This window comes from Oligoflexia bacterium, from assembly GCA_035326705.1.
In the GTDB taxonomy this organism is placed as follows: Bacteria; Bdellovibrionota_G; JALEGL01; order JALEGL01; family JALEGL01; genus JALEGL01.
Map to the genome: position 1 here is coordinate 123,308 of DAOLES010000004.1, position 57,671 is coordinate 180,978.

Below are 57,671 nucleotides of genomic sequence, written 5' to 3' on the forward strand. Positions count from 1 at the left end.
GAGTGAAAAAAGAAAATCGCATTTTCTTTTTGAGAGGGGCAAGCGCCCCTCTATAGAAAAGAGCGAAGCGGGATGAAAGCAAAGATAAGGCTATAGGTATAAAAATTCACGGTTACAAAATTAAGAACAAAGCTTAGGAGGTTGTTGTGAGATATAAATTAGGAATCATTATTTTAGGGTTTGGTTTAATGGCATGCCAACAAAAACCCAAACAAACAGAAGTTAAGCCAGAAGCAGAGGCAGGAAAAACAACAGAGCAAGCGTTTATTAATATTGGCACAGGCGGAGTAACAGGCGTTTATTATCCAACTGGAAGTGCCATTTGTAAGGTTGTGAACAAGAAAAACCCTAATATCAAGTGTACGGTAGAAGCAACAGCAGCATCAGTTTACAATGTTAATGCTTTACTGGCAGATAAAATGGATCTTGGTATTGCCCAATCTGACGTGGGGTATAAAGCCATGCATGGCCAAGAGCCTTTTAAAGAAAAAGCAAGCAACTTAACATCCATCATGTCTATTTACCCTGAGTCTTTAACTTTGGTGGTTAGAAAAGATTCTGGCATCAAGAGTTTTGCAGATTTAAAAGGTAAAAAAGTGAATATAGGTAATCCAGGATCTGGAACTCGCAGAACGGTAGAAACCTTATTCAAGGCTTGTGATATGAAATTGGATGCTTTAGGCTTTCAAGGGCAACTCAAAGCTGCAGAAATGCCAGATGCTTTGCGTGATGGTAAATTAGACGCCTATTTTTATGTTGTAGGACACCCAACAGCCAACATTAAAGATGTTGCAACCAGTACAGATGTAGCAGTTATTGCTTTGGATATGCCTTGCATCAATGATTTGATTAAAAAAGAAAACTACTTTGTTAAAACCACTATTCCCGGCGGTTTGTACCAAGGTAATGATGAAGATGTGGTTTCATTTGGTTTTAAAGCAACTCTTTTGGCCTCGGATAAACTGAGCGATGAAGTGGCCTATGCCATTGTTGATGCGGTCATGAGCGACTTTGAAAATTTTAAAAGCTTGCATCCAGCTTACTCACATTTAACTGAAGACAGTGTGTTTGAAGGTTTATCTTTGCCTTTGCATCCAGGTGTGCAAAAATATTTGGATCAAAAAAACAAACCAGCTGTCTAAAAATAATTATTAGAGAAGGTTTAGGGGGCACTAAGACAAGTAGTCCCCTGACCGCAAAATATAAAATTGGGAGTCGACCATGAACAATAAAACAATCAAAATAATATTGTGCATATGGTCTACGTTTCAATTAGCCAGTACCCAGTATATTATTAACGATACCTTGCTACGCAGCATTCACCTGAGCTTTGCTATTGGCTTAGCTTTTTTTATGTTTGTACCAAAACAAAGTGAAAAAGAAAAAATCAACAAGCTCATGGCTTGGGGAAACATTTTTTTAGGATGTCTTGCTGCTTTAGCAGCGTTATATTTAGCTTTGGATTATCAAGGGATTTCACAAAGACCTGGCTTACCCATTGTTAGAGATATTGTAGCTGGATCTATTTTGATTGTTTGTTTGTTGGAAGCCAGTAGACGAGTTCTTGGCATTGCTTTAAGTTTGGTGGCCATTGTTTTTATGTTGTTTGCTTTTTTTGGGCCGTATTTTCCGCAAGTGGTTGCGCATAGGGGTGCGGATATAGGTAAAATGGTCAGTCATTTGTATTTGGGCACAGAAGGTATTTTTGGTGTACCGATACGTGTTTCAGCAAGTTTTGTGTTTTTGTTTGTTTTGTTGGGTTCCTTATTGGACAAAGCTGGGGCGGGTCAGTATTTTATTGAGTTGGCTTATTCTGCTTTGGGGAAATTTAGAGGAGGGCCAGCTAAAGCTTCAGTTGCAGCGTCAGGTTTATTGGGAATGTTATCCGGCTCATCCATTGCCAATACAGTAACCACGGGAACCTTCACCATTCCACTGATGAAAAAAATTGGCTTTACTCCAGAAAAAGCGGCTGCCATTGAAGTTGCCGCCAGTACCAATGCGCAGTTGATGCCACCGGTGATGGGAGCTGCGGCATTTATTATGGCCGAGTTTTTAGGCATTGGTTACATGGAGGTGGTTAAAGCGGCAATTATTCCAGCGCTTGCGTCTTATGTGGCACTGTTTGCAGTGGTTCATTTTGAAGCCTGTAAACTGAATATTCAAGCAAGTAAGGCACAAGATATTCCACCGTTTTTTAAAACCTTATGGCGTGGTGTGCATTATTGTATTCCCATTGTTTTTCTAATTTATACTTTAATGATCAAGCGACAATCTCCCACAGCATCCGCGTTTAATGCAATTGTCATTACAATCTTAATTATTCTAATTGAGCCACCTATCAAAGCATTTTTAAACAAGCGTTTAAAGCAAAAAGATTTTACCATTGGATTTAAAAATTTAATTGAAGCCTTTGCCCAAGGTGCACAAAATATGATTCCTATTGCCATTGCAACAGCATGTGCCGGTATCATCATTGGAGTGGTGACCATGACCGGCTTAGGACAAAGTTTATTGCAAGTCATTGAGTTGGCCTCTGGCGGTAATTTTTATTTGGTCCTCATTTTAACGGCCATCAGTTGTATTATTTTAGGCATGGGATTGCCCACCACAGCCAATTATATTGTGATGGCCTCATTAACCGCACCTATCTTAGCCAGTTTGGCTAAGGGCAGTGGCTTGATGATTCCCGTCATTGCCATTCATTTGTTTGTGTTTTATTTTGGCATTTTGGCCGATGACACGCCACCAGTTGGTTTGGCCGCCTATGCGGCAGCAGCCATTGCTAAATCAGACCCCATTAAAACCGGTATTCAAGGCTTTATTTTTGATATGCGAACCGCGGCTTTACCCTTTATTTTTATTCTAAACACGCAGTTTATTTTAATCAAAGATGTGGTGCCCGGCGGCAATCCCATGCGGCCAGCAGATTGGATTTGGAATGATAGTCTGTTGTCTGCGCTTGGGTTTCTTCTGGCTGCATGCATAGGCATGATTTTTTTTGTATCTGCCATCACCGGTTGGTTTAAAAGCAAGCTAAGATGGTGGGAACGTCTATGGGCTACGGGTTTATTTTTGGGTATTTTCTTGTATCCTCAAGTGTTACAGTATTCGGGTTTAAGTTTGCCCATATACTGTGCCCTATATTGTGGCTTAGCTTTGCTGTTTATTCGAGTTCAAATAAAAATGGCTAACCGTTAAGTCTAGGTTAAAAGTTTCATTCATACCGATTGACAAGTACATGATTTAATTCATGATAAAGCATGTACAGAAATAAAAAAAATATGCTACAATGATAAAGTTGCCAACGTGCAACACAACTGTGCTCCATGAAACATAAAACAAACACATCATTTATGCTTGCGATAGCTCTTTTTCTAAGCTTTATCGTCTTAATAGAAGTTTATGCTATGGAGCATGAGCAAGCCAAACATCTTTTATTAAGAACATCGTTTGGAGTTAATTTAAATGAACTCAACAGTTTGCGCAATCGCAGTTATATGCAAGCGGTTCAAACAATGGTGAATCAGGCCAAGCAGTATAAACAAATTAAAAAGCCAGTATGGATACAGGATCTAGAAGATTTTAATGTTCAGGCCTACACGTTTAAGAACCTTAAAAAGGGGCAAGAAAAAAGATTGGCACTGCAAAAGTTAGCGATAAAAGTTGAACACTATGTGCAAGAGAGTTTGTCTACATCAAGTCCAAAAAAGCAGAAAAATTTTGTGCAAAGAATCATCAAACAACATGCCAATTATAAAAAAAATCCAATTCCTATTGTTACAAAAATGAACAATCGAGGCAAACAAAAATTACAAAAATTATGGCTCGATGAAATGCTTACAACTTCTGAGCCTTTGCGCGAAAAAATGGTCTTGTTTTGGCACAACCATTTTACCTCTTCAGCTGAAAAAGTGGGTATGTTGAATTTAATGTTGGATCAAAATAATATTTTTAGGCGATATGCTTTGGGTAATTTTAGAGACTTGCTTAAAGCAACCTTAAGTCAGCCTGCCATTCATATTTATTTGGATAATGATAAAAATACCAAGCAGTCACCCAATGAAAATTTAGCACGTGAATTGATGGAACTCTTTACATTAGGAGAAGGTCATTACTCAGAGGAAGATATTAGAGAAGTGGCCAGGGCTTTAACGGGCTATAAACCTGATGAACGTGGCCAAAGGATGGTTTTAAAACAAGCGCGACATGATCAAGGGATAAAAACCATTTTAGGGCAAAGTAAAAATCATGACTTAAATAGTGTCTTAGATCTTCTTTTAAGCAAAAAAGAAACAGCTATGTTTTTAGCACAAAAGCTGCACCATGAATTCATTGGTCATGAGGTCAATCAACAGTCTTACGCATACATTGCTCAAAGCATCCAAAGAAATAATTATGCCATGGACAAAGTCATGGTGGATCTCTTAACATCACCGTTTTTTATGTTGGCCAAAAAAGGTGGCATGATTAAATCACCCGTGGAGCTGTTTGTGGGCACAGTGCGCTCTTTCAATATTCAAATGAGTGATGAATTTAACTATGCCAGAGACTTAAACCAACTGAACCAAAGTGTGTTTTATCCACCCAATGTTAAGGGTTGGCCAGGCGGTGACAGTTGGATCAACACATCGACATTGGTGCAAAGAAACAACTTGGTATCACGTTTGGTGCGCAACCAACAAAAAATGTCTGACAGCATGATGATGCAAACAAAAGCCCAAGAGGTTTATTTTGATTTTTCTTCATGGCAGAACAAGGTTCCAAAGAAAGAGCAGGCCTGGGATTATCTTCTTGCCATTAAGCCCTATAATGTTGAACCTTCACAGGGATTAAATTTTTCCTACATTAAAGAGTTGTTAGGAGATCCGGTTTATCAATTAAAATAGCCAAAGGAGTTGCATGGATCGACGATTATTTTTAAAAAGCGTATCTTTGTTGGGAGCAGAGTGTTTTATTGTTCCTCAGTATGTTTGGTCTGCATCATCTCCAAAGAAAATTTTGATCATGATTGAGCTTAAAGGAGGCAATGATGGCTTGAATACATTTATTCCTTATACATCCAACGCTTATTATGCACTTCGTCCCACAATAGCCCTAGCAAAAGAAAGCGTTTTAAAAATTGATCATGAGTTTGCCCTGCATCCAAAACTTAAATTTTTGCACCAACTGTATCAAAGTAAACAATTGGCAGTTATTGAAGGTTTAGGCTATGCCAATCCCAATTTATCGCATTTTAGTTCCATTGATGTTTGGAATACAGCTAGTTTATCGTCAAATAGTGTTGGTTCAGAAGGATGGTTGGTTAAATGTTTAAAGGAAAAATATTCTCAGCCTTCATCCAAAGATGCTTGGGTTTTAGGAGATGCGGATTTAGGTCCTTTGGTGTCAACATCTTACACCCCCATTGTTTTACAAAATTTGGGCGGAAGAATGCAAAAGCAAAATAGTGTCAGTCAAAACAAAGCTTTATTGAACAATAGCGCCTTGCAACATGTTTTAAATGTACAACAAGAAAGCAATGCTTTTTTAAATCAGTTGAATGCAGGCATGAAGTCTGAAATGCGCCGCAAGAAAAATAGATCCAGTGGTTTTATGCAATCGATTAATGCCTTGGATACGTTTTTTGGCAATGGCATGCAAGCCAAGTTGATTAAACTGACTTTATCAGGTTTTGATACACATGCTGCACAGCCAGGCAAGCACGCGCGTCTTTTAGAGACTTTGGATCAAGGCATGCAAAAAATAAAAATAACTTTGGAAAAACATCAGCTATGGCCAAATGCTTTGGTGTGCACCTATTCTGAATTTGGACGTAGGGTCAAAGAAAATAAAAACAAAGGCACGGATCATGGAACGGCCAATGTTCACTTTGCCATGGGAGGTAAAGTCAAAGGGGGGCGTTTTGGTCAAAGCCCATCTATGCTGCGTTTAGATAAAGATAACTTAATTCACACGCACAGTTTTCACCAGTATTATGCAGGTATCATTGAAGATCATTTTAAACTCAATACAAAAAATTTGTTAGGAAAAGATTTTCAAAAGATACCTTTTATTAAAACGTAATATCTGTTGAAAATTAAAATTTAAAAGATAACAGATATAACAGGCACTTACTTTAGAACTATAGTGGTTTAAAAAATATTTAGGACAAATTATGTTTTATGAACACTCGGCTGATCGGGCTTACGCCTTCAAGGCCTTCGCTTTTCATAAAATATAAATTTCTCCTTGTGCATCATGACTTTATTAAATGTCTATAAAAATATTAAGCAATGCATAGAATAAAGTGCGGTTGCAAAAACATGCAAATAATTTCATACATGGTGTTTTCTGTTTCTCCGTAATTATGTTTTAGATAAAATAAGAAAAATTTATAGTCTTTTAACTGCTCTGAGTAAAAAATACATCTTTAAAATTATATGTTGTTAGCAAGAAAGCTTTTTATTATATCTCTAAGCAGCTGTGGGGTGCGCATATGAAAGTAATGGTCACCAGAAACTTTGACCATATGAATGTTTTGTATGGAGTTTGCTGCGCGCATGCGATCTTCATAACGGTAATCCCAATCTCCATAAAAGTATAAAACCGGCTGTTGCACTTGGGTGACAATGTCGTGTACATCAGGAGTGCTGAAATAACCCAAGGAAGGGTATAATAAGCGGGGATCATGATGCCAATAGAATGTGCCCTGCTCATTTTCTGAGACTGAGCGTTGGGCCAGCAGGTGAGCAATATCTTTACTCACGCCATATTTGCAGCGCGCTTCAACGGCTTTATCAAAGCTGGCATAGGTATTGGCAGGTTTACTTTTTACCAGCGCCAGTTTTTTTAAAGGGGTCATGGCCAAGTCATCATTGGGAATCGGAATGACATTATCTAGGAGGACCAAAGCTTTGATCTGCTGTGGGAAAAGTGCCGCGACCAGGCTGGCCAAACCGGCGCCCAATGAATGCGCCATAAGAACAATGGGGGTGTTCAGGGTTTTTAAATAATCGTTGAGGATAAAAGCCACTTGCGCCATGGAATAAGCGGGAATCATGTTGGGCAAATGATCGCTTTGTCCATGTCCTGGAAGATCCAATGCATGTATCGAATACTCCGGAAAAGCCTGCATCAAAGGTTGAAAGCTCATGGCATTGTCTAACCAACCATGCAAGCAAACAATCTCTGGTGCATTATTTTTTGTTTTTAAGCCTGATAAACGAAATACTGGCTTGTTATACAGTTCAAGTTGCCAAGAGTGCATTTATCTTTTGTGACATACTTAGCAATAAATAGAAAGAAGATCTTTTGCGGGCACCTTTGTTATTACGAAGAAAAATTCAGGCCGGCGTAATGTGCTTTATCACCCAAGAGTTGTTCTATGCGCAACAGTTGATTGTATTTTGCTGTTCTATCTGCCCGGCTTAAAGACCCAGTTTTGATTTGGCCAGCTTGGGTTGCAACCGCCAAGTCTGCAATAAAGGTGTCTTCAGTTTCACCTGAGCGGTGTGAAATCACTGTACCCCAATCATGTTCCTGGGCCAAATCAATGCATTCAAGGGTTTCACTCAGGCTGCCAATTTGATTAAGTTTGATTAAAATAGCATTGGCCGTATGTTCATCAATGCCTTTTTGTAAAAGCTTTGCGTTGGTGACAAAGATATCATCCCCCACCAATTGAATGTTTTGACCTACTTGACTTTGTAAAGTTTGCCAACCAGACCAGTCGTTTTCATCCAGAGGGTCTTCAATAGAAACAATGGGGTATTTGCTGGTTAATTCTTGGTACCAGGCAATCATTTGCTCTGTGTTTTTTTGTTCTTGGTTGGATTTGAACATGACGTAATGGCCATCCTGGTACATTTCTGATGCTGCCACGTCCAAGGCTAAAGAAATATGCTTGCCGGCTTTATAACCAGCATTATCAATGGCTTGCAATAAAAACTCTAAAGCTTGTTGAGTGTCAATGTTTGGGGCAAAGCCACCTTCGTCACCAACATTGGTTGAAAGTTTATTGTCATGTAAGATTTTTTTCAAATGTTGAAAAGTTTCTGCGCCAGCTTGCAAAGCGGCAGAAAAGTTATCAAAGCCATGTGGCGCCAACATGAATTCTTGAATGTCTAAAGCATTGTCCGCATGCTGGCCACCATTAAGCACATTCATCAAGGGTAAAGGTAAAGTGTTGGCTTGTTTGCCACCCAAATAGGTAAATAAAGGAACATGTTTAAAATGCGCTGCCGCTTTAGCCACAGCCAAAGATACACCTAAAATAGCATTGGCTCCCAAATTGGATTTATTCTCTGTGCCATCAAGATCTAGCATGCATTGATCCACTTTACTTTGCTCAAGCGCATTCATGCCAATCAGTTTTGGTGCGATGTGTTCAACAATGTTATTGATGGCTTTACCCACAGATTTTCCCATATAGGCATCACCGCCATCACGTAATTCTAGAGCTTCTTTACTCCCGGTTGAGGCGCCGGAAGGAACAGCGGCTCTACCCATATGGCCAGAGTCTAAAATAACATCCACTTCAATGGTAGGATTGCCACGAGAGTCTAAAATTTGTCTGGGAGTAATCTGTTTAATGTTGCTCATGCAGCGCTTTTAGCATGCAAAAAAAAAATCATAAAGTTATTTTCTAAAAGTGTAAAGTGTACTTTTTAGGAAACGTTTTGATGTTTAAGTCTTAACTTACATCCAAAAAGTATAGACAGACAGATTGCAGGTAAAAGCGGCCCATATTGGTTTACTCTTCCCTGAATAATGAGCATGAAAGTATATAGAATGGTAACAATAACGGTGACGACAAAGAATAATTCAATAATTTTGATAAATGTAGCTTTGTTTGCAAAGGCCTTGGGTTGAACAGGAAATTTAAAAGCAATATATCCAAGCAAAATAGCAGCCGTTGCTACGGCATAAATATTACCAAGAAGCCCTAGCCATGATACATAACCTTGAAATACATCAATAAAAACGGGAGTGTAAGAAAAAACGGCTGTTATGATAAAAGGTAGAAACAGACGGTCGTTTTTTAGTTTTGTTAAAGTCACGGTGTTTAATCTAAGTTAAGGTAATTCAAACCCGACTTCACTTCAGAAATTTTTCTAATCAATAAGTCTATGTTGTCAGGGTTGTTTTCAAAGTCATTTTTATCAGTATTACAAACAATGACGGGACATAGAGAGAAATGAAAAAAGAAAGTTTGAAAAGCATGCACCACTTTTTCTAAATAATTTTTGGGTAAGAGCAAGGCCAAGTCTTCATCTTTTTGGGCAATTCTTTTAATCAAAGTGTCTGTGCTGGCCTGCAAATAAATAACAACATCAGGGGTGGCGGCGGTTCCCTTAAGCAAACCATAAACTTTTTCATACAGAGCAAATTCTTGCGGTTCTAAAGTTAAAGATGCAAACAAACGATCTTTATGAAACAAGTAATCACATAAAGTGTACTGAGAAAATAAGTCTGGTTGACTGCAATCGACTTGTTGTTGAAAACGTGACATCAGAAAAAACAACTGCACTTGAAAAGCATATTTTTCCATGTTGTTATAAAAAGAGGGTAAAAAGGGATTGTCCGTATCTTTGATGGTTTGAGCAGAAAGTCTTTCTGCCAAAGCAGAAATCAATTGGCTTTTGCCAACTCCAATAGGCCCCTCTACTGCAATATACTTTCCCTTCACAGCTTTAGTGTTATCACCCCAAGCACTGCGCGTCACGGAAATATTGATAAAAGTACGATGTGATATTTAAGGCCATAAACTAGGGCTAGATGGTTTAGGAAAACTATACTTTTTAAGCTGCGTGTAGGCATTTGAATAAATTCATCCAATCCAGAAGTCTCAAATTTTCTGGACGCTGTTCCAAAATACTATGATCCAGACTCTCAACTGGGTAGTTGTTTTGTTTAAGCGTGCTGCGTAGCATTTTGCGACGTTGAGAAAAAACCACTTTAATCAAATTAAAAAAAGCCTCTTCATCTGTAATGAAATGTTCTTGTAAAAGACTGATTTTTTTAGGGCTTAATTTAACCAAACGTGAATCTACTTTGGGTCTAGGATGAAAAGATGTAGGTGGGATAATGGGTCCTGCTTCAACGTCATAATAGCACTGCAACCACACTGTTAATCGCCCGTAATTTTTAGTGTTTTCTTTAGCGCAAATCCGTTCTACAAATTCTCTTTGCAAAAGAAAGCACAAGCTTCCCAACTGGTGACGACGCTCAAACAAGATTTCAATAATGGGGGTGGTGATAGAATAGGGTAAGTTGGCAATCACCCAAGGTTTTTCTTTGTCTTTGAAATAAGAAGACAAATCAAAATTCCACGTTAAAATATCATGCTCTAGACAATTAAAATTAGGATAAGTCACAAAATGCTCGTGCAAAAAAGGAATAAGGTCTTTGTCTTTTTCAATGCATAAAAAAGGATGGGCTTGGTTTAAAATAACTTCGGTCATGGCGCCCAAACCGGGACCAATTTCTATAACAGGACAGTTTGGTGTTGGGTCAGCAAAGCGATAAATTTTTTCAGCAGAAGCAAGGTTAACCAAAAAATTTTGCCCCAATTTTTTCTTGGGCCAAGTACCTAAACGATCCAATATTTTTTTAGGATTTTCCATGTCTGTTTAAAATAACATACTGGCTTTTGGCGCTTGGTCAAAGCTATCACAGTGACCTTGCTTAAGTTTAGGATAGCCGGCCGCAGCAATCATCACGGCATTGTCTGTACACAGGTGAAAATCAGGAACAAAAAAATCAAGTTGATGTTGTTGAGAAAATTGGGCGAGGGATTCTCTTAATAAACTATTGCGAGCCACACCCCCACATAATAAAAGTGATTTTGGAGCTAGATCCTTAATGGCAAAGTCCAAAGGATAAAGAATCATGTCCACCAAAGCTTGTTGAAAACTGGCGGCCAAATCATGCGTGTGCTGATGTAAATGATCTTGATGATCTCTAACGTGGTAGGCCAAAGAGGTTTTGATGCCACTAAAACTGTATTCATAGGCTTTGGGATTTTGCTCAAGTTTGGTGCGAGGAAATTTTACAAATTTTTTGTTGCCGTTTTGTGCGGCTTTTTCAATGGCCGGTCCACCAGGAAAACCTAAGTTTAAAATTTGCGCAGCTTTGTCAAAGGCCTCACCTACGGCATCATCTCGAGTGTAGCCCACCAACTCATAATTCCCAGGTTCTTTGACATAATAGATATGTGAGTGGCCACCAGAAACAACTAGGCCAAGAGCAGGGTAATGTTGTTCTTGGGTTAACATCATGGCAGAAGCCAAATGCCCTTCAATATGGTGCACACCCACAAAGGGAATGCTGTTAGCAAAGGCCAAGCTTTTGGCAAAGGTATAGCCCACCAAGAGTGAACCAATGAGGCCAGGCCCTTGGGTAACGGCAATGCCGTCTATATTTTTGAGAGATAAGTTTGCATCGGATAAAGCTTTTTCAATAACCGGGTAAATGGCTTTGACATGGCTGCGAGAAGCCAATTCAGGAACCACGCCACCAAAAATTTCATGGTCATCAAATTGACTGACAATCACAGATGACAAGATATCTTGCCCATCTTTTAAAACCGCAGCAGCGGTTTCATCGCAAGAACTTTCTATGCCCAAAATATTCATTCTTTGCAGGCATACGATGTGCATCAAAAGAAGTCAATAACAATAAAGTAATGCTTATGCTTGGCTGATGGCAGTGTTTTGGGACAATTTTGAATTTGGAAAGTTCATACAGTATGTGCTAGCGTCAAGGTATTATCTAATCAAAATTCTTGAATTTTAAAGGGGGAGACAATGTTTTGTGAACTAATGAATGGAATAGCTTTTTTTGCTGACAATAGTTATTAGGGCATGTTCTGGCAATGGATGAAAAAGTTTAAATTTTTTCTGGCAGCATCCTCAAGATGAAAGTGATGCATTTTCATTAATTGGCAGTGATGCCATTTTGCCAACGGTTGCAATAGATGGCCAAGGTAACACCATTGTAGTTTGGACACAAACTGCCAGCAATCGTTATGAACAGGTGTTTATGGCCCAGAAGAAAACGGTTCTTGGACTCATCCTCCCGAAATTGATGATGCTATTTCTTTTACAGGTTCTGGCTTGGCCGCATTTGTCGATGTGGCTATGAATGCAAATGGTCAAACGGCGCTTACCTGGTACCAAGGAATCAGTGGCGAGAATAAAACTTTTATCAGTGAATACACCAACTAAGTAAAATACATTTTATTTTGAAATATTTAGCTGCTGATTTAATGCTCATAGGTTTTAATGCAAGTATTTGAATTTTAATAAGAAAAAAATGGCTTCATTATTGCATGGTGTTAATAAAGTACGTATCGGTTTTAGGGAAATAAAAAGGAGATGAAAGATGTTTAAGTTCAATAAAATAATAGCGTTAATGATTTGTTTAAATCTAAGCTTGGCTGGGTGTGGAGGTAAAAAAGCAACATCTGAAGTGAAAGAGAGTCAAAATAATAACACCAATAATCCTGTTCCTGAGTATAACTGGATTGATTCTATTGAAACCCAAGTCTTAGCGGACACACAAATTCAATTTAATTACAATCTAAATGAGGATACATTTTCTGAACTCGAATTAAAGCATACCATAACGTTTGAAGAACATAGCGCCGCTCAGATCAATTGGGGATATTATCCTTACAATGGTAACTTTATAGGGGAGTTTCCTCGTTATACGCAAGTGGGTACGATTGTGCTTGAAGGGCCAGTTACAGCATTAAGTTTGAGGTTGCAAGACTCTCAGTATGAAAGTGTGCATGTTAATATTTGTACAATGGCAAAAGTTGATGGGGAAGAGTTTGATTTGGGATGCATAGAAGGTGTAGAATTGTTCCGTGAAACTGGTATTTACAGCATTGGCGGTACGGTTAGTAACTTACAAGACAATGTAACACTTTTGGTTCAATTTGATCAGTATTATGACATGATTTTTCTTGAAAACAACGGTACTTTTACATTACCGGGTTGGTATGCGTCAGGAACGGAGTTTGAAGTGTATTTATTTGCAGTCAGCCCAGCTATACAAAGTTGCGCCATGACCGAAGGTGGTGGCGTTCGTACCGTAGGCACGCAAAATATTACAGATATTAAGTTTGAGTGTAATTAATTTTGGATGAAAAAAAATTGTAACGCAGTTTCTGAGCCAGTGCTGCGCTACAAAATATTTTATTATCATTAAATTTATAGATGATAATGGAAGATAAATTATCGCACTCACTTTTTAAAACTTCAATATACCTATTTATAAGTTGGTTGATTGTTGAGTTTGTCTTGTGGTATAGGGCGACAAAACAAGGGGATAATACATGTTAAAGAAATCTATTGTATTAGGAATTATTTTATCTAACTCAGTACTTTTTGCGCAAGGGAATAGACCTCAGATTTCTATTCCAGTTGTGCATCTGGTTTCAGATTACCATACCTATGAAGCGTGCAAGGAAAAGCGCAAAGAAATTTTACTGCAAGCCAACGAAGGTGAAGTTTTTGCCGGTTTTGAAGGACTTTATGATAAACAGCATATTCAATACCTTGTTGAAGGCATAGGAGGTTTTCAGTTTAACTTGAGCTCCGGTAATCAAATTTATCCAATAGAAAATATAGATGTATACAAAGCAGGTCGAGTGCTTAGCTTGCTGCAAGCTTTGGACCGTACCATTCATGTTCGAATGGCTGAATTGCAAAAAAAATCCAATGGGCAACCCTATGATCAACAAAAAATCAATTTTTTTGGTGAACGTCTGGGAGTAAAATTTTCTGAACTGAACAATATATATGCTGGTGATGAACGGTTGAGAAAAAAGTTTGAAGAGTTTTTAGGAATAAGTTTGATAATGTATGTGCAAAACGGACAACAAATCAGTAAGGCAGTGCAATCAAGGTATCCAAATATTTTAAATTTTATTAATACCATTAATAAAGATTTTTTTTGGGATGAGATTCGTCCTAAGAGTAACAATAACTTTTTTTCAAGTTATATAAATGAGGTTTTTGAAACGCTATCTGGGGATTTAAAAAACAAAAGTGTTATTTTAGATTCGGTGATGATTGCCAAAGCAAAGGCCAAGGCATTGGAGCTTGCTGGTTTAAAAGAATCAAGAGATAACTATGCACGTTCACAACCCGAATATTGGTTGTACACCATCTATTGGCGCAACCAAATGTTTATTGAAGCGTTTGATCGTATGTACACTCAATGGAGAAATAGTGCCGACAACAAAGATAAAGATATTTATTTAATTGTTGGAGCAGATCATATCCAAGACCTTCATGACAAAATAAAATTTCGTTACGCAATCAATGCCAAAATTGACACCTCTTGCCACGACTAATTTTTTAATCAATATCTGAGAGTAAAAGGTTTTTTATTCCCACAAAACACTAGAAATACTTATCAGTTTAAATCAACCTAGTTGAGTTGCTTTGAAGCTTTTGTGGCTACATCAGTGTTAGGGCATTGGCTGACCACTTCACTGTAAAACAGTTTGGCTTCATTGCTTTTTTTCAAAGCTTCAAAGCCTTTGCCTTGCATGAACAAAGCCGCACATTTTTTACTGCTGCTGGCATACTGTTTGGCCACTATATCAAAAGTTTTGATGGCTCTGGCAAATTTTCCTAATGCAAAGTAGCTTTCGCCCATCCAGTAATAAGCATTGGCAGCTAGCTTGTCTTTTGGATACAATTGAATAAAATTTTCAAAAGCACTTATGGCTTGCGGGTAGTTTTTATCTTTTTGATAGTAGGATAAAGCTTGATCATAAGCTTGCTGAGCCGATTGTTTTTTTGTGTTTGAGTTATTGGGAGCATTTGAGCTGGTATTGTTTGAGTTTTCTTTTGCGCTTGGATTACTCTCCATTTCATTTAAACGAAACTGTGCATCTTTAAAGAAGTTTTTTTGGTTTTCTTCAAAAATTTCCATTTGCCGTTTAAAAAATTCAATTTCTCCTTTGAGAATTTGAATTTCATTGCGTAAGTCTTCAATTAAAACTGAGGTGTCCGCTTGGTGTTGTTTAAATTTTTCATTAATGGCTTTAACTTCATTTAAGCTTTGCGCATTGGCTTGATTGAAACTATTGATCTGATCAATTTGTGTTTGCATGCTTTTGATTTTTTCATCAGTTTTTTTATTGTTGCTAAACAGTTGTGCGCTACTCAAAGAAAGCGTGGCAATTAAAAAACTTAAAAAATATTTTATGACGGTCATGGTTAGTGCTCCTCAATTGTTTTATGAATGTATAGTTTAAAGAAGAAAGTTAAAAAAGTGAAGTTATGAAAAATGTTTTAATACTAAGATAGTTTAAGGCACTTACTGAAATTGATAACCGCCAAAGAACCTGCTTAAAAAACGTTTGCTTGGAAATGAAAGTGCGTAGGCTATAAGCATGATGCAAGCAAAGTAAAAATAGTGGGCTATGTTTTTTGTGAAAAAAGCTATACTAAAACCAAACAGTGCTACAGCTTCAAGTAAAGCCAAGCGAATGGTTAAAGGTATGAATAATCTTTCTAAAATAGGCAAGGTCATTTCTTTTTTCATTTTACCCATATCTACCGCCCTATTAAATTCCTCAATGTTTTCAATTAAGAGCTTTTTAGGGATAATTATACTTAGGGTTAAGACCGCCATAACAGCAAAAGCAAGCGCCAACTGAGGTCCGGGAATGCTTTGAGAAAAGTCAAAAAATGTATCAGGTTGGCTGTAAAGAACAAAAAACAAAGGCCCTTGCGAAAACAAGATAGCAACCCAAACGATTCTAAGGGTGAATAGAAACTTTTTCATATTAAAAAAACCCTCTAAGCATCTTGATGCTTAGAGGGTATATGTAATAAAGAACTTATTGAGAAACAGTGAATTCAACTCTACGGTTTTTTGACCAAGCGGCTTCACCTGTGCTTGGATCGCTAGGACGCTCTTCTCCATAGCTAACAGGGTTTAAGCGGTCCGCTGAAACGCCTAAGCGTTGGATGTATTCTTGAACACTGCGAGCACGTCTTTCACCCAAAGCCAAGTTGTACTCATTGCTGCCACGCTCATCGGTGTGCCCTTCAATGGTTAAAGAAATGGATGATTGAGCATTCATTGCTGCTGCAATTTCTTGCAATAAAGTTCTGCTTTCTGCGCTGAGTGTAGATTGATCAAATTCAAAATAAATTACAGGCATATTGGCTAAGATGCCTTGATCAGCCGTACCAGCAGTTTCTTCTGTAGGCTCTTCAACATTTGCCTGTTCTTCTGCAGTAGGAGGTGTCTCAACCTCGGATGCTTTCTTTTTTCCACACGAACTTAAACCTACAACTGTTAAACATAGGCATAATACCATAGCCAAATACTGACGTTGAAACATGAATCCTCCCTTGTTATTCAAGCCTTTTACTTGAATAATTTAGTCCCATTCAAAACACCTTAATTATGGTGAATGGGGATGTTAAAAATACCCAAAACGATGGGCCAAGATGTCTAAATCAGAGATTAAGGAAACAATGAAAAAAAGTCAATGATTTCCCTTGCATTTTAACCCAACAAACGTTTATAAGGATAAACAAATGGGCCGTGAGGCCTATTTTTTTTATCCCTAAGTGTTGTGGGTAAATGGTTTAGACCTTTTGAGTAGATAAGGCATTGCTCTGTATACTCTGACCATAAAAGGTATTGCCAAGTGGGCGACATAGAATGTACTAAATCATTGCAAGGGAAGGCCTTGCGTTTCACAAGTACAGGTTTAAAGCTTGTCTAAGAACGCGTCTTGGACAAGAGGGAGAAAGTATTTTTCCCAGTGAAAACAGAAATGAGGAAACGACAATGTTTAAAGGATTAAATCGCGAAATTGAGCAGCTGGCCAAAGACAAAGGTATTGATAAAAATCTAATCATTGAAGCCGTGCAAAGTGCATTTTTAACGGCAGCCAAGAAAAAATTTGGGGCTGAAAAAGATATTGAAGCGCATTTTAATGAACAAGAAGAAGAAATAGAATTGTTCGAGTTTAAAAACGTGGTTGAGCATGTTGAAGATGAAAACAATGAAATTACCTTTGCTGAAGCAAAGTTGCATGACCCTGAGTGTGAATTGGGTGACAGCATTGGTTTAAAAATGAACTCAGAAGAGCTGGGAAGAATTGCAGCCCAAACTGCCAAGCAAGTTATCATTCAAAAAATCCGCGATGCTGAAACCGATATTATATATGAAGAGTATAAAGATAGAGTGGGCTCTTTGATTACGGGAATTGTTCGTCGTTTTGAGCGTGGCAATATCATTATTGATTTGGGGCGGGCTGAAGCACTTTTACCGCAATCCCAACAAGTACCTAAAGAGATTTTTAGACCGGGTGATAGAATTCAAGGTTATGTGATGGATATCCGTAAAACCCCTAGGGGCACCGAGATTATTATTTCGCGTGCACACGAAGGTTTGTTGATTAAATTGTTTGAAAATGAAGTGCCAGAAATTTATGAAGGTATTGTTAGTATTAAATCTGCTGCTCGTGAACCTGGTGTCAGAGGAAAGATTGCTGTATATTCCAAGGATTCTGATGTAGATCCTGTGGGTGCTTGTGTCGGAATGAAAGGCTCAAGAGTACAAGCTGTGGTGCAAGAGTTGCGTGGCGAAAAAATTGATATTGTTGCTTACAATGTTGATATGGCCCAGTTCATTTGCAATGCTATTGCACCTGCTGAAGTGAGCAGAGTTGTTCTGGATGAAGCCAACAAGCGACTTGATTTGGTTGTAGCAGATGATCAACTGTCTTTGGCTATTGGTAAAAAAGGTCAAAACGTACGTTTAGCGACCAAGCTAACCGGTTGGCATGTAGACATTCACAGTGAAACAAAAATGAAAGAAATGGCGGATCAGGATAAAAATCGTTTATCTTCCATTGAGGGGATCAGTGAGACCATGTCCGAATTATTGTACGGTCAGGGGGTTACAACTCCAGAAGCCTTGGTTGAAAATGAATCAGAAAAGATTGCTACAGCAACTGGCTTGGATGTTAATAAAGTAGAAGCTTTGCAAGAGTCAGCTAAAGAGTGGTTGGCATCAGAAGAAAGCCAAAGTGTATCACAAGCACAAAGTGATGAAAACTTGCAAGATCAGTCAGAGATAGTAGAACAAGAAACAGAACTTGAAGATGATCAAGAGCCGGTATTAGACCAAGCTTAATGACTGAGGTTTGCACCAAGTTTAAAGAGAGTTAACGTGGATAAAGAGAATACAGAAGATAAAAAAGCACTGACAGAGAAGCGGGTTACACGTCGGGTAATACGACGTAGGAAATCTACTGCGTCAAGTCCTCAGCTTGAAGAAAATCAAGAAAAAGCTGAGGCGCTTGTACAAGAAGAACAGGTAACGGGCGTTGAGGCATCTTCTGAACAAACAGAACAAGAGGCTAAGCAAAGCGTTGAGCAAGATGAAGTTGAGATCAGCGAGTCTGTTAAGCGTAAAGCGGCATCTAAAGCAAAAGTAATGCCTCGCGGGCTTAAGAAAGTTACAAAACCTAAGACCTCAAATGTAGATTCAGCCGTTGAAGCTGATAACAGTGCTGTGGAACAAGACAATGATACAGTGGATAATACTGAGACAACTTCTGATGAAAAAGGCGGTTATTCAAGAATCCGTGTTGCGCAAGACATAGCAAAACCTGAAGGTGGTTTAAGGGTTGTTAAGCCGGCACCAAAAGATTATAACTCTAATGTTGTACCAACACCGGGTACAGGACGTAGAAAAGATATTATTGAAATCAGAGATATCTATAACCCTAAAAATTTACGCAATAAAAAACGTCGTAAACCTGCTCCTGGTGAAGGTAAAAAAACTGAGATCACTGTTCCTAGAGCTGCGAAACGGATTATTCGTATGGAAGATGTTATCTCTGTTGCTGAGTTAGCCAAAAAAATGAGCGTTAAAGCTGGTGATGTTATTGGTAAGTTGATGGGCATGGGGATGATGGTGACCATTAACCAAAACATTGATTCTGATACAGCAACCTTGGTGGCCAATGAGTTTGGCTATGAAGTAGAAAATGTTAAAGTTGATGCAGAAGATTTATTGGAACAGCATGAAAAAGCATTAGAATCCAAGCCAGAAGATTTACAGTTTAGACCGCCAGTTGTGACAGTTATGGGTCACGTGGATCATGGTAAAACTTCTTTGTTGGATAAAATTCGTAAAGCTGATGTGGCTGCCGGTGAAGCTGGCGGGATTACTCAACATATTGGAGCGTATTCTGTAAAATTGGATAGCGGCAAACAAGTAACATTTATTGATACACCAGGCCACGAAGCATTTACATCCATGCGCGCACGGGGTGCACGGGTAACAGATATTGTTATTTTGGTGGTTGCGGGTGATGATGGTGTTATGCCACAAACCAAAGAAGCCATCAATCATGCGCAAAGTGCTGAAGTACCTATTATTGTTGCAGTTAATAAAGTGGATAAACCCGGTGTAGATATTGATAGAATTAAAAATGAATTGACGGAGTTTAGCATGGTCCCAGAAGAGTGGGGCGGAGACACAATTTATGTACCAGTATCAGCAAAAACAGGTCAAGGGATTAACGATCTTTTAGAAGTTGTAGCTCTGCAGTCAGATATTTTAGAGCTTAAAGCTAACCCAGATCGACCTGCCAGAGGCGTGGTGATAGAAGCCAGCTTAGATAAACAAAAAGGTGTGGTGTCCACACTTTTGGTCCAAGATGGTACACTCAGAGAAGGTGACACCATTGTAGCGGGTACACATTATGGTCGTGTGCGTGCGATGCGTGATGATAAAGGTATGCGTGTTAAAGAAATTCCTCCTTCAGGTGCGGTTGAGCTTATGGGGCTTTCAGGCGTTGCTTCAGCTGGGGATGCTTTTTCTATTGTACCGGATGAAAAGAAAGCCAAGCAGATTACTCAATTGAAACATAACCAAGAGCGACAAAAAGAATTGGCCAAGACCAGTAAGGTATCTTTGGATGACTTGTATCAAAAAATCGCATTGGGCGACGTAAAAGAGCTTAAAGTTGTGGTGAAAGCCGATACAGCGGGCTCAGTTGAGGTGTTAACTAAAAAACTAGAAGATTTATCTACAGCTAAAGTGAGTGTCAAAGTGATTCACGGTGCCGTGGGGGGTGTGTCGGATAATGATGTTATGTTAGCCAGTGCTTCAGGAGCGATTGTTATAGCATTTCATACTCGACCTACGGGCAGCGTAAGAAAGTTAGCAGAACAAGAAAGTGTAGATTTACGTGTGTATGATATTATTTATGAACTGTTGGAAGACATAACCAGTGCAATGGCTGGTTTGTTGGCTCCCAAAGAAGTTGAAACTGTATTGGGACATGCGCAGGTCAGACAAATTTTTACCATTCCAAAGCAAGGAACAGTTGCCGGTTGTATGGTAACCGATGGGAAAGTTTTGCGTTCTTCTAAAGTAAGATTGATTCGTGAAAATGTGCCAATTTACACTGGAGAACTGAGTTCATTAAAGCGCTTTAAAGATGATGCCAAGGAAGTGCGTGAAGGCATGGAGTGTGGTATGTCTATTGTTAATTACAATGACATCAAAGTTGATGATGTCATTGAAGCCTTTGAAATAGAAGAAGTCGCCGCTGAATTGGAATAAAGCTATTAATTATTTTTTATGAATATTCGGCTGATCGGGCTTTGCCCTCAAGGCCTTCATATTCAATAAAAAATAATTGTTTAGAGAAAATCTATAACATTTGTTGAAAAAAGCATTTTACACGAGGCTATTTTGTATAGGCTCAAGCGCGGGGATGAGAAAACAAAAACTACGCTTTTTGTTTTTAAGGGGGTCGGAGGCTTTGCATAAGATGATGTAATCTTTAACGAGTTAACATTATTTAAATACCTCTCTATTTAAGGGAACTTGAGGAAAAGAAGGTTTATCCTGATTTTTCCCCGGGTGGGTTGAATTGACCAAAAACGACGTTTTTTGGTCAAGAAGGGGGGAGAGATCCTCCCTTAAAAAGGAAAAACAGATGAAAAATGTACCCTATAAACGTGTTGATCGGATGAATGATCAGATTAGACAAATTGTATCTGCAACATTGTTAGAGTTTGTTCATGAAGACAGTTTGGCAGGAGTCAGTGTAACGGCTGCGGATATTTCTCCAGATTTTAAACATGCTAAGCTTTTTTATCGGGTGTTGCCGGGCTTTGATGCTGATAAGGCACGATTGTCGTTAATAAAAGTGCTGCCTAAAGTGCAAAGAATTGTGGCCAAAGAAATGCAGACTCGCTATTCGCCTAACATACGTTTTATATTTGATAACTCTTTGGATGAAGGATCAAAAATAGAAGCACTGCTTGAAAAAATCAAAGAAGACGTTTAGTTGCTTAATGAACATGCATGGAGTTTTTTTTATCAATAAGCCGCAGGGTATTTCTTCTTTTGGTGTGCTTAAAAAAATGCGCAAACATTTATCTGAATGTTATGCTGTTAGCTACAAAACCATTAAAATAGGGCATGCGGGGACTTTAGATCCAGAGGCCAGTGGCTTGTTGTTGGTGTGTGTTGGGCAAGCAACCAAGATCAGTTCGTATTTGATGCGAGATAAAAAAACTTACAGCTTGGATGTGGTTTTGGGTCAGCAAACTACAACTGATGATGATGAGGGTGAGATTATTTTTTCTTCTGATCAAAACATCAAGCTAGAGGTTGTTAAAGAAATATGTGAAAAATTTAAAGGCGCATTTGCTCAAGTCCCCCCAGATTTTAGTGCCATCAAACATAAAGGAAAAAAACTGTATGAATATGCACGGGAGGGTGTTGCAGTTGAACGTAAAGCAAGAACCGTCCATATCTATGATTTGAAAATCATCGACTACACTTACCCTATTTTAAAAATTGAAGTTCACTGTAGTAAAGGGACATACATGCGCGCCTTGGCAAGGGATATAGGTGAAGCGCTTAAGGTGGGAGCGCATGCAAAAAATATTCACCGCTTCCAAAGTGGTGAGTTTAAGCTTGAGCAAGCCGTAAGCTTAGAAATTTTTTTAAACTTTTCCAAACAGCAAATCAGTCAAAACATGCTGCCTATGGAGCAGATGATGCAAGCCATGCCCAGTTTGGAAAATTTCACAGAGGGAGAGAAAAATAACTTGTTGCAGGGTCAGTTTTTAGCCAGCCCAATTCAAGAAGGTGAATATGCTTTATATGATGAGCAAGGGAAGTTGTTTGCCTTAGGTGAAGCCAATGGAGAGCGTATAAAAATAAAACGGGCATTGGTTTAAAAACAATTGATGTTTAGTGGGTAAACCAAAGTTTGCTGATCAAGTCATTTTCAATTTTACAAGTCCAGATAGTGTTTCTTGTGGCACCGCAAACATAATTTGAAAAATACAGATGTAAGATGAAGAAGGGGTCTAAGGTGTAATGTTGTGTGATTTGGCAGCTTAAATCTGGATTGATCTTAAATAAATTATGAGTAATTTTTAGCAGCTCAGTTTTTGAAGAAAAAGCGGTGAGGTCATCATGTAAATTTATTCCAACAATATTGTCATGAAATAGGCTTGAAAATAAATAAGCATTTTTTTCGTTGAATGATTGTTGCAGGATTGTGTGTAAAGACATGGTATTTTTTAACCTTTAGGTGTGATGACGGCAAGGCTAGAAGGGTTTATCAAATTATTTTTTGGGGTTATAATTTGCTGGTAAATCACTGAAAAATTTCAATATTTTAGCTGTATAAAATTGAAAAAATATACTTTTATTGTCATAATATTAAAATATGGCAATTAATATATTAAAAACAAATATTTATAAATATACATTTGTTGTCATATTTTATTTATTTTGCAAATCTTATGCAAAAGACTATGTATACAGTTTGCAAGACTACTTTATGCATGGCCAGGAATTGGTTGAGGAATATTTGCAAAGTTCAGAACAGGGTGAGCAAATCAAAAGCCTTGTACAGCGTTATTCCAACAGTTGTGTGCAGATAGAAGTACCCAAAAATGAGAATGGTAAAACCATGGTTACTATGGGCGGTGCGGTGATTGTGGCCAAAGGTATGCTGCTGCTTTCTTCTGGCCATAATTTTTTGGGTGTAAATAAAAAGAACCCAATCAAAGTTTTGGGTCCCAAGGGTGAATCTAAAAAAGCTTACTTGATGCAAATGGATTATAATCCCCAAGAAAATACAGATTGGGCCATATTACAAGTTGAGGGCAATGGCTTTCATCCGCAATATGCGGTTGAACTGAGCCGTTCAATTAAGATGAATGCAATGGCAGTGGTTTTGGGTTATCCGCAAAGTTATGGCAAAGATGAAGATGGACAGGTGGTGCATACAAAAGCTTATCCCGGACAAAGGTTGGACCCTTTGGTGTTGTTAACCAAAATATCACATAAAGATCAGGGTAGAAAAGTGGTGCTAGATTTAGAAGGCGGGGCTTTTTTCTTGCCCGGTGCCAGTGGCGGACCAGTATTTGATATAGAGGGCGGTCTGATGGGGCAATATACTTCTTTTATTACTGTGGTGGGTCGCGGGCAAACCACGGGTAAAGCCAGTATGCGGCCATTCCCCAAAGCTTTGGTTAAAATACTCAACCCATAGGCTTTTTAAAGTATAAAATTTACAGTTAGTTTGAATCAACTGAAAATACAAAATAAGCCGGATAGTGGTCAGATTTGGCTATGGGAATGATACTTGCGTATTCAAGTTGAAGTCCCCCACTGTAATGAGCTTGATCCAGTAAAAGTTGGCTGCCTTGATGGTTTTTTGAATAGGCTTGCTCTGTATTAGAAAAAGCCGATGTAAAGCCTAATTTTTTTAACAGTCTAAGAGCTTTGGGCCGCACTTTTCTCATTGGCCAGCGATTGATGCTGTTGGGAACATTAAAGTCACCAAAAACAATCGTTCCAGCCATATCTCCCAGGTTTTCCGTGATGCACTCTTCTGAAGCATCCAAGTTGGTCATGCAAGACTGCATTTGACAATACAGAGGGTTGTTTTTACTGCGGATGATTTGATTGGCAAGGCCAACCGTCGCTTTTAAGCCATCAGGATCTTTAAAGTGGCCAAGGTAGCAAGTCCAAGGTTCTACCAGGTGTAGGGGCAACATGTTAATCCACTGCCCTTGAAACTCTATGGGCACAATGCTGAGATGCTTGGTGTAATATTGGCAATCGGTATAGGAATTGATGGCTTCATTTTGCCTGGTTTGCTCACAATAATCCAGCCACCTTTGTTCAATATCTTTTGTGTCAGGTGTGGGGACCCAATCAGCAATAAATGTACTGATATTACGAATAGCTAGGTCTTTGTTGACAAAGATAGCAATGCCATGCAGTTCATTGTCGTCTTTGTACAGTTGGATGAGGGGTTTCTGATAATATTGGCTCAAGAACTGATAGGAAAAAACGGGCCAGCACTCGGGTCTAAATTCAGCCAAAACCAAAACATCGGGTCTAAAGTCACTTTCAACAATGCTATGCAAATTATCGTACATAAGTGTACTGGGGTCGTAGTTTTTATAAGGAGCCAGCTCACAATGAGACCCACCAAAGAAGACATTCCAAAACATGACTTTGAAGTTTTGTGCCAATTGATCAAAAGTCTGATGAGACATGTTTTCAAAAGGACTTAAACCCTCTAAAAAATCCACTTTGTCATATTCAAGAGAAGGAACAGGGTGACTTGATCCAGTGTTTTGGCCATAAGCCAAAAAGTTTAACAAGAGAACACTTGAGATGAACCATAGCTTTGGTCGTTCCAACATAGAATAACGCAATACATTGTTTTTTCTATATATACAAATAAGTTTTGCACTTGCTTCCTGCTCAGGACTAAGGTAAACCGCCTGATATTTAGCAAAATAAGCGTATTTATTGAGTATGGAGTAATAACATGAACGTTAAAGTTGAAAATCAATCAAGTTTTGAGAAAAAGATTATTGTGCAAATACCTGAAACGGAAGTGGTTGAGGAAATTGACAAAGCCTATAAAGGTTTAAAAAATCAAGCCAATATTCCAGGTTTTAGAAAAGGTAAAGCTCCCCGGGCTATTTTGGAAAAAAAATATGGGCCATCTGTTGAGGCGCAAGTGTATCAAGAATTGGTGCGCAGTTCAGTGGCAGAAGTGATTGAAAAAGAAAATTTAAATGCCATTAATGTGAGAAATATTTCTGAGCCAAAAAGAGATGAAAAAAAAGGCTTTTCATACCATGCTATTATTGAGGTTAAGCCAGAGGTCAAACCCAAAAAATACACCGGCATTAAAATCAAAGAAGAAAAAATAGAAGTCGGTGATAAAGAATTAGAACAAGCTCTAGATCACATTCGTCAATCGCAAGCTGTACTGCAGAAAAAAGAAAAAGCCCTTACCCCCAAAAAAGGCGACTTTGCCGCCATCCGGATTGAGTCATTGTTGGCTAGTCCTGGTCAAGAAAGCAAAGCGCAAGAACGCATTTATGAAGTGGGTGCCAAAGGTGGCCAAGAAGTCTTGGATCAAGCTTTGTTAAAAATGACTGTGGGTCAATCTGAAGCCGTGACCTTTCATGATAAAAAGAACAATAAAGACCTTAACATGCGGGTTCATTTGGATGAAATCAAAGAAAAAGTCTTACCGGAAGTCAATGATGACTTGGCCAAATCTTTAGGCCAGTTTAAAACTTTGGCTGAATTGAAAGACAAGTTAAAACAAGATTTACTTGAAGAAGCTGATAAGCGTGGCAAGCATAAAAAAGTAGAAAATTTATTAGAAGCGCTGCGTAAGAGTAACCCATTGGACGTACCTCCAACCTTGGTTTCCAATGAAATTCAATTCATGCTGGAGAATATTCAAAATCAAATGCGTTGGAGTGGTGTTCCGGCCTTTCCAGAAGACTACACACAAGAACAAATTATCAATGAGTTGAAACCTGATGCAGAAAAACGGGTGCATGATCAATTATTGATTGAAGCTATTGCTAAAGCAGAAGACATTACAGTGGATGATAAAGCGCTTAATGATAAAATTGCAGACTTGGCCAAGCAGTCTAAAGTGCCTACCGCTGAGCTAAAAGCTTATTATGAAAAAACTCACCGTTTGGATTCTGTAAGATTTGATCTGGTTTGGGAAAAAACCATTGATTTTCTTCTTGAAAAAGCCAACAGCAAATAAAAATCAAGAATAATCAGTGGTTTAAGCTTTAGGTTGTTATATGCCCACCTGTTAACATGCAGCGCACTTGTTGCGCTGCATGAAATATGCTAACGATTGTGTTAGATAAAATCAATTGATCAAAGGAAGGTGGGAATATGATTAAAATTAAGTACAGTATGTATTGTTTGATTGTGGCAATAGTATGTGCGGGCACAGCTTTTGCCCAACAAGATGGAAGCTACTATTACCAAGAAAAAAGACCAAGCGCGTATGGCTGGGATTCTAATGCTAGTACAGAGCTCAGAAAACAGGGGATGCGGACGCGTCCACAAATCGAGAACCCTTATAAATTGCCAGAAACAAATCTACAAGCCATAGAAGTCTGTAGACTCCAGGTAATGCGGGCTGAAACACACCCAAGTTATTACAGATTACATGCTTATATTTTGGCAACTTATGAGGCAGATATGGATGAGTGGGTTTACCAAACACCAGCTTTTGCCTGTAATGATCAGCAAACAGAAGACTTTTACCGGGCAAAACTTAAAGAAGACGGTTATCCAGAATTCTTTAAAGTTGTCTTAAGTGGTTATTTCACCTGGCGCTAAATATCTTAAAAAAGCCCTAAGCTTTCTTAGGGCTTTTTTTTTGTGCGTGGTATAGTTAAGTCTTACGGCAAATATAAATTTTTTTGAGAGGATTATTGATTATGCCCTTAATTCCAATGGTAGTTGAACAAACGCACAGAGGTGAGCGTTCATACGATATTTTCAGTCGCTTACTTAAAGAAAGAATCATTTTTTTAAACTCAGAAATCAACGATGATATTGCCAACTTGGTGGTGGCACAGCTCTTGTTTTTGGAATCAGAAGATCCAGACAAAGAGGTTTTTTTGTACATCAATTCTCCCGGTGGCGTGATTTATTCCGGTATGGCTATTTATGATACCATGCAACACATCCGTTGTCCGGTGTCTACGTTTTGCATGGGCATGGCCGCTTCTATGGCCAGTGTTTTGTTGGCTGCTGGAGAAAAAGGCAAGCGCTATGCTTTACCGCATGCAAGAGTCATGATTCACCAGCCACTTGGAGGTTTTCGTGGTCAAGCCAGTGACATTGATATCCAAGCCAAAGAAATTTTGCGTTTGCGTGAAGAGCTCAATGGCGTATTGGCCTATCACACGGGGCAAGATATAGAGCAGCTTGAAAAAGATACAGATAGAGACAACTACATGACCGCAAAAATGGCCAAAGATTATGGTCTGATTGATGAAATTGTAGAAAGCCAAAAACTGAAAAAAGCGTAAACCTTGTAATGTTTAGAAATCTTTTTAAAAAAAAAGGTTCAATGAATGAAGCCTTTTTTTGGAAATTAATGGAAAGCTTAGACTGGGATAAAACAGGCGATGATTCAGCTGTGATTAAGCCAGTTGTAGATCAGCTTGCAAAATTGAGTGAAGATGACATTTTCAAATTTTCTGAAATTTTGAGTCAAAAGCTATACGCTCTAGATACGCTTAAACATGCACAAAATATTGGAGAAGATGCGTATGTTAAAGGTAAGCATTTTTCTTCTGATTGGTTTTTGTATGTTCGCTGTTGCGTGGTTGCCAATGGTAAAGACTTTTACCAAGATTGTTTGTCTACACCGGAAGAAATGCCAAAAGACATAGAGTTTGAAGCATTGTTAAGTATTGATGATTTAGCTTATAAAAAGAAAACCGGGCAAGAGTATACGTATATAACAGAATATAGCTATGAAACATTTTCTAATAAACAAGGCTGGGAAAGTTAATAACATAAATAAGTTTAAAAATACCCTTGTGTCAATGAGTCAGAAGGTTATAATACAAAGATAAGATCTATCTTAAGGGTAAGAATAAAGGAATGGCATGGAAAAAAATGATGGTCATAATTTAAGTTGTTCTTTTTGCGGTAAAAGTCAAAAAGAAGTGAAGAAATTGATTGCTGGACCCACAGTTTATATCTGTGATGAATGCATTGAGCTATGCAATGATATCATTTTAGAAGAAAATGAGCGTGATCAAGAACAAGTCTTGGCAGAAGCCAAAGTTCCAAAGCCAAAAGAAATTAAAGCCATTTTAGATGAGTATGTTATTGGTCAAGATGACGCCAAAAAAATGTTATCTGTGGCTGTGTACAATCACTACAAGCGCATTGAATCCAAAACCATGGGCAAAAGCGATGTTGAGTTACAAAAATCCAATATTTTATTGGTAGGGCCCACAGGTACCGGTAAAACATTATTGGCGCAAACTTTGGCCAGAATTCTTAATGTACCATTTACCATTGTGGATGCCACCACATTAACTGAAGCCGGTTATGTGGGAGAAGATGTAGAAAATATTATTCTCAATCTTTTGCAAAATGCAGATTATGATGTGGAACGTGCGCAACGCGGGATTGCTTATATTGATGAGATTGATAAAATTTCACGCAAATCAGACAACCCTTCTATTACTAGAGATGTATCCGGTGAAGGCGTACAACAAGCCTTGCTAAAAATTATTGAAGGCACCATGGCCAATGTTCCACCCAAAGGGGGACGCAAACATCCACAGCAAGAGTTTTTGCAAGTAGATACTTCCAATATTTTATTTATTTGTGGCGGTGCGTTTGTTGGCTTAGAAAAGATTGTTGAGTCACGTTTGCATGAGCGCAGTATTGGTTTTGGTGCAAGAATAGATTCTAAAACCAAACACAAAACTGGTGATTTACTGGCTCAAGCTGAGCCAGAAGATTTGTTGAAGTTTGGTTTGATTCCTGAATTCATTGGCCGTTTACCCGTGCTGGCTACCCTTAATGAATTGGATGAAGATGCCTTATTGCAAATTTTAACTGAGCCTAAAAATGCCTTGATCAAACAGTATCAAAAACTATTTGATTTTGAAAAAGTGAAATTAGATTTTAGCAAAGAAGCCATTTTTGCGATTGCCAGAGAAACCATCAAACGTAAAACCGGTGCTCGGGGATTGCGCTCCATCATGGAAAACATCATGTTAGATATCATGTATGATATTCCTTCTAGTGATAACATCAAAGAATGTCACATCACTGAAGATGTGGTTCTAAAAAAAGAAACGCCAATTTTGGTTTATAAAACTGAAGAAGACGAACAAGTGCAAGACAAAGAGCCTAAAGCAGAGAGCGCTTAAATGACTGAGCACTCTCCTGTAACATAAAGTTTAGTTACACTTTGCTATTTCTTTTTGTAACAGCGTGTTCATTTCTTGACCCCATTGCTGGCTGGCAATCATGGAATCTTGGATGATGAGGGGTTGCTTTTCTAACAATTTTTTACCCAATGTGGTTTTATAAAACGCAATCAAGCCATTGATATCTTGTTCCGTGAAATGTTTGTCATAAACAGGTGTCAGTAATTCAGCAAATTTCTTATCCGTCATTTGTAGTTCAACAGCTAAAGTTGCATTTTTAAAACAGGCTTGTTTATCGTCAGGAATTTGCGCTTCAAGCATAGCAAACATTTGCTGGGTAAATTGCTTGCCCATGCTAGCAGCATTAGAAACTTTTAAAAGTTCATGAATACTATTGGCTTTACTTTTACTGATGGCGTTGTTGGCCAAAGCAAGTGTACTAAAAAGAAAAATCAAACTTAATATTGATTTTTTATAATGATTCACAAAGGCTTCCTACTCTAGTCAAATTAAAATGACAAGCCAATTGAATCAATAAGAAGTTAGCATATAGGGTATAGCAATCTCTTCAGATTTCTATTTGACAGTGTTTCCGGTTTCTTGCTAGAGATAATTATGCAAAGAGTCATTTTGTGGTGATTTGTTTTGAAAGGGGAAATTATGAAGAAACTATCAATCTTGCTTATTTTATTGCCAGTGTTTGTAAGCCATGCCCAGGACAATTGTTCTGTAGAAAATTACATGAGTGATATTTATAGGGTAGTGGAAAAAAGAATCCATGACATGAAAACAATGTTGGTAGAGAACGGAGCTTATCCCTACCTAAAACAAGCATTTTATGATCAAGCGGATCATTTAAGCATGGGATGGACCCAAGAAAGAGAAGAAGATGATCGTGTTATTCATGTATTGAATCTAGCTTATGATATTTCTTTTGAGCATGAAGAACAATATCATAGCATAGATCTTGGCCTGGTTAACATCAATGATGATTTAAACCTGGCTTACACAACACCCATTTATTTTATGATTGAATCCCAACCGCGGATAAATACAGAAAAACAGACCTGTCGTTTTAATTTATCTGTGGTGCAAAAAGTTTGGGATGATGAAGAAAAAACCGATCAGTTGATAAAAATTCAAAACCCCAATATAAAATTATTTGCTAGCCAAGACGGGGATGATCCAATCAGTGAAGCCTTATTTAAAATGGGCTATGTCATTTTCCCAGAAGATGAAGAAATTTCTGAAAATCTCTTACCTTTATTAAAGCAATCACCTGAGGATACATCAATTGTGATTGAAGTAGACTATAAAGAGGATATTTTTTCAGCAATGGACCTAAGCGACATCATTAAAAAGAATAGAAATAATAAAAATTATTGTCCTGACAATGCCATGGGTCAGCCATGCATGATGAACTTTACCCATGCCAAAGAATACTGTGAAAAAAAACATGCCGGGCTCCCCACAATTTTACAGTTGGCAGAATTTTACAATCCAAGTGGGGTTACAATTTTTAATAATCCTTACCGTCAGTTTAAAATGGCAGTGATGGGTCAAGATAAACACTCCTTGCAAACCAAGGTTGAGTTTTACTATACCTTAGAAACCTACCCGCAACAGTCTTGGTATGACGTTTCCTTGTGGTCATCTTTGGATGTTCCTTATACCAATGGTTACAGAGCCTATGTTTTTAATCTTGAAAATGGTGATATCAATGCCAAACACAAAGCCAAAAAACAGGCTGTGGTGTGCCGTTTGAAGCGACAATAATCAATAAAAAAAGATGAAATTTGGCACTGCCTTTGCCTATTGCCAAGTTCTCCATAGTGTTTATAATAAAAAGTCAACGAAGGAGAACAGATGTTATTTGATCAAGATGAAAAAGAAAAAACGGTAAAAAACAAGCGTAAACTACCGCTTTTACCGCTAAGAGATATTATTGTATTTCCGCATATGGTGGTGCCTTTGTATGTGGGCAGAAAAAAATCAGTGGCTGCCTTAGAACATGCCATGGCTTCAGATAAAGATTTATTGCTGTGTGCACAAAAAAGCTCTAAAAACAACGATCCAACGCCAGAAGATATTTACACCATGGGAACCTTGGGTAGCATCATGCAAATGCAAAAACTCCCGGATGGAACCGTGCGGGTTTTGATTGAAGGTAAAACCAGAGCCAAAATTCATAGCTATGAACAGAATGAAAAATTCTACATGTGCAGCATTGATGAAGTCAAAGAAGACGAAGGCAGTTCAGTAGAAGTTGAGGCTTTAATGCGTACAGTACACGCTACCTTTGAAGTCTATATTAAGCTTAATAAAAAAATTCCACCTGAAATGCTGATGAGTGTGGCGGCCATTGATGATCCTTCGCGTTTGGCAGATACCATTGCTGCACACTTAACCTTAAAGCAAGAAGATAAACAAGAAGTTTTAGAGATTATTGATGCAAAAGATCGTTTAGAAAAACTGTACACCTTGATGCAGTCTGAGATTGAGATTTTACAAGTAGAAAAAAAGATCCAATCACGGGTGAAAAAACAAATGGAAAAAACCCAGAAGGACTATTATCTCAATGAACGCATGAACGCCATTCAAAAAGAGCTGGGTGAAAAAGATGAGTTCAAAGCTGAAATGGATGAACTTGAAAAACGCATCAAAAATAAAAAACTCAGCAAAGAAGCAGATGAGAAAGTTAAAAAAGAGTTTAAAAAGCTTAAAATGATGTCACCTATGGCAGCAGAAGCTACCGTGGTGCGCAACTACATTGACTGGATTTTAGATTTACCTTGGTACAAGTATTCTGAAGATAAGTTGGATTTACAAGCGGCCCAACATATTTTAGATAAAGATCACTTTGGTTTGGATAAGGTTAAAAAAAGAATCTTGGAATATTTAGCTGTTCAAAAACTGGTTAAAAAAATCAAAGGTCCTATTTTATGTTTTGTGGGCCCTCCTGGGGTGGGTAAAACTTCTTTAGCACGGTCAATTGCAACCGCCATGGGCAGAAAATTTGTGAGAATTTCTGTGGGTGGTCTGCGTGATGAAGCTGAAATTAGAGGGCATAGACGAACCTACATAGGTGCCATGCCGGGCAAGTTGATTCAATCGCTCAAAAAAGCCGGGACCAGCAACCCAGTATTTTTAATTGATGAGATTGATAAAATGTCTTCTGATTTTAGAGGTGACCCATCCAGTGCTATGTTGGAAGTCTTAGATCCAGAACAAAACGTCAGTTTCAATGACCACTATTTGGACTTGGATTATGATTTATCCAAAGTAACATTTTTGGCCACAGCCAACTCTTTGCATACCATTCCCAGACCTTTGTTGGACAGAATGGAAATCATATCATTGGCCGGTTACACTGAAGATGAAAAGCTCAATATTGCAAAGCAGTATTTGGTGGATAAACAAAAAGAAGCCAACGGATTAAGCGATAACAACATCAGTTTTAATGATGCGGCCATTCGGAAGGTGATTCGCCGTTATACCAAAGAAGCGGGGGTTCGAAACCTTGAAAGAGAATTGGCATCATTATGCAGAAAAATTGCCAGAGAAGTTGTTGAGAAAGGTAAACAACATCATAGAACCATAACATCAAGCAATGTAGCAAAATATTTAGGCGTAGAAAAGTTCAAATACGGCAAAGCCCATGAAATTAAAACGGTGGGTAGAACCATTGGCTTAGCCTGGACTGAGCTGGGTGGAGATTTATTGGATATTGAAGCCACCATTATGCCCGGCAATGGTAAATTAACCATGACCGGTAAATTGGGTGATGTCATGAAAGAGTCTGCGCATGCAGCTCTGTCTTATGTGCGTTCACGTGCCAAGGCTTTGGGTTTAAGAGATGACTTTTATTCTAAAATAGACATTCATATCCATGTGCCTGAAGGCGCCATTCCCAAAGATGGACCATCTGCTGGGGTAACCATGGCCACGTCTTTAGCCTCTGCTTTGTTGCATGTGCCTGTTAGAAATGATGTAGCCATGACTGGTGAAATTACCATTGCGGGCAGGGTCTTGCCTATTGGTGGCTTAAAAGAAAAAATCTTGGCAGCGCACCGTGGTGGAATTAAAACGATAATTATTCCTAAAGAGAATGAAAAAGACCTTAAAGACATTCCAAAAAATGTTTTAAAAGAGTTAACTGTTCATGCAATGCAACATGCAGATGAGGTGCTTAAAGAAGCCCTGGCTTTGGAAGATTCTAGTAGAGCAGACTTTTTAAGTAACATTGAAGGCTTTTTACCGCCCATTTTTGAAAAAGACGCACAAGAAGCCGAAAACAAGCCCGTCCATTAAGTAGCAATGGACGGCAAATCTAGTCTTGACCGATGATGCAGAGTGTTGTAGTCTGGGCCGATCATGAGACGGTATTTTCATAATGTATGCTTGCTTATTTTGTGTTTATCAACAGTATTGTTTGCACAATCTAATGGTAATGAAGATGAAACAAAATTAGAATCATACCGACATCGAACGCCATCACAAGAATGGCAAGAGTTATTATCTTTTAGACGTCCATACTTACAGCAGTTGGTGGAGTTTCTAAATGACCATAATGATCAACCAGAAATTAGAAAAACACTTAATAAAGATCAACTCTTTGAAACCGCCTGGCACTATATTGCTACTGTATATGAAAAGCCAACCAGGGGTGGGTTTACAGCATCTTTGGCCCAGAAGTTTCCGCCAGTAACGTATCTTGGTTTTTTTAGAGAAGCAGAAAGTCCAACAACCTTTAGAATGCAGTTACGTGGGATCAATGGTTCATCTGATTATCTGGAAATTAGAAGAGCCACTGTTCAAGACGCTAAATGGGAAATGTTTGAACAACAAAGAAGCTGGTGGGAAAATGCAAATAGTATTGGTAATACCGAGTTTTTTGATAACAATTTGTTTACCTATTCAACAATTTACGGCATGCCAAGGTTGGTTATTCCAAGAAGAGAACAAAAAGACTATTATGACATTAAAATAGGCTCAGGCAAGAGAATAAGAATGACTACTCATCAGAAATTTGAGTTTGCCAGCAATCAAGAAGATGAATGTGCAGAAAATCCTGATGAAATTACACATAGTATAGAGCCTGAATTGGGAGATTGTTTTATGGTGGAGCCAGAAGAGGATAACACATACATTTTATGCAATTCAGAGAAAAATTTGTATATGTACAATCGCTGTAACCCCAGTGCTTTGGCGCGTTATAATGAGGGTTGCCAGCATGTTGAGTTTGAATACCAGGTCTATTTAAAAGCGTCAGATAGTAAGATAAACACCCAAAAAGAATTTATTGCAGCAAGTAGATAAAAAACTATACCCAAAAAAGTTTTAAAATTCTAAATGGTTGTTAATACGACTTATTGAAGCATACTAAAAAGACTTTTTTTCCAAACCAAGAATGAAGAAAAATGTAGACCTTTTGTGCATGATTTGCTAGCTATAGCATTCCATTGATTCAAATGGGCGGTTAGCTCAGCTGGGAGAGCATCTGCTTTACACGCAGAGGGTCGGGGGTTCGAGCCCCTCACCGCCCACCATATCTATTTTTTTTAAAGGGGAAACGCTTCCCCCTCGAAAACAAAAAACGTGGTTTTTGTTTTCTCACCCCCTGCGGTCAACTTCGGCACAAGGCCTCGTTTCCACTGTTTATGTATCTCATCTTATGGTTAACTTTTTATGTACAGGCATTGAAGGTTTGTATTTGATACTGGGAGATTCGCCGAAGAGGCGAATCGAGACAGTACGAAAGCCCCTCAAAAATCAAAACCGCGTTTTGATTTTTTCACTCCCGTGGTATACATCATTATAAAACCTTGTCTCCGTTACACTCTAACACATTAGCAATGAGTGATTTTTTTTATGTATGAGTTTTGGAGGTTTGAACATGATCATTTTGACATATTATGATTGAATAAAAAAATATTTATGATACATTGAGTCAATTTTAGATTGCTAGCTATGGGAAAGTCATGAGGATATTAATAGGGTGTATTTTACTGTTCAGTTCATTTTTAAGCGGTGTTCAGGCATGCGAAAATATTAATCTCTTAAGTCGTAAGAAAAATCAACAGTTAATAGACTATCTTGCAACAGAAGATTCAGGGTCATGTTTAGACTTATTGTTAGAAAGCAAAAAATTAAATTACCAGTTTAAGCACTTGCTAAATGAAACATATGCGGTTGTCTGGGAAAATATTTTTACTATTTTAGAGAGCTTAATTGTTGACTCCAATCAACTTGAAAAACAACAAGGTATAATTTTAAATAATGTTAAATACATTCAGCTCTTCAAAAGAAAAAGATCTTTGATGTTAAATCCTAATAAGAAGGATTTGTATTATTTATTAAGGCAAAGACAATATATAGATCAACTTTTTGCGTTTGATAATAACCGTGTAAATGATTCAAATATAAGCTCAGAAATTTATAAAACTTTATTTTATATTGGTTTTGAAAATGAATCGGAAATAATTTTCTTTAACCATGACTATCGTTTAGATTTAATTTATTTTTTAAGTCAGGGTATTGTTTTTTATGAAAAATTTTCTGAATATTTTATTGATAAAGTTTTTTACATTCTTGAAACAATTCCTTTTAAATATCAAACAGAACAAAGAGCAGAGAACTGGAACCTTTTTTATAGCATTCTAGCTCAAAAGCAACATGTTCTTTATAGAATTCAATCTGATCATGAAAAACAAATAAAACAAGAAAAAGTTACCATGATGTTATTAAAAGTATTAAGAGAACTTGATATTTATAGTATTTTTAGTGAAGTACAAAGAGACTCTATCAGCAATGCAGCCAAAACCTTGGCTTTAAAAATAAACAGTTTAAGTTATTTTTCCCAAGAAGTTTATGTGGAATATTTTTTAGAGTTGATAAGCTTATATTATGCAGTAACAGGAAAAGATTTTGAAAAACTGATTGTTTTTGAAGACAGCATAAAAAGCATGTGTGATCAAAATATCAATATATGTAGGGAAAAATTTGAGAAAGAAGGAGTAGTTTCACGACTGATTGCCAACTATTTTTTAAAACAGCAAGCTCAAGAAGATATTTTCCAAGAACATATTCTTGAAGATTTAAATGGAAAAGTATACAGCGCAACATGTTCTCTTGAGTATATAGAAAAATTAAAAAACCATTTGTTAACAACTAAACAACATTTTAATGAGTTATTTTTTGAAGATTTTGAACAAGAACCTGAGCCAATCAGTGAAAACTTACAAGACTTTATTCTTTTTTTATTTAAGAGTCATGAAGCCTATTGTAGTTATGTAAGTCGCTTAGAAAGTAATTATGACTATGCGCAAGCTGAAGAAACTGCAGGTTTGTGTTCAAAAGAGCACCCTGAACACATTACACTTTATGCATGTATATCAAAATATCAAACAGAGTATACAGTTGCTAAACATGAATATGTTCATTACTTACAAAAACTTTATTTTTATAGTACCAGGTGGGTCAATGTTGACTTGAGGCGGGAAGATACTGGTGCTGATCGATTGAACTGGCTTTCAGAAGGCTCGGCAGATTATTTGGCTTATGATGATAATCAAGAAAGAGTTGACGCATTCTGTAGTGAAATAGATCAGAACGATCTTGATACTTGGACAATTACCAATTTAATTAATAAAGAAGAAGCATCCAGGCAGTATTATTCTATAAGTGCGCTTTTTATCATGTTTTTAAATGATTATGATGATGGGGTATATCAAGAGACTATTTTTAAAAAAATTAGAAATAGTCTGAGATTTGGTGATGCTGAAGATGATGAATATAATATTGAGTACAGTAAAATTTATAACAGCAAAAATTCACGAACACGTGTCCAAGCCATGTTAAACCAAAGAGATAATAGTTATATACATCAAGTAAAACCGTTATTAGAGAAATCAGAGCTGCAAACTCAGTTTTCTGAATTTATTAAAGAAGATGTGTGCAAGGATAAATTTTAATAGATAAGTCAGTTAATGATATACACGGCATAAAAGCAATTGCTTCAAAATTTATAGCAGTCATGTGTTATAGTCATGAACGATGTCAAAAAGACAAACTTTGTTAGAAGAGATTCGGCAGTGTACTTTATGTTTAGATGAATTGCCTTTAGCACCAAGGCCTGTTTTAAACTTTGCAGCGGAAGCAAATATTTTATTGGTGGGGCAAGCACCAGGCATCAAAGTTCATGAAACGGGTATTCCTTGGCATGATGCTAGCGGAGAACGTTTAAGAGATTGGTTGCAAGTGAGCAGTAAAATATTTTATGATCCCAAAAAAATTGCCATTGTGCCTATGGGTTTTTGTTATCCGGGAAAAGGAAAAACTGGAGATTTACCGCCCATGAAACGCTGTGCACCCACTTGGATGCCACCAATTTTACAACAATTACCCAAGGTTCAATTAACCTTATTGGTGGGGGCCTATGCCCAAAAATATTTTTTACAAGCTTCATTCAATGGCTTAACCCAAACTGTAAAAGATTATAAAAAATTTTTACCCAACTATTTTCCACTGCCGCATCCTTCTCCAAGAAATAACATATGGCTAAAAAAGAACCCATGGTTTGAAGAAAATGTACTTTCAGACTTAAGACAGATAATAAAGGCCGTGTTATGAATTGGGATTTATTGATGGGGCCTTTGCCTGTTTTAGCATTGTTAACCGGTTTATGCATGGGATTGATGGGCAGTGGGGGATCGTTGCTGACTGTTCCTATTTTTATGCATATCTTTCATCTTAATAGCAAATTGGCGGTGATGGCTAGTCTAGCAGTGGTTGGCATCAATGCTGTTTTTGGGAGTATTTTAAATATCAAAGACAAGCACATAGACTGGACAGCAGCCTTGAGCTTTATTCCGGGCTCCATGTTGGGTACATATCTTGGCGCGCGTATGGGTTTGGTGATGTCACAAACCATGCAGGTTAATATTTTTGTAGCCATTGTTTTTTTTGCTGCGTATAAAATGTTTAGAGCCAATTCAGGCAGCTCAGTCAATTTACAAGGCCCCCATAAAATAGCCACCAGCTTTTTTTACTCTATGGTGATTGGTTTATTGACCGGTGTTTTAGGCGTTGGAGGAGGTTTTTTGATTGTCCCCGCTTTGGTCTTATTGGTTGGACTGGAACATAAACACGCAGTAGGCACCTCTTTGTTTATTATTTGCTTCAACGCTTTTTTAGGTTTTTGGGTGTATCAAAAAAGTTTAAACCTACAGAACCATCAACAATTAATTGTATATTTTAGCATCATTGCCATGTTGGGAGTGTTTATTGGACATGCCACCATGAAAAAACTGCCCTTAAAAACCTTTAGATTTATTTTTGCTTTTGCTTTGGTGTTTTTAGGTGCATGGATGTTGATCAAAAATCTATAGTGTTAAAGGTTTAGATTTTCTATATGCTTGATGCATAAAAATCCGTGAAAATGATTGACCTGTCTACAAAAGCTTGTTAGAAGCTAAAAACTTGTTTTGTTCAAGTTTATTCTAAACGCGGTGTTAGTTCAGTTGGTTAGAATGCCAGCCTGTCACGCTGGAGGTCGCGAGTTCGAGTCTCGTACACCGCGCCATTTTTAAGTTCACAAATATATTGCGGTCATTAAAAAATAAGTTGTTTATTGCTATTTAGACTCGAACTCGCTTCGCGAGCTCGTTTTAATATATGTGTTGCCTTTGGCAACATGGCGTACACCGTGTGATTAATAACAAGCTATTTTATATGGCTTGTTACAGGGGAGTGAAAAAACAAAAACCATGTTTTTTGTTTTTGAGAGGGGCATGAGCCCCTCTTTAAAAGAGAGCGAAGCGGGACGAGCTCGTTTTAATATTTGTGCTGCCTTTGGCAACATGGCGTACACCGCTAGATCAATAACAAGCTATGTTATGTGGCTTGATTCACAGGAGTAAAAGCTAGGCTTAGCTTTTGATAGATTATCATTGAGTACAAAATCATTAAAATTAACCCTAAAAATAGCACTTGCATCGGGAATGGAAGTGTGCTAGATAAATAACATCATGCGTTATAAATACATTATTTTATCTAGTTTAGTATTAATTATGGCTTTTGTCCTCAATGGCTGTGGACCGGTGGACAACTTCCAGAATCAAAGGCAGATCAGTCTGGAAACTTTGGCTTTGCAAAGCACTTTCGTGATTAACAGTTTTCATCCCAATTATTCAGGACAAAACCCGCCAACAAATGTTGGAAATTTAGGAACCAATGTTATTCAAGCGACGTTCAGTGAAAATTGTGATCAGCTAAGCTTACAAGCAAGTTTTCGTTTAACCGAAACCATTTACAACGGACCTAACTCAACAAGTGTCGCGGATTTAACCAATACAACCACTGTTTTGTGTTCAGGGCCATTTGCAACGTTTACGATCAACACACCCAATGGGAGTGGGGGTGCCTTGGCTGCCAATGCAAGGTATGAGTTAACCATTTTTCAAACAGCTCGTTCTGCTCAAGGGCAAAATTTAAAATATTTAAATATTTATAAAATGTATACAAACTTTAACTTTGATAATGCTGGAGCTTTTGGTTTTACCGATCCAGCCAACCCACCCAGAGTTATTGACGTCAATTATTATGAAATCTGTGGTCAGCCCTACATGTTTATTTTCTTCAGTGAAGATTTAGCTCGCGCACCTTTGGTCAGAGTGAAAACGGGTGTAATTGGTACATTCATTGGTTTAGGTGATCCAACCTATTCAACATGGCCAGCATATTCTGGGCGTATGGACGTTTTTGGTGTGCATATCAACAGTGGCGGCGCCTTATCCGGACATAATATCAAAATTTTCAAAAATGATGTTGTTGATTTACAAGGCGATACCATGGAAGCCGATTATCAAAAAGGTGGATTATTTCAGCTGATTTCACCGTGTTAAGTAAAGTAAAGAAACGCTAGGCTATTTTATATAGCCTAGCGCAAGGGAGTGAAAAAACAAAAACCACGTTTTTTGTTTTTGAGAGGGGCATGAGCCCCTCTTTAAAAAAGAGCGAAGCGGGAAGGTGGATTATTTCAGCTGATTTCACCGTGTTAAGTAAAGTAAAGAAACAAATACTATAAAAGGGATTTTCCACATGGAAAGTCCCTTTTTTTATAGGATGTGTTAAATGGTTGTCGCAAGTGGAAAAAAATCGCCTAAAAATGTCACAATAAAAAATCTAAAAAAATCAAATAATATCATGCAGTTATAGGATGTGTTTTTGGCATCAAGTTTGCTTTTATAATGCTTGAAGTTAAACATACATCAATAGCCTAAGGGGCTATAACCTTTTTAAGGAGACTTTGGCATGAAAATGAATAAATTAATATTAAGCAGTTTTTTACTGTTATCCGGGATGGTTTTTACCGGTTGTGCCGTGGATGATACCATGGGCGGCGGGGGCTCGGTCACTGAAAGCAATTTTTACGTGGTCGACTTTACACCAAGTTTTGATACAACCACCAGTGAGCAAACAGCCTCTATTGTGGCTGCTTTTAGTATGCCGGTGGATGTAGGCAGTTTAATTGGTAACTTTAGCTTAACGCAAAAGATCAATGATCAACAGGTCAATTTAACGCAATGTTTAACCCTCTCTGTTGATGGTACTGGAAGTATTGTGACCTTTCATATCAACCCAGATAGCAATCCAAGTACACCATGCCCAGAAAGTCAACCATTGGCTGATAGAGCAGATTATATATTTAACATCAATCAGACAGTGAGACCTTTGGGTTTAAATATGGCCTTAACGGCACCCATCAGTCATAAGTTTAATACCGGCGGTGGTTTTGAAAACACCAGCGGGGGTGTAACCTTGCCAGGTAAGCCATATATTATATCTAGAAACTACGTGCGTCGTTGTTATATTGATGCCACAGGACAACAGGTGCATACAGCCCAGATTGAAGTAACATTTAGTGAAGACTTGGCCTTTGCGCCTATTGCGGATGTTCAGGTCACCAATGATGGTGCCAATAACTACGCAATTGTGCCCATGACTCAGCTGGTTGCGGGTGATATGAGTAAAATGAAAGTGGTTGTTCCAAGTATTGGTGGGGTGCAAGGTTATAAAATTAGATTTGCTTCTAACTATGTTAGAGACTTAGAAGGCTTATTTATGGACGCCTATGAAAGCAGTGGTATGTACCAAGCCTTTGTTCAATGTAATTGATCAATGTTTTAACTCGCCAAACATATGCTCCACAAAAAAGGCCTACTTTAAGTAGGCCTTTTTTATTAATAGAGTCTAGCGTGACTTAAACCGGAATTTTGTTGTTTAAAATAACCTTGAATTCCACGATAAATCGCCAAAGCAATCTGATACTGATAGGCGGTGTTGCGTAAACGTTTTTCTTCTAGTTTGTTGGTGATAAAAGAGGTCTCTACCAAAATGGCTGGCATGTTGGCTCCAGTTAAAACATAAAAACGAGCACTTTTAACCCCACGATTGTAAACATTGTTGTAGTTTTGACTAAGATGTTTGAATAAACTGTTTTGAACGATACGGGCCAAATCCGTGGACTGCACAGTATGAAAGTTTTTCAGCATTGAGGCTTTCATGATTTCTAAAAAATAGGCATCATTTTGTGGAGTTTTTTTGGTTTTAGGAACCGCCAACTCACCGTTCTCGCGCATGGCTACACGTAAACTTTCTTCATCATCGGCATTGTGTAAAAAATAAGTGCTCACACCATTGGCAGTGTTTTTTTTATTGGCATTGGCATGAATGGAAACAAACAAATCACCATGATGTTTATTGGCAAAATTGGTTCTGTCCCAAAGATGTAAGTAAGTATCGCTTTCACGGGTCATCAAAACACGGTAATGATCATCTTGATCTAAAATTTTCTTTAGACGTTTGGCAATGCTTAAGGTGACATCCTTTTCATTGGTTTTATAAAATGGGCCGCGCGCACCGGAGTCTTCACCGCCATGACCCGCATCAATAATGATAATATGCTTATTGCTTTTGGTTTTAGGTGGGTTAATAATTACTTCTGGAGTTTGTTTGGGAGCTTGTTGAGTTTTGTTTGCAGGGGCGCTCATTGGAGAGATTTCAATTTCTTGAGTGCTGGGGATCTCAATATCAATGGGGGGGGTAGAAGGCTTGGATGTGTCTAAAGACTTAGCCGCGCTTTGATTTGAAGAGCTTTGAGTGAGATCATCTGTCTTTGATGAATTAATTTCAAGTTGAACAGGCCCAGATTCTTCAAGTTGAAGGATGGCGAGATCTGTAGCTTTTTTTGCCAGAGAAATAATAAGGGTATTGTTTTTATGTTCCAAAACAATATTGTTTTGGTCTAGAGTTTTGGGTAAGTCTAATACTATACGAACAGTATCTTTATCTTTTTGTGCAATCCTAACACTTTGAATCAATGTAAAATCTCCACCCAAATTTGGAGAAGGAAAGTTTTCATTGAGGCTTGCAGTTGAAAAATCAACATAATAACGAGCATTGGGTGAAACGTCACTGGCTCTTAGATAATGGCCTTTGCTTTCAATACTTTTACTAAAAGTAAGGATAACTTGTTCAATGCCCAATTTTTTTTTAACACGTAAGTTTTGTAATTGAGAAGGACTGTCTTGAGCAAAAAGCAATAGAGAGTAGCTCATTAACAGCAGCAAGCTGTGCCGAATTTGCCAATTTTTGCGGATTGCCAACATGCGCCAATTATAGCGTAAAATGATTAAGCTTCCAAGTTACATTGCAAGCAATTGGTTTTTGTTTAGCTTTTTTGCTACTGCTAAAAGGTACCGGGTACCTTTTGGTAATTTTTTAAGAGATCTCGTTTTGCCATTGATAGAGTAAGTCTAAGGCTTGTTTAGGGGATAAGCTGTTTAAATCAGTATCTTTGAGCGCTTGTTCTACAATTGAGGATGTTTGGGCTTTAGATCTAGACGTAGCAGAAAAGTCAAAGCTACATTGCGGTGGTTTCATATGTTGTTGCTCTAAATTGTTTAACACTTGGCGTGCCCGATGCACAACATCATCTAGAACACCCGCCATTTTAGCAACCTCTAAACCATAACTTTGGCTGGCCGGACCTTGTTTAAGGCTATGTAAAAAAACAATACTATCCTGCCAAAGTTTAGCCGCTACATGATAGTTTTGCATTTTTGGTTTTTGTTCAGCCAACTCTGTGAGCTCATGATAATGCGTAGCAAATAAAGTTTTGGCAGCAATATGGTCATGTAGGTATTCTGATACTGCCCACGCAAGAGCAAGACCATCATAAGTGCTGGTACCTCTGCCCACTTCATCAAGAATAATTAAAGAATTTTGGCTGGCATTGCGCAAGATTTTTGCGGTTTCATTCATCTCTACCATGAAAGTTGAGCGTCCCTGGGCTAGGTCATCACCAGTTCCCACGCGAGTAAAAATTTGATCTACATAAGGGATATCCGCTTCTTGAGCTGGCACAAAACAACCAATGTGCGCCATATAGACAATAAGAGCGGTTTGACGCATAAGGGTAGATTTTCCAGACATGTTAGGGCCAGTTAAAATAATCATTTGTTGCTGGTCGTGATCAAGAGTAAGGTCATTTGGGACAAAGCTTGCATTGTTAGGCAAATGTTGTTCAAGCATAGGATGACGACCTTGCTTAATCTTAAGGGTTAAACCTTTGGCACAAAGATTTGGTCGTATGTAATTGTTTTGCAATGCGGCTTGTGCAAAAGCTGCAAGAACATCTATTTGCGCTATCAAATGTGCTTGTTGTTTAAGTTCATGGGCTAAGGGAGCCAGCTCAACAAGCAATTGAGTGTACAATTCTTTTTCCAAACGCAAGCGTTCATCTTGAGCATTGAGCAACTTTACTTCATAGTTTTTAAGTTCTTCGGTGATGAAGCGTTCAGCGTTAACCAAGGTTTGTTTACGAACATAATGGGCAGGCACTTTGTTGATATGGCTCTTGCTTACTTCAATGTAATAGCCAAAAACCTTATTGTATCGGACTTTTAAGGTAGTGATGCCGGTGTTTTTCTTTTCTTGTTGTTCAAGCTGACTTAACCAATCCTGACCATGAGTGCACAGTTTTCTCAGTTCATCCAGTTGAGAGTTGAAACCATCTTTAATCACCCATGCATCCTCAATGCTTTTAGCCGGCTCGTCTTGTAAACGCTGTTGAAGAAGCTTCATGATAGGCTTGCAAGAAGATAAGTTTTTACTGAGTGTGCTTAGCGCATTGTTAGCGTCAAAGCAGAGCGTGTTTAGATGCTCAGATATAAGGGGAATAGTTTGAAGACTTTGTAAGATGGCAAGCAACTCTAAGGGTTTAATGGTGTGCTGAATGATTTTGCTGGATAAGCGTTCAAGGTCACAGATGCCTTTGAGTAACTTTTGCAATTGTTCTAAAGTTTTGGGCTGCTCATACAAACTGGACACAGCGCTAAGGCGAGCGTTTATTTTTTCTTGATCTAGCAAAGCTTGGCTCATCCAGGTATAGAGCAGACGGGTTCCCATTGTGTTTTTGCAATGATTAAGCAGAGAAAATAAATCATGTTGAGAAGAGTGAGCATTAGGAAATAGGTCCAAATGATTTTGGCTGATTTTATCCAAATGCAAAAATTGATGGCTGTGTTGATGCTTAGGAATATCTAGGTGATTGCAGTTGTTTTTGCGTAAGTCTTTAGCGTAATAAATGATGGCATGGCAGCTGGCAGCTTGAGCCTGAATGTTGCTAAATCCTAAACCGTGCAAGTTGTTTAAGTTAAAAAAATCCGCTAAAGCTTTTTCTCCTTCAGAAAAAACCCAAGTATCCAGAGCATGAAAAATAACATCGCGTTGAACACTGGCAAAAGCAGTTTGCCAAGCACTTAGTTCAGCGGGCACATTTTTATTGGGAACCAAAATTTCTTTGGCTTTGAGTTGCCAGAGTTGGTGTTCAAGGTTACTTAAAGAATCCAAGACGGTACTGGCAAAGTGACCATTGGCAATGTTCATCCAAGCCAAGGCATAAAGAATTTTTTTGTTTTGAGTGCTAGGATAAATAGAAACAATATAACTGTCTTGTGTAGAACTCAAGCCTTCAGTTTCTGTGCGCATGCTTGGAGTAACCACTTTAACCACATCACGTTTGACCAAACCTTTGCTGGCAGCAGCTTCTTCCATTTGTTCACAGATGGCCACATTGAGACCATGATCTAAGAGTTTGGCAATATAACTGTTGGCGCTGTGGTGAGGAACGCCACATAAAGGGACGGGATCTTTGGCATTTTTATCTCTACAGGTCAGCGCAATGTCTAAAATAGGGGCAGCTTTTTGCGCATCATCAAAAAACATTTCATAAAAATCACCAAGCCTAAAAAACAGTATGCAGTCTTGATAGTTGGATTTGATTTCTAGGTACTGCTTCATCAAAGGTGTTTGTGCGCCAGCCATGAGTTTTCTTGTATATAAAGCAGAGGCATTTTTCTAGTGTTTTCTTACTTAAAATTGGGTCACAATAGCTGTGAGTTGTAAGTTGAAAAAACAGGGGCTTTCTGCTATGAATAACGCAATGCATTTTTACGGAAAGATTAAACGCAGTTTAAATTACACTGTTATTGTCATGGCTTTTTGTTTTTTTTGTAGCTGTAATATGAGCATAGCCGCCAAGGATAACTCTAACACAGGTGTAAAGCCAGGTATAAAAACAGTACCTTCAAAACAAACTCAAGTTGTAACAGCCCAAGAGGAGGCAAACTTACCAGAGGAAAATGAAGACATAACAATAAACGATGACGACATGTTTTTAAAATTGGGAGACAGTCAGATAAAATTGCATTTACGACGCGTCCCCAAAGGTTCTTTTAATATGGGGATCAGTGAAGAGCAATACAAAGACTTGTTGCGCAAGTATGACGCTTTGGCCATCACCAAAGATGATGAGATTATAGATGATACAGCAAGAAAAGTTAGCATTGAGCAGGACTACTTCATAGGTAAGTATGAAGTGAGCAAAGAACAGTACGCCCAATTTGATCCCAGTTATGATTACCCTGAAAAGGAAAAAAACATTCCTATGACCAATATTTCAGTAGAACAAGCCAATGAGTTTTGCGCATGGTTAAATAAACAGTATGAAAATTATGAAATTAGATTGCCCAAAGAGATTGAGTGGGAATATGCAGCCAAAGGAGCTACAGAAAATACCTACACTTGGGGTATGGATTACGATAAAAGCAAGGCCAATTTAGAGTCTGAGCAACTATTGGCAGTGGGGAGTAAACCGGAAAGTGATAGTTGGGTGGGAGCTTCTGATATGCTGGGGAATGCTACAGAAATGTGCTCTATAGACGAGGTCTACCAAAGAAATGATGAGTACGCTAGCGTGAGCGCCAGAGGCGGACGCTACTTTTCTGATGATTTGAATGCAACAACGACGACACGTCATCTTCTTTACAGTGGACAAAGAGTTGATGTGGGCTTTAGAATAGTAGCAATTCCATTAGAGCCAGAATCAAACGATGAATGATGTTTTTTGTGAACAGCAAAAAAACCGTGCTTACTGTTTAGGGCATAAATAAATATTTGCTTATTTCATGTGTTAATGAATGGTTGGCTTGGTGTCTTCGTCTTCTTCGTTGTTAGCTTTATCAAAGCGAAGCACTTTTAAGTTGGGTTTTTTACGTTTGGGCTGCTTGAAGCTGAGCCATAAAGCATAAAAGTGATGTTGATATTTCATGTATAAAAACCATAATGCGCCAAAGGCAAGTCCACTTAAATGGGCTGCATGATTAATACGGGTGTTGGGTCCAGCATTTAATAAAGATATGAGCTCTAATAAACCAAAGGCCATAACGGCGTATTTTGCTTTGATGGGTATGACAAAATAAATATACAAGACTCTGTTAGGAAACATTAATCCATAGGCCAAGAGTAGAGCAAAAATAGCGCCGGATGCGCCAATGGTGGGAATCTTGAGTAGGGTAGAAACCAGTCCAGCACCTATGCCAGCAAAAAAATAATAATTTAAAAACTTTTTGCTTCCCCAAGTCCACTCTAACTCTGAACCAAACCAATACAAGGCAAGCATATTAAATAGAAGGTGAAAAAACTCCAAGTGCATGAACATGTAAGAAAACAATTGCCATACGGCAAAGTCTTTTAAAACTCTATCAGGAGAAACTCCCAAAAGTTCAACCAAAATCATTTGATAGCTCATGCCATCTACAAAACCTTTATTGCGAACCAATAAACTACAAACATAAAATAGTACATTGATCACAATCATGGTTTTAACCATAGGGCTGATGGGGCCGCCAAAAGATAGTTTGGTTTTTGCTGGTGATCGCATATTGTGTTTGACTATACCTTAAATTTTGGGTTTTGGGGGACGTTTATCTTCATCTTCAAACAACTCAGTATTGCCTCTTAATTTGTAGCCCAAGATCATACCTAAAATAATGCTAAATGGGATAGCATAAATATGAGGAAATAAAGGCATACCAAAAACGTCATTTAGAATATCCACTTTGCCCATACTACCTAGAGATTCTTTTTTGTAAAGTCTCAAAAGGTACGGCCTTACTTTTGAGAATAAAAAACATGGGTTTGATCTCAAAAGTAAGGCCGTACCTTTTGAGATTATTTTTTTATGCAAATGCAGCCTTTTTTGTTTTCTGCTTTGAGTCGGGCTTCAAGCTTTGAATAATCCAGTTGATTTTTTTTGCGGTCCTCATTTTTTATTTGGCCACGCAGCATTTTTTTTAGTTTGAAACGCTCAATGGTATCAATACTATGTTCAATGGCAGAATGCGTTTCTTCTAATTTTCGTTCTAAATTGAACTGACAATCATTAAAGTCTGTAAAACTTTTGTTGGACAACAGTTGATTGCCCCAGTTCTTACATTGATCGACATTGGATTCTTCAACAAGCATGAAACTGCTTTTACCTTCTCCAGACTGCCCCGAACTTGAAGATGAATTACCTCCAAAACTAGGGGGGGTAAAAGGGGCATCAAAATCATCTTGATCTCCGAAGTCATCGTCCGAGCTGTTTGTGTTATTGTTGGAGGGCGCTCCATTGGAATTACTGGGGGGTGTAACGGGTTCACCCCAAGGTGAATCATAAGGATTTAAAGGCGGCGGCGACTCATCATCTTGAGCAAAAAGACAAAGGCTAGCACTTAAAAAAAGAATGATGCAGTATTGAACGACGTAGATTTTCATTATAAATATACATTATACAGGTTTTTAAAGTCTAGGCTAGGACTGAATTGTCTGTGAATATGCGGTAAGAAGGAAAGGTTTTTTATAAAACAAAACAAGCATGGTTTTAATGTTTAAAGCCTAAGATCTTTTGTCTTGAAAGCCAATCAATGCTCTGATAGGCATGGTTTATGGATAAGTGTATTGCCATCGTAGGTTACGGCAATCAAGCCAAAGTTTGGGCTCAAAATTTAAGAGATTCTACTTGGCAGGTTACAATTTTGTTAAGAAAAACCAGTGCAAATTGGTCAAAAGCCATCAATGATGGCTTTGTTGTAGAAGAGACATCGCTGGCCAAAAATCATCCAGTTTTAGCAATTTTAATCAGTGATCATGCCATGCTTGATTTTTTTGCTAATACAGTTTTGTCTGATGGAGCTAAGATTATTTATGCGCACGGTTCAACGCTTTTGTATCATTTTGACCAACTACCCAAAACAATTTCACATTTGTTGTTGTCACCTAAAATGATCGCAGATGAAGTGCGAGAATGTTACCAAAACAATAAAGCTTTGCCCTGTGTATTGGATGTTTTTCATAGTTCAAAGCCAGAAGAAGATTTGCAGTTTATTAAATATTTAGCAACTGCTTTAGGCTGTAATGGGCAAGAGCAAATGTTTTATGATGTTAAGACAGAAGTGTACGCAGATTTTTTTTCTGAGCAAACAGTATTGTGTGGTGGGGTGCCTAAACTGTTGATGCAAGCGATAGATACAATGGTTCAAAATGGAATTCCAGAAGACTTGGCGTATTTAGAGTGTGTAAAAGAGTTAGAGATTTTTATGCGTTTGTTCAATGAAAAAGGTTTTTATCAAACCATGCAAAACATTAGTCCGTCTGCTTTGTATGGCAGCGCACTTTATGCGCAAAGACAAATGCCAGTCAAAGCTTTACAAGAAAGTTTTGATCAATGCATGGACGATATTCAAAGTGGAAGGTTTTATCAAAGTTTACAAAAAGACAGTCAAAAAGGTTTAGAAGCAAGTCAAAGTTGGAAGCAAGAAATGAAAAGTTCTAAGTTTAATTGTTTAAGTGAAGGCTATATAAAAAAGCATGATAAGGAATAGTGAATATGAATAAACCTATGCGCATAAGCGATATACAAAATAAGAAAAAACAAGGTGAAAAAATCAGTATGTTAACAGCTTATGATTACCCCATAGCAAAAATATTGGATGAATCCGGTGTGGATATGCTTTTGGTTGGTGATTCTTTAGGCAATGTTGTGTTGGGTTATCCAGACACCTTAAGTGTAAGTATGCAGGATATGGTTCATCATTGTAGTGCTGTATCTAGAGCAACCAAACATGCATTGTTGGTGTGCGATATGCCATTTGGTTCGTATCAAGTGAGCCAGGAAAAGGCTGTTGCTAACGCTATTAAGTTAATGGCCAAAGGTAGAGCTCATGCGGTTAAGCTTGAAGGTGGAGAAGAGCTGGTTGATACAATAAAAAAAATTGTAGCTGCGGGTATTCCAGTCATGGGACATATTGGTTTACGCCCACAGTCCGTTCATCAGCAAAGTGGCTATAAAAAACAAGGTAAAACCGATACAGCCAAACAACAATTAATGAAAGATGCTAAAGCTTTAGAGAAGGCTGGAGTTTTTTCAATTGTATTGGAGTGTGTAGAAGAAACACTTGCGCAAGTTATCAGTAAAGAACTTAGCATACCAACCATTGGCATAGGTTCTGGAAAAGCATGTGATGGTCAAGTTTTAGTGACATATGATATGTTGGGGCTTAATACAGGGTATGTTCCAAATTTTGTTAAGGTGACGGGCAACTTACAGCAAGTGATGCAGCAGGGTGTTGAACAGTACAAACAATGGATTAATGAAAGTTAATAGGACAATACAATGTTATTGATTGATGTTGGAAATACAAAAACAGCTTTGGCTTGGGCAGACCAAGGAAAAATATTATACAGTTGGAAAATAGCAACGCATGCGCATAGACTTAAAGATGAATATATTGTATTTATCAATCAGGTTTTTAAAGAAAAAAATTTGCCCAGTATCAATGATGAAACACCTGTTGTTTTGTGTTCCGTTGTTCCAAAGGTAAGTTCAGAGTTAACCAAACTAAGCAAACGCGTGTTTGTTTTACATTCTGCAATTGAAGTATCCTTTAAAATAAAAGTTGAGTCGCCACATACCATTGGCGCAGATAGACTGGCAGATTTAGAAGCAGCATTGCAGCATTATGAAACACCATTGATTGTTATTGATTTTGGAACAGCAACCACTTTGAGTGTGGTGAATGAAAAAAAAGAGTTCATTGGCGGTCTTATTTGTCCCGGTTTTGGTATTTCTGCTGAAGCTTTATTTGAAAAAGCAGCAGCTTTGAGTTCAATTCATTATAATAAAAGTGATAGTATTGTTGGATTTAATACACAAACCGCATTGTCTAATGGAGTTTGTATGGGGCACGCCAGTATGGTGGAAGCCTTGGTGCAAAAAATCTGTGCAGAAAAGCAATGGACCAAGACGCAAGTGATTGCCACAGGGGGTGCATTGGATAGCATTGGCCAATACTTACCTAACAATTTTATTGCGCATGAGCACTTGGCCTTGCATGGTTTGCTTAAACTGGGTGAAAAACAATTTTTTAAAAAAAATAAAGCATGAATTTACAAGGTAAAAATATTCTATTGGCGGTGACGGGCGGAATAGCCGCATACAAGGCCTGTGAAGTTTTAAGAATATTGCAAAAAAAAGGTGCGCAAGTAACAGTGCTCATGACAAATGCTGCTAAAGCTTTTGTAGGTGAGTTAACCTTTGAAGCTTTATCACAAAAAACAGTTTACAGTGATATGCTAGAAGGAGCAGATAAAGGAATTGCTCATATTGATTTAGTGAAAAAGCATGATTGTTTATTGGTTGTGCCAGCCACAGCAGAGTCTATTGCTAAATTCAGCTGGGGTAGAGCAGATGATTTACTGTCAGCGGTTTTTTTGGCATTTGATAAACCAAAGTTTATTGCGCCAGCCATGAATACAAGAATGTGGCACAATCCAATAACTCAAGAAAATATTAGCCATCTAAAACAGCAAGGAGTTATTTTTATTGATCCTCAATTAGGTGAGTTGGCCTGCAAAGACGAAGGACTTGGAAAATTAGCCAATGAAGAAACGATTCTAGAATGTGTAGAAAATTATATTCAAAAACAAAACAGTTTGCAGGGTAAAAAAGTTGTCATCACTGCTGGACCAACAAGAGAGTATATTGATCCGGTGAGGTTTATTAGCTCTCCTTCAACGGGCAGAATGGGGTATTCTATTGCAAAAGAAGCAAGTTTGCGTGGAGCAGAAGTGATTTTGATTTCTGGGCCAGTATCGATAAAAGCAGATTTTAAAGCAAACATGGTTCATGTAAATACTGCTCAAGAAATGTTTGAGGCATGTCAAAAATATATGGATTATGATTATTTTTTTGCAACTGCAGCTGTTTCAGATTACGTACCGGTGCATGAGGAAAAAAATAAAATCAAAAAAAACAGTCAAGATATGACACTTAATCTAAAAACTACACAAGACATTGCATTGTTTATAGGTAAGCATAAAAATCAAAAACAAACTTTGATAGCTTTTGCTGCAGAAACACAAAGCACTATAGAAAATGCTCTGGAAAAGATGCGTAAAAAAAATGCAGATGTCATTGTTGCTAATGAAGTTTATAAAGATGAAAAAGGCTTTGGTTCTGGTAATAGCAGTGTACATTTCATAGCCCGTAATGAAACAAAAGCCTATCAAACGCATGATAATATATCCAAATCAGAAATTGCAGCGTGTTTATGGCATTGGCTATTAAATGAAAGTTGATTATGCGAGTAGTAAAAAACTTTTTAGAACTAAAGCAAGTCATTGAAAATATTAAACAGGACAAAAAAACTTTAGGATTTGTTCCCACTATGGGAGCGCTGCATGCCGGACATTTATCATTGGTTGATGCCAGTAAAAAAAAATGTCAACAAACGGCGGTGAGTATTTTTGTTAACCCCATGCAATTTGGACCCAATGAAGATTTAAACAAATATCCTCGACCTTTAGAAAAAGATTTAGCTATGTGTGAACAAGCTGGGGTAGATTTTGTTTTTGTACCAAGTGTTGAGATGATATATCCTAAGGGGTTTTCATTTAAAATTGTTGAGAGTTTTTTTTCAAGCCATTTATGTGGTGCTTATCGTAAAGGTTATTTTGATGGCATTTGTACGGTGGTCATGAAGCTTTTGCATTTAGTCCCCTGCGATCAATTGTTTATGGGTTTAAAAGATGTAGAGCAAGTAAAGGTTATTGATGAAATGATTAAAGCGTTTCATTTATCAGTTGAGATGGTGGCTTGTCCTACAGTTAGAGAAGACAATGGTTTAGCTATGAGTTCCAGAAATCAGTATTTGTCAGAAGAAGAAAAAGATGTTGCCAAGCATTTGTATCAAGCGCTGTGCTTAATTAAAGAAAAAAGCCAATTGGGTGAGTATGATACACAAACTTTAATTGATGCTGCCAAAGACTATTTAAAACAATATTCTAAGATAGAGGTACAGTATTTAAAAATTTTACACTGGGAAGACTTTTTACCCACAAAGAAAATACAGCGTAAATATGTTGTAGCCTTGGCAGCTTTTGTTGGAACGACTCGGTTAATTGATAATCTAATCGTTGATCTTTAAGCTAAGGCAATATAAAAGGCATTCATGGAAAAAATTCAAAATATGCATTCAAACGAAACCTTGCAGAACATTGGACAAAGTTTATTGACTGTTTTTTTGTTGGGTTTGAGTTTTTTATTAATGGTGAATGGTTTAGGCCTGAAGTTTGCTGTATATTTAATGATTATTTTTCTGTGTAAAGAAGTGGGCTATTATCTTGCGTTGAAAAAAAAAGGTCATTATTATTATCCAGCCTATGTTTTACCTTTTCCGTATCCTTTTGGTAGTTTAGGTACGTTTCGCAGCATTAAATCTATTAAGCATAATTCAAAGTTGGATATTCATGTGCACACACAAGGGGTTTTTTATGCCTTCATTGCTAGCGTTATTATGATGTTTATGGGCTTAAAAGCTTCAGGCTTTTCCGATACTGTAGAACATGGTTATCAGTTTTTATGGGGACATAATTTATTAAGTACATTCCTACATTATGTTTTAGACATGTACCCAAAAGAAGGATCTTTGTTAAATTATGATCCTTTATATTTAGCTGGCTTAGCAGGGTCATTTACTTGTGCTTTGGTTTTATTGCCTATTGGACAGCTTAATGGCGGCTTTATTGCACGACAAGTTTTAGGTGATCGATACATTTGGCTGTCAGGTTTTTGTTGCGTTGTTTTATTTGTTTTGGGTTTTACGCATCACTATGTTTGGCATATGATTATGTCTATGTTTTTACTGTTCACCTATAATCATCAAAATGAGAATAAAATCATAAAAAAACCAACGGGGACTGAAAAAATAAAAGTTTTTTTATGCCTATTGATTTTTATTTTATGTTTTATAGCAAAGCCTTATGTTTTTTCTATATAAACGCATTGCATAAAAATATAAAATCCTATTGACTAAATTAACTTATAGATTATTATATAAGATGTAGTGCGGCTGAAGCATTGGTGATGAGTCACTAACGTATTTTTGTCTCATTAACTTTTTTTTATCGGGATTTGTTCCTATTTGTGGAGCGTTAGGCTTGACGTGATCAAGTAACCAGAAGCAAATAAACGAAACCCACCTGTTAGCAGGAAGATAAAAATACTGCATTCACACGGTGTGTTTGGCGGCTACATTTAAAAACTCCATGTGCTTCAAGAATTTTAGAACCATGGGGTTTTTTTTATGTGCAAGGAGATCAAATAAATGACCTCATAAGCACGTATTTATGGATATTGTATGCATCTTATCCAGTAATTATCATGTCCCCATTTTTAAAAATATAGACAAAAGTGAATCGTGTTTATATTGTGAGGATTATGAATATTACACAAACAGTTGCCATTGTTGGCAGAGAAGCATTTTTAAGAAAAACCTACAGCCATTTATTTTTTGCTATTTTAGGTCTAGTTGGTCTGGAGTATTTATTTTTTAGCACTGGCTTTGATCGCACCGCTTTAGCCATCGTACAAAAGGTTAACTGGTTATGGATATTAGGTGCGTTTATGCTGGTGGCTTGGTTGGCTACACGGACAGCACACACAGCAGAAACCAAATTAGGTCAGTATCTGGCTTTATCAGCTTATGTTTTAGCTGAGGCATTAATTTTATTGCCCATGCTAGCCATTGCTTATTATTCTGGTCATGCTCAAAGCATAGAAAATGCAGCATATATAACTATCATTGCTTTTTTAGCCTTAACAGCGATTGTATTTATGACTAAAAAAGACTTTAGTTTTTTAAGAACCGCCTTGATGTGGGGTGGTATTGTGGCTTTATTGGCCATCGTGGCTGGAGGCATCTTTGGTTTTAGTTTGGGGCATTGGTTTTCTATGGCCATGATTTTATTGGCCGGGGCTGCAATTTTATATGACACATCTAATGTTTTACACCATTATCCACAGGATAAATATGTATCAGCATCACTACAGCTGTTTGCTTCTGTGGCTTTAATGTTTTGGTATGTGTTGCAGTTACTTATGTCACGTGACTAAGTAGTATAGAAACGGAAATTTTTGCACGGCCACGGCTGATGGGTGTTTTAGTTGCCTCGTCTCAATCTGCACAAAACTTTCCTTCCATAAGTTTGGGGTATATTAAATGTACGAAGAGAAACAACAACGACTAAGAAAACGTAACCGTTGGTTGCAAATAAGTTTGTTGCTTTTAGCAATCATGCTGCCTGTGGGTTTTATGACTTATAATGTAGTGACCACGCAAACTATTAAATGCAATGTGTGTGTAACCTACAAAGGTAGGCAGCAATGTAAAGAAGCCACAGGTCCAGCCATTAAAGAATGTTCCATCACTGCCATTGATAATGCTTGTGCCTTTATAGCATCAGGAATGACTGAAGTTATGGCTTGTACTACAGAAGCTGACTACGATATCAAACAAATCAATTGATATTGATGGTGTAAAAGTTAATGGCTTTATAAAAAATATTTATCAAAACATCTATTGTAATTAAAATAATTTTATGATTTAGGATCATTGTATAAAATTTTTTAGGGGGAAATATGCAATATTTACGTAGTGTTTTTTTATTAACGGTTCTTTTGATGGCATCGGTGCAAGCAAAACCAGTTGCCAGTTTTGTTTTACAAAATCCAGATCATTGTATCAATAAATCAGATTGGAATGCTTTTAGCCCGTTATTGGGGATGAATTTAAGCCCAGTGGTTTTTACACATCCAAAAGCGAGTGATTTTAATTTAAATGTTACGGTTCATGGTCAAGTTGGTCCAAGTGATATTGAAAATGTAAAGACGATTACTTTAGATGCAGACTATTTTAAACAAGGTAATACCAAGGCAGGCATTTCATATTCTATAAAAGGTAAAGCAAGTCGTATTTTTAATACTTATACTGGGCAGCCAGAATATGTATGCGATATAAATGTTGAACTGCCCATATCCCCAGTTATGAAAAATTTAGTATACATATTAAATGATCAACCTGAGCTATTAAACAGTGAATGGACAATTCAAATGGATGTTCCGCAAGTTTTAGCGGCTACCCTTGCCTATGATATTCAAGAACTATGTGTGGTTGGATATTGGGCAGATTTTCTAGGTGAAGATATATCAACCTTTGAAGAATTGAAAAATAATGAAGCTTTTATTGAGTATGTTAAACAAAGTATAAGAGAACAGTTATTAAGAGAAAGGCCAGATTTGAGAGACTTACCAGACTTGCTTGAAGAAGAAGTAGAAAAACTTTATGAGCAGATGAAGGTCAAAAATAATCAACATATATTGTCATAGATAAAAGATATTTTGTAAAATTTTTATCCGTTCAATATACCGGTAGGTATGGCCGCTGTGGCGGCCTGGGTATTCATTGTGAGTTAAAGAGATGTTTAAAGCTTTAAGTTTTTTTGCAATTTGTCTATGTCCTAAGTTCAATCCATATTCATCGTGTTTACCAGCATCCAATATAACATGTTGCCATTGCTTAATATTACTTTGATGGTGATCTATCATTCTTATTGGGTCCCAAGCCAATAGCTTTTGCCAAGCATCATCTTTAATGGCCCCCGTAGCAATATCAAAAAATAAATCACCGTACAAAGGTGGATTGTTTTTGTTAGGAATAAAGCAAGCACAGATATTAAGGAGTAAAAGAGTTTCTCCTTCGTTTCTATCAAGTAAACTCATGGGATTGGGGTTATTAAGGTAATGTTGAATAAACGTGTCAATGCTGCCATATTTTTCTAAGACAGATTGAGCTCTTGGAATCATGTTTAGATATAAATATTCATAAAAACTATCAGCAGCTGAGCTTGCAATGTTTAAAAACACATCAGGTCTTAGCATGCCTGTAACAAGTGCTCCAAAACCACCACTGGAAAAACCCATGATACTTCGCTGTTGGGCACTTGCTAGGGTATTGTAATGGCGATCAATATAAGGAACGATTTCATCGCAAAGATAATCCATATAAGGTCCACAGGCTGGAGAATTGATATATTGACTATGGCCTAGCTTGCTTTCACAGTTGGGAAAAATAACAATACAAGGTTTAATCTTGTTTTCTAAAATGGCTTGATCCAATAATTGTGGCAATGAGGGTGAAAAAACATTTTTAGGGAAAATAGATAAAGAACCAGTACTGCTCCAAGGAGCTAAAATATAAAAACAAGAATAAGCATCTTTTGACTTCTCATTGTAATTGGGTGGCAAATACACACTGATGTATCTCTGAGTAGGGTCATTGAATAAACTTTTTTTCAATAAAGTGCTGTTAAAAATGGGTTGTTGAATATGAGGTGCATGCATATATTAATCCTTGGCTTGTTTGCTCTGCCATTCATCAATGGTTAGCGTGTTTAAAGTTAAGGCATGTATGTTCTGATTGTTAGGCATGTTTAATGCATTATAAACTTTTTGGTGCCGTTTTATTGTATTTAGCTCAATAAAGTCATTGGATACCAAGGTGATGGCGTAATGACCGCCTTTTCTATCTGGGTGATGGCCACGATGAAAGTAGCCTTGATCTTCTAAAGTAATATGATGAATATTAAAGTGATCTTGTAAGATTTTATCCATTT

Annotated in this window: 53 protein-coding genes, 2 tRNA genes and 1 other RNA gene; 37 read left to right on the forward strand and 19 right to left on the reverse strand. The window is 37.7% G+C overall.

Annotated elements, in window-relative coordinates; all coding sequences use genetic code 11:
- Nucleotides 1-146 precede the first annotated feature (146 nt).
- The 4 genes from PKC21_07145 (at nucleotide 147) to PKC21_07160 (ending at nucleotide 6,066) form a co-directional block, all read left to right on the forward strand.
- The gene (locus tag PKC21_07145) at nucleotides 147-1,142 is read left to right on the forward strand and encodes a TAXI family TRAP transporter solute-binding subunit (protein ID HMR25113.1); all 996 of its coding nucleotides are present in this window, start codon (nucleotides 147-149) and stop codon (nucleotides 1,140-1,142) included.
- A gap of 79 nt (nucleotides 1,143-1,221) precedes the next feature.
- Entirely contained in the window at nucleotides 1,222-3,201 is a 1,980-nt protein-coding gene (locus PKC21_07150) for a TRAP transporter permease (GenBank protein ID HMR25114.1), read from the forward strand.
- 128 nt (nucleotides 3,202-3,329) lie between these two features.
- Nucleotides 3,330-4,889 (forward strand): DUF1800 domain-containing protein, encoded by a 1,560-nt coding sequence (locus tag PKC21_07155; protein ID HMR25115.1) that lies wholly within the window; start codon nucleotides 3,330-3,332, stop codon nucleotides 4,887-4,889.
- Between the two features lie 13 nt (nucleotides 4,890-4,902).
- Entirely contained in the window at nucleotides 4,903-6,066 is a 1,164-nt protein-coding gene (locus tag PKC21_07160; protein HMR25116.1) for a DUF1501 domain-containing protein, read from the forward strand.
- A gap of 352 nt (nucleotides 6,067-6,418) precedes the next feature.
- Here the strand turns inward: PKC21_07160 and PKC21_07165 are convergent, their stop codons facing one another.
- The 6 genes from PKC21_07165 to tsaD form a co-directional block, all read right to left on the reverse strand.
- Complete coding sequence (locus PKC21_07165; GenBank protein ID HMR25117.1) at nucleotides 6,419-7,249, reverse strand: alpha/beta hydrolase; 831 nt, start codon at nucleotides 7,247-7,249, stop codon at nucleotides 6,419-6,421.
- A gap of 62 nt (nucleotides 7,250-7,311) precedes the next feature.
- On the reverse strand, nucleotides 7,312-8,583 hold the full coding sequence (gene eno / locus PKC21_07170) for a phosphopyruvate hydratase (GenBank protein ID HMR25118.1): 1,272 nt from the start codon (nucleotides 8,581-8,583) through the stop codon (nucleotides 7,312-7,314).
- A gap of 65 nt (nucleotides 8,584-8,648) precedes the next feature.
- Nucleotides 8,649-9,041: a hypothetical protein gene (locus PKC21_07175; protein ID HMR25119.1), complete on the reverse strand. Its 393-nt coding sequence runs from the start codon at nucleotides 9,039-9,041 to the stop codon at nucleotides 8,649-8,651.
- A gap of 5 nt (nucleotides 9,042-9,046) precedes the next feature.
- A complete protein-coding gene (locus PKC21_07180) occupies nucleotides 9,047-9,670 on the reverse strand; it encodes a deoxynucleoside kinase (GenBank protein ID HMR25120.1) in 624 nt (207 codons plus the stop codon).
- Between the two features lie 112 nt (nucleotides 9,671-9,782).
- The gene (gene rsmA / locus PKC21_07185; protein HMR25121.1) at nucleotides 9,783-10,607 is read right to left on the reverse strand and encodes a 16S rRNA (adenine(1518)-N(6)/adenine(1519)-N(6))-dimethyltransferase RsmA; all 825 of its coding nucleotides are present in this window, start codon (nucleotides 10,605-10,607) and stop codon (nucleotides 9,783-9,785) included.
- 6 nt (nucleotides 10,608-10,613) lie between these two features.
- Entirely contained in the window at nucleotides 10,614-11,642 is a 1,029-nt protein-coding gene (gene tsaD / locus PKC21_07190) for a tRNA (adenosine(37)-N6)-threonylcarbamoyltransferase complex transferase subunit TsaD (protein ID HMR25122.1), read from the reverse strand.
- 724 nt (nucleotides 11,643-12,366) lie between these two features.
- Between tsaD and PKC21_07195 the strand changes: the two genes are divergently transcribed.
- Nucleotides 12,367-13,125, forward strand: coding sequence for a hypothetical protein (locus PKC21_07195; GenBank protein HMR25123.1), 759 nt, complete (start codon nucleotides 12,367-12,369; stop codon nucleotides 13,123-13,125).
- Between the two features lie 199 nt (nucleotides 13,126-13,324).
- On the forward strand, nucleotides 13,325-14,347 hold the full coding sequence (locus PKC21_07200; protein ID HMR25124.1) for a hypothetical protein: 1,023 nt from the start codon (nucleotides 13,325-13,327) through the stop codon (nucleotides 14,345-14,347).
- Between the two features lie 77 nt (nucleotides 14,348-14,424).
- Here the strand turns inward: PKC21_07200 and ybgF are convergent, their stop codons facing one another.
- The 3 genes from ybgF to pal form a co-directional block, all read right to left on the reverse strand.
- Nucleotides 14,425-15,219, reverse strand: coding sequence for a tol-pal system protein YbgF (ybgF, locus tag PKC21_07205; protein ID HMR25125.1), 795 nt, complete (start codon nucleotides 15,217-15,219; stop codon nucleotides 14,425-14,427).
- A gap of 102 nt (nucleotides 15,220-15,321) precedes the next feature.
- Nucleotides 15,322-15,792 carry a hypothetical protein gene (locus PKC21_07210; GenBank protein HMR25126.1) on the reverse strand — a complete coding sequence of 157 codons (471 nt, stop codon included), beginning with the start codon at nucleotides 15,790-15,792 and terminating at the stop codon, nucleotides 15,322-15,324.
- A gap of 55 nt (nucleotides 15,793-15,847) precedes the next feature.
- A complete protein-coding gene (gene pal, locus PKC21_07215; protein ID HMR25127.1) occupies nucleotides 15,848-16,357 on the reverse strand; it encodes a peptidoglycan-associated lipoprotein Pal in 510 nt (169 codons plus the stop codon).
- A 455-nt stretch (nucleotides 16,358-16,812) separates the two neighbouring features.
- On the opposite strand from pal, the gene nusA reads away from it, so the two are divergent.
- From nusA to truB, 4 genes are all read left to right on the forward strand, one after another.
- Nucleotides 16,813-18,165, forward strand: coding sequence for a transcription termination factor NusA (gene nusA / locus PKC21_07220; protein ID HMR25128.1), 1,353 nt, complete (start codon nucleotides 16,813-16,815; stop codon nucleotides 18,163-18,165).
- 36 nt (nucleotides 18,166-18,201) lie between these two features.
- Nucleotides 18,202-20,610 carry a translation initiation factor IF-2 gene (gene infB / locus PKC21_07225; GenBank protein ID HMR25129.1) on the forward strand — a complete coding sequence of 803 codons (2,409 nt, stop codon included), beginning with the start codon at nucleotides 18,202-18,204 and terminating at the stop codon, nucleotides 20,608-20,610.
- A 379-nt stretch (nucleotides 20,611-20,989) separates the two neighbouring features.
- Nucleotides 20,990-21,343 carry a 30S ribosome-binding factor RbfA gene (gene rbfA / locus PKC21_07230; protein ID HMR25130.1) on the forward strand — a complete coding sequence of 118 codons (354 nt, stop codon included), beginning with the start codon at nucleotides 20,990-20,992 and terminating at the stop codon, nucleotides 21,341-21,343.
- Nucleotides 21,344-21,356: 13 nt separating this feature from the next.
- Nucleotides 21,357-22,244: a tRNA pseudouridine(55) synthase TruB gene (gene truB, locus PKC21_07235; GenBank protein HMR25131.1), complete on the forward strand. Its 888-nt coding sequence runs from the start codon at nucleotides 21,357-21,359 to the stop codon at nucleotides 22,242-22,244.
- 13 nt (nucleotides 22,245-22,257) lie between these two features.
- On the opposite strand, the gene PKC21_07240 is transcribed toward truB, so the two are convergent.
- Nucleotides 22,258-22,584 carry a hypothetical protein gene (locus PKC21_07240; GenBank protein HMR25132.1) on the reverse strand — a complete coding sequence of 109 codons (327 nt, stop codon included), beginning with the start codon at nucleotides 22,582-22,584 and terminating at the stop codon, nucleotides 22,258-22,260.
- A 157-nt stretch (nucleotides 22,585-22,741) separates the two neighbouring features.
- Here PKC21_07240 and PKC21_07245 point away from each other — a divergent pair, with 157 nt between their 5' ends.
- Nucleotides 22,742-23,572, forward strand: coding sequence for a serine protease (locus PKC21_07245; protein ID HMR25133.1), 831 nt, complete (start codon nucleotides 22,742-22,744; stop codon nucleotides 23,570-23,572).
- Nucleotides 23,573-23,597: 25 nt separating this feature from the next.
- Here the strand turns inward: PKC21_07245 and PKC21_07250 are convergent, their stop codons facing one another.
- Nucleotides 23,598-24,737 (reverse strand): hypothetical protein, encoded by a 1,140-nt coding sequence (locus PKC21_07250; GenBank protein HMR25134.1) that lies wholly within the window; start codon nucleotides 24,735-24,737, stop codon nucleotides 23,598-23,600.
- Between the two features lie 128 nt (nucleotides 24,738-24,865).
- On the opposite strand from PKC21_07250, the gene tig reads away from it, so the two are divergent.
- The 5 genes from tig to clpX all read left to right on the forward strand — a co-directional run bounded on the left by tig (nucleotide 24,866) and on the right by clpX (nucleotide 29,276).
- Nucleotides 24,866-26,119, forward strand: a complete 1,254-nt coding sequence (gene tig, locus PKC21_07255) for a trigger factor (GenBank protein ID HMR25135.1) — start codon at nucleotides 24,866-24,868, stop codon at nucleotides 26,117-26,119.
- 137 nt (nucleotides 26,120-26,256) lie between these two features.
- Nucleotides 26,257-26,709 carry a hypothetical protein gene (locus tag PKC21_07260; protein HMR25136.1) on the forward strand — a complete coding sequence of 151 codons (453 nt, stop codon included), beginning with the start codon at nucleotides 26,257-26,259 and terminating at the stop codon, nucleotides 26,707-26,709.
- Nucleotides 26,710-26,810: 101 nt separating this feature from the next.
- Nucleotides 26,811-27,407: an ATP-dependent Clp endopeptidase proteolytic subunit ClpP gene (clpP, locus tag PKC21_07265; GenBank protein ID HMR25137.1), complete on the forward strand. Its 597-nt coding sequence runs from the start codon at nucleotides 26,811-26,813 to the stop codon at nucleotides 27,405-27,407.
- Between the two features lie 8 nt (nucleotides 27,408-27,415).
- The gene (locus PKC21_07270; GenBank protein ID HMR25138.1) at nucleotides 27,416-27,895 is read left to right on the forward strand and encodes a DUF4240 domain-containing protein; all 480 of its coding nucleotides are present in this window, start codon (nucleotides 27,416-27,418) and stop codon (nucleotides 27,893-27,895) included.
- A 97-nt stretch (nucleotides 27,896-27,992) separates the two neighbouring features.
- Nucleotides 27,993-29,276: an ATP-dependent Clp protease ATP-binding subunit ClpX gene (gene clpX / locus PKC21_07275; protein ID HMR25139.1), complete on the forward strand. Its 1,284-nt coding sequence runs from the start codon at nucleotides 27,993-27,995 to the stop codon at nucleotides 29,274-29,276.
- A 30-nt stretch (nucleotides 29,277-29,306) separates the two neighbouring features.
- On the opposite strand, the gene PKC21_07280 is transcribed toward clpX, so the two are convergent.
- A complete protein-coding gene (locus PKC21_07280) occupies nucleotides 29,307-29,762 on the reverse strand; it encodes a DUF2059 domain-containing protein (GenBank protein HMR25140.1) in 456 nt (151 codons plus the stop codon).
- Nucleotides 29,763-29,936: 174 nt separating this feature from the next.
- Here PKC21_07280 and PKC21_07285 point away from each other — a divergent pair, with 174 nt between their 5' ends.
- The 10 genes from PKC21_07285 (at nucleotide 29,937) to PKC21_07330 (ending at nucleotide 41,453) form a co-directional block, all read left to right on the forward strand.
- Complete coding sequence (locus tag PKC21_07285) at nucleotides 29,937-31,052, forward strand: hypothetical protein (protein ID HMR25141.1); 1,116 nt, start codon at nucleotides 29,937-29,939, stop codon at nucleotides 31,050-31,052.
- Nucleotides 31,053-31,142: 90 nt separating this feature from the next.
- Nucleotides 31,143-33,587, forward strand: coding sequence for an endopeptidase La (gene lon / locus PKC21_07290; protein HMR25142.1), 2,445 nt, complete (start codon nucleotides 31,143-31,145; stop codon nucleotides 33,585-33,587).
- A gap of 63 nt (nucleotides 33,588-33,650) precedes the next feature.
- Nucleotides 33,651-34,595, forward strand: a complete 945-nt coding sequence (locus tag PKC21_07295) for a hypothetical protein (GenBank protein HMR25143.1) — start codon at nucleotides 33,651-33,653, stop codon at nucleotides 34,593-34,595.
- A 154-nt stretch (nucleotides 34,596-34,749) separates the two neighbouring features.
- Nucleotides 34,750-34,825: transfer RNA gene (locus PKC21_07300), tRNA-Val, on the forward strand.
- A gap of 432 nt (nucleotides 34,826-35,257) precedes the next feature.
- Nucleotides 35,258-37,249, forward strand: a complete 1,992-nt coding sequence (locus PKC21_07305) for a hypothetical protein (protein HMR25144.1) — start codon at nucleotides 35,258-35,260, stop codon at nucleotides 37,247-37,249.
- 82 nt (nucleotides 37,250-37,331) lie between these two features.
- Nucleotides 37,332-37,907 carry a uracil-DNA glycosylase family protein gene (locus tag PKC21_07310; protein ID HMR25145.1) on the forward strand — a complete coding sequence of 192 codons (576 nt, stop codon included), beginning with the start codon at nucleotides 37,332-37,334 and terminating at the stop codon, nucleotides 37,905-37,907.
- On the forward strand, nucleotides 37,904-38,665 hold the full coding sequence (locus PKC21_07315) for a sulfite exporter TauE/SafE family protein (protein HMR25146.1): 762 nt from the start codon (nucleotides 37,904-37,906) through the stop codon (nucleotides 38,663-38,665). The genes PKC21_07310 and PKC21_07315 overlap by 4 nt, the downstream gene beginning before the upstream one ends.
- A 117-nt stretch (nucleotides 38,666-38,782) precedes the next feature.
- A tRNA-Asp gene (locus PKC21_07320) sits at nucleotides 38,783-38,859 on the forward strand.
- A gap of 445 nt (nucleotides 38,860-39,304) precedes the next feature.
- Complete coding sequence (locus PKC21_07325) at nucleotides 39,305-40,180, forward strand: Ig-like domain-containing protein (protein ID HMR25147.1); 876 nt, start codon at nucleotides 39,305-39,307, stop codon at nucleotides 40,178-40,180.
- 409 nt (nucleotides 40,181-40,589) lie between these two features.
- Nucleotides 40,590-41,453, forward strand: coding sequence for a hypothetical protein (locus tag PKC21_07330; protein HMR25148.1), 864 nt, complete (start codon nucleotides 40,590-40,592; stop codon nucleotides 41,451-41,453).
- A 65-nt stretch (nucleotides 41,454-41,518) separates the two neighbouring features.
- Here PKC21_07330 and PKC21_07335 read toward each other — a convergent pair whose 3' ends face one another.
- Entirely contained in the window at nucleotides 41,519-42,946 is a 1,428-nt protein-coding gene (locus PKC21_07335; protein ID HMR25149.1) for an N-acetylmuramoyl-L-alanine amidase, read from the reverse strand.
- Between the two features lie 112 nt (nucleotides 42,947-43,058).
- Entirely contained in the window at nucleotides 43,059-45,665 is a 2,607-nt protein-coding gene (mutS, locus tag PKC21_07340) for a DNA mismatch repair protein MutS (GenBank protein ID HMR25150.1), read from the reverse strand.
- A gap of 106 nt (nucleotides 45,666-45,771) precedes the next feature.
- Between mutS and PKC21_07345 the strand changes: the two genes are divergently transcribed.
- Nucleotides 45,772-46,740, forward strand: a complete 969-nt coding sequence (locus PKC21_07345; protein ID HMR25151.1) for an SUMF1/EgtB/PvdO family nonheme iron enzyme — start codon at nucleotides 45,772-45,774, stop codon at nucleotides 46,738-46,740.
- A gap of 72 nt (nucleotides 46,741-46,812) precedes the next feature.
- On the opposite strand, the gene PKC21_07350 is transcribed toward PKC21_07345, so the two are convergent.
- The 3 genes from PKC21_07350 to PKC21_07360 all read right to left on the reverse strand — a co-directional run bounded on the left by PKC21_07350 (nucleotide 46,813) and on the right by PKC21_07360 (nucleotide 48,437).
- Nucleotides 46,813-47,562 carry a rhomboid family intramembrane serine protease gene (locus tag PKC21_07350; GenBank protein HMR25152.1) on the reverse strand — a complete coding sequence of 250 codons (750 nt, stop codon included), beginning with the start codon at nucleotides 47,560-47,562 and terminating at the stop codon, nucleotides 46,813-46,815.
- Nucleotides 47,563-47,580: 18 nt separating this feature from the next.
- Nucleotides 47,581-47,781, reverse strand: coding sequence for a hypothetical protein (locus PKC21_07355; GenBank protein ID HMR25153.1), 201 nt, complete (start codon nucleotides 47,779-47,781; stop codon nucleotides 47,581-47,583).
- 71 nt (nucleotides 47,782-47,852) lie between these two features.
- Complete coding sequence (locus PKC21_07360) at nucleotides 47,853-48,437, reverse strand: hypothetical protein (protein HMR25154.1); 585 nt, start codon at nucleotides 48,435-48,437, stop codon at nucleotides 47,853-47,855.
- A 170-nt stretch (nucleotides 48,438-48,607) separates the two neighbouring features.
- Between PKC21_07360 and PKC21_07365 the strand changes: the two genes are divergently transcribed.
- The 10 genes from PKC21_07365 to PKC21_07410 all read left to right on the forward strand — a co-directional run bounded on the left by PKC21_07365 (nucleotide 48,608) and on the right by PKC21_07410 (nucleotide 56,385).
- Entirely contained in the window at nucleotides 48,608-49,543 is a 936-nt protein-coding gene (locus PKC21_07365; protein HMR25155.1) for a hypothetical protein, read from the forward strand.
- Nucleotides 49,544-49,548: 5 nt separating this feature from the next.
- Nucleotides 49,549-50,322 (forward strand): 3-methyl-2-oxobutanoate hydroxymethyltransferase, encoded by a 774-nt coding sequence (panB, locus tag PKC21_07370; protein ID HMR25156.1) that lies wholly within the window; start codon nucleotides 49,549-49,551, stop codon nucleotides 50,320-50,322.
- Nucleotides 50,323-50,334: 12 nt separating this feature from the next.
- Nucleotides 50,335-51,105 carry a type III pantothenate kinase gene (locus PKC21_07375; GenBank protein HMR25157.1) on the forward strand — a complete coding sequence of 257 codons (771 nt, stop codon included), beginning with the start codon at nucleotides 50,335-50,337 and terminating at the stop codon, nucleotides 51,103-51,105.
- On the forward strand, nucleotides 51,102-52,298 hold the full coding sequence (gene coaBC, locus PKC21_07380; protein ID HMR25158.1) for a bifunctional phosphopantothenoylcysteine decarboxylase/phosphopantothenate--cysteine ligase CoaBC: 1,197 nt from the start codon (nucleotides 51,102-51,104) through the stop codon (nucleotides 52,296-52,298). Before PKC21_07375 ends, coaBC begins: the two co-directional genes overlap by 4 nt.
- A 2-nt stretch (nucleotides 52,299-52,300) precedes the next feature.
- Nucleotides 52,301-53,146, forward strand: coding sequence for a pantoate--beta-alanine ligase (panC, locus tag PKC21_07385; protein ID HMR25159.1), 846 nt, complete (start codon nucleotides 52,301-52,303; stop codon nucleotides 53,144-53,146).
- 24 nt (nucleotides 53,147-53,170) lie between these two features.
- The gene (locus tag PKC21_07390; protein ID HMR25160.1) at nucleotides 53,171-53,998 is read left to right on the forward strand and encodes a hypothetical protein; all 828 of its coding nucleotides are present in this window, start codon (nucleotides 53,171-53,173) and stop codon (nucleotides 53,996-53,998) included.
- 66 nt (nucleotides 53,999-54,064) lie between these two features.
- Nucleotides 54,065-54,253, forward strand: a non-coding RNA gene (gene ssrS, locus PKC21_07395) — 6S RNA.
- Between the two features lie 185 nt (nucleotides 54,254-54,438).
- On the forward strand, nucleotides 54,439-55,113 hold the full coding sequence (locus tag PKC21_07400; GenBank protein HMR25161.1) for a Bax inhibitor-1 family protein: 675 nt from the start codon (nucleotides 54,439-54,441) through the stop codon (nucleotides 55,111-55,113).
- A 106-nt stretch (nucleotides 55,114-55,219) separates the two neighbouring features.
- Complete coding sequence (locus PKC21_07405; protein HMR25162.1) at nucleotides 55,220-55,525, forward strand: hypothetical protein; 306 nt, start codon at nucleotides 55,220-55,222, stop codon at nucleotides 55,523-55,525.
- 113 nt (nucleotides 55,526-55,638) lie between these two features.
- Entirely contained in the window at nucleotides 55,639-56,385 is a 747-nt protein-coding gene (locus PKC21_07410; GenBank protein ID HMR25163.1) for a hypothetical protein, read from the forward strand.
- On the opposite strand, the gene PKC21_07415 is transcribed toward PKC21_07410, so the two are convergent.
- Both PKC21_07415 and PKC21_07420 read right to left on the reverse strand, forming a co-directional pair.
- The gene (locus PKC21_07415; protein ID HMR25164.1) at nucleotides 56,380-57,399 is read right to left on the reverse strand and encodes an alpha/beta hydrolase-fold protein; all 1,020 of its coding nucleotides are present in this window, start codon (nucleotides 57,397-57,399) and stop codon (nucleotides 56,380-56,382) included. The genes PKC21_07410 and PKC21_07415 overlap by 6 nt on opposite strands.
- Before the next feature lie 3 nt (nucleotides 57,400-57,402).
- Nucleotides 57,403-57,669, reverse strand: coding sequence for a BolA/IbaG family iron-sulfur metabolism protein (locus PKC21_07420; protein HMR25165.1), 267 nt, complete (start codon nucleotides 57,667-57,669; stop codon nucleotides 57,403-57,405).
- Nucleotides 57,670-57,671 lie beyond the last annotated feature (2 nt).

What these genes read in the sequence shown, in the direction of transcription:
- panB (HMR25156.1), top strand. Translation starts at nt 49,549, where the DNA reads ATGAATAAACCTATGCGCATAAGCGATATACAAAATAAGAAAAAACAA.
- PKC21_07410 (HMR25163.1), top strand. Translation starts at nt 55,639, where the DNA reads ATGCAATATTTACGTAGTGTTTTTTTATTAACGGTTCTTTTGATGGCA.
- PKC21_07365 (HMR25155.1), top strand. Translation starts at nt 48,608, where the DNA reads ATGGATAAGTGTATTGCCATCGTAGGTTACGGCAATCAAGCCAAAGTT.
- truB (HMR25131.1), top strand. Translation starts at nt 21,357, where the DNA reads ATGCATGGAGTTTTTTTTATCAATAAGCCGCAGGGTATTTCTTCTTTT.
- mutS (HMR25150.1), bottom strand. Translation starts at nt 45,665, where the DNA reads ATGGCTGGCGCACAAACACCTTTGATGAAGCAGTACCTAGAAATCAAA.
- PKC21_07160 (HMR25116.1), top strand. Translation starts at nt 4,903, where the DNA reads ATGGATCGACGATTATTTTTAAAAAGCGTATCTTTGTTGGGAGCAGAG.
- tig (HMR25135.1), top strand. Translation starts at nt 24,866, where the DNA reads ATGAACGTTAAAGTTGAAAATCAATCAAGTTTTGAGAAAAAGATTATT.
- rbfA (HMR25130.1), top strand. Translation starts at nt 20,990, where the DNA reads ATGAAAAATGTACCCTATAAACGTGTTGATCGGATGAATGATCAGATT.
- PKC21_07305 (HMR25144.1), top strand. Translation starts at nt 35,258, where the DNA reads ATGAGGATATTAATAGGGTGTATTTTACTGTTCAGTTCATTTTTAAGC.
- PKC21_07420 (HMR25165.1), bottom strand. Translation starts at nt 57,669, where the DNA reads ATGGATAAAATCTTACAAGATCACTTTAATATTCATCATATTACTTTA.
- tsaD (HMR25122.1), bottom strand. Translation starts at nt 11,642, where the DNA reads ATGCACATCGTATGCCTGCAAAGAATGAATATTTTGGGCATAGAAAGT.
- PKC21_07270 (HMR25138.1), top strand. Translation starts at nt 27,416, where the DNA reads ATGTTTAGAAATCTTTTTAAAAAAAAAGGTTCAATGAATGAAGCCTTT.
- PKC21_07210 (HMR25126.1), bottom strand. Translation starts at nt 15,792, where the DNA reads ATGAAAAAGTTTCTATTCACCCTTAGAATCGTTTGGGTTGCTATCTTG.
- pal (HMR25127.1), bottom strand. Translation starts at nt 16,357, where the DNA reads ATGTTTCAACGTCAGTATTTGGCTATGGTATTATGCCTATGTTTAACA.
- PKC21_07360 (HMR25154.1), bottom strand. Translation starts at nt 48,437, where the DNA reads ATGAAAATCTACGTCGTTCAATACTGCATCATTCTTTTTTTAAGTGCT.
- PKC21_07195 (HMR25123.1), top strand. Translation starts at nt 12,367, where the DNA reads ATGTTTAAGTTCAATAAAATAATAGCGTTAATGATTTGTTTAAATCTA.
- PKC21_07165 (HMR25117.1), bottom strand. Translation starts at nt 7,249, where the DNA reads ATGCACTCTTGGCAACTTGAACTGTATAACAAGCCAGTATTTCGTTTA.
- PKC21_07400 (HMR25161.1), top strand. Translation starts at nt 54,439, where the DNA reads ATGAATATTACACAAACAGTTGCCATTGTTGGCAGAGAAGCATTTTTA.
- PKC21_07325 (HMR25147.1), top strand. Translation starts at nt 39,305, where the DNA reads ATGCGTTATAAATACATTATTTTATCTAGTTTAGTATTAATTATGGCT.
- eno (HMR25118.1), bottom strand. Translation starts at nt 8,583, where the DNA reads ATGAGCAACATTAAACAGATTACTCCCAGACAAATTTTAGACTCTCGT.
- coaBC (HMR25158.1), top strand. Translation starts at nt 51,102, where the DNA reads ATGAATTTACAAGGTAAAAATATTCTATTGGCGGTGACGGGCGGAATA.
- nusA (HMR25128.1), top strand. Translation starts at nt 16,813, where the DNA reads ATGTTTAAAGGATTAAATCGCGAAATTGAGCAGCTGGCCAAAGACAAA.
- PKC21_07245 (HMR25133.1), top strand. Translation starts at nt 22,742, where the DNA reads ATGGCAATTAATATATTAAAAACAAATATTTATAAATATACATTTGTT.
- PKC21_07200 (HMR25124.1), top strand. Translation starts at nt 13,325, where the DNA reads ATGTTAAAGAAATCTATTGTATTAGGAATTATTTTATCTAACTCAGTA.
- PKC21_07250 (HMR25134.1), bottom strand. Translation starts at nt 24,737, where the DNA reads ATGTTGGAACGACCAAAGCTATGGTTCATCTCAAGTGTTCTCTTGTTA.
- rsmA (HMR25121.1), bottom strand. Translation starts at nt 10,607, where the DNA reads ATGGAAAATCCTAAAAAAATATTGGATCGTTTAGGTACTTGGCCCAAG.
- clpP (HMR25137.1), top strand. Translation starts at nt 26,811, where the DNA reads ATGCCCTTAATTCCAATGGTAGTTGAACAAACGCACAGAGGTGAGCGT.
- PKC21_07375 (HMR25157.1), top strand. Translation starts at nt 50,335, where the DNA reads ATGTTATTGATTGATGTTGGAAATACAAAAACAGCTTTGGCTTGGGCA.
- PKC21_07150 (HMR25114.1), top strand. Translation starts at nt 1,222, where the DNA reads ATGAACAATAAAACAATCAAAATAATATTGTGCATATGGTCTACGTTT.
- PKC21_07415 (HMR25164.1), bottom strand. Translation starts at nt 57,399, where the DNA reads ATGCATGCACCTCATATTCAACAACCCATTTTTAACAGCACTTTATTG.
- PKC21_07405 (HMR25162.1), top strand. Translation starts at nt 55,220, where the DNA reads ATGTACGAAGAGAAACAACAACGACTAAGAAAACGTAACCGTTGGTTG.
- PKC21_07335 (HMR25149.1), bottom strand. Translation starts at nt 42,946, where the DNA reads ATGTTGGCAATCCGCAAAAATTGGCAAATTCGGCACAGCTTGCTGCTG.
- PKC21_07285 (HMR25141.1), top strand. Translation starts at nt 29,937, where the DNA reads ATGAAGAAACTATCAATCTTGCTTATTTTATTGCCAGTGTTTGTAAGC.
- PKC21_07240 (HMR25132.1), bottom strand. Translation starts at nt 22,584, where the DNA reads ATGTCTTTACACACAATCCTGCAACAATCATTCAACGAAAAAAATGCT.
- ybgF (HMR25125.1), bottom strand. Translation starts at nt 15,219, where the DNA reads ATGACCGTCATAAAATATTTTTTAAGTTTTTTAATTGCCACGCTTTCT.
- PKC21_07315 (HMR25146.1), top strand. Translation starts at nt 37,904, where the DNA reads ATGAATTGGGATTTATTGATGGGGCCTTTGCCTGTTTTAGCATTGTTA.
- lon (HMR25142.1), top strand. Translation starts at nt 31,143, where the DNA reads ATGTTATTTGATCAAGATGAAAAAGAAAAAACGGTAAAAAACAAGCGT.
- PKC21_07330 (HMR25148.1), top strand. Translation starts at nt 40,590, where the DNA reads ATGAAAATGAATAAATTAATATTAAGCAGTTTTTTACTGTTATCCGGG.
- PKC21_07310 (HMR25145.1), top strand. Translation starts at nt 37,332, where the DNA reads ATGTCAAAAAGACAAACTTTGTTAGAAGAGATTCGGCAGTGTACTTTA.
- PKC21_07350 (HMR25152.1), bottom strand. Translation starts at nt 47,562, where the DNA reads ATGCGATCACCAGCAAAAACCAAACTATCTTTTGGCGGCCCCATCAGC.
- PKC21_07295 (HMR25143.1), top strand. Translation starts at nt 33,651, where the DNA reads ATGAGACGGTATTTTCATAATGTATGCTTGCTTATTTTGTGTTTATCA.
- PKC21_07260 (HMR25136.1), top strand. Translation starts at nt 26,257, where the DNA reads ATGATTAAAATTAAGTACAGTATGTATTGTTTGATTGTGGCAATAGTA.
- PKC21_07390 (HMR25160.1), top strand. Translation starts at nt 53,171, where the DNA reads ATGGAAAAAATTCAAAATATGCATTCAAACGAAACCTTGCAGAACATT.
- PKC21_07155 (HMR25115.1), top strand. Translation starts at nt 3,330, where the DNA reads ATGAAACATAAAACAAACACATCATTTATGCTTGCGATAGCTCTTTTT.
- clpX (HMR25139.1), top strand. Translation starts at nt 27,993, where the DNA reads ATGGAAAAAAATGATGGTCATAATTTAAGTTGTTCTTTTTGCGGTAAA.
- PKC21_07345 (HMR25151.1), top strand. Translation starts at nt 45,772, where the DNA reads ATGAATAACGCAATGCATTTTTACGGAAAGATTAAACGCAGTTTAAAT.
- panC (HMR25159.1), top strand. Translation starts at nt 52,301, where the DNA reads ATGCGAGTAGTAAAAAACTTTTTAGAACTAAAGCAAGTCATTGAAAAT.